The organism is Acidiphilium iwatense (assembly GCF_021556475.1).
In the GTDB taxonomy this organism is placed as follows: domain Bacteria; phylum Pseudomonadota; class Alphaproteobacteria; order Acetobacterales; family Acetobacteraceae; genus Acidiphilium; species Acidiphilium iwatense.
Window position 1 is genome coordinate 1 of the sequence record NZ_JAKGBZ010000016.1, and the last position, 56,040, is coordinate 56,040.

Below are 56,040 nucleotides of genomic sequence, written 5' to 3' on the forward strand. Positions count from 1 at the left end.
GGTTCAACCACCGGCGTCTCCTCGAGCCGATCGGCAACATCCCACCCGCCGAGGCCGAGGCGCGCTACTATGAACAACTGAACGAGATGGCTATGGTCGCCTGAGTCAAACAAAATGGCCTCCGGGATTCCCGGCGCGGTTCACTCCTTCGGCCGCCTCCGGCTTGTTGGTGCGAAATACCGAGTGCTTGTCGTTGTAGAGCGCGATCGGCTTGCCATGATCCTCAAGTTACGCGCGCGCGGCCTGGAAATAGGCGAACGCACTCTCGCTGGCGACGAAGTTGAGGTGCATCAGGCGGCTGGTGGCGTCATCGACGCGCGGGAGACCGTCCGCCAAGCCGACCAGAACCTGCAGCCGAGAGAGCTCCTTGCGGCTCATCGTAATCATCGTCATCCGCCGTCACCCTCAGCGCCTGAACCGAAGGGAAGGCTTGTGACATTCCAAACGGTGAGGCCGGTGACATCTCTATTCGGTGATATGCACATGTCCAAGCGCCTGAATCCAGTTTTGACCGGCTACGGCCACCGCCGATCCCGATTGGCGATCTGCGCCGAACTCAGCACGTCCGGCCCCTCGGCCACCTGCGGTGCGTGATCCGGCAGCATCGCCGGATCGGCCCAGCAGGTCACCTGTCCGATCGTGCGCGTGCAATAGGGCGGCGGCGGTGGCAGCGGGTGCGGATGCCGACAATAGCTCTTGCCCCGGTCGAGCCGCACCATCGAGCAATCCCTACCGGTCACCAGCGAGATCACCGCATCGGGCACGGTCCGATGAATCGTGGTGATCGCCAGCACGTTGCCGGCGACGCCGATTCCCGCCTCGGCGCCGGCGCCCAGGCCGCAGCCGGCGAGCGGAATCAGGCACAGGAAAACGAGCAAGCGATGCATCGCCTTTTAATGCCTTGAAAAAATGAAAATCGGGTTACGTTGCCCTATGCCCCGCGCGCCGCTATGGTCCGCCCGCCTTACCTTGAACGACTTTGCGCGCAGCCCCGCCAACCCTGCGCGCGTATTGGAGCGAAACCGCGCGTGCCCGATATTTTCGACGAAGTCGCCGACGATCTGCGTGCCGAGCGCACCCGGAAATTCCTTGCCCGCTATGCCGGCGCGTTCGTCGCCGCCGCGGTGCTGGTGCTGATCGGCATCGGCGGATGGAAGACCTGGCAATGGTATCAGCATCGCCAGAACGTCCGCGCCGCCACTCAATACATGGCCCTGACCGACCGGATCGCCCAGGCCGGCCCAGGCCTCGCCAAGGCCGGCGAGATCAAGGACGCGAAGGCGCTGGTCGATTTCGCGGCCAAGGTACCGGCCGGCTACGCGACCCTCGCGCGCTTCCGCGCCGCCGCGCTTTATAATGCCGCCGGCGATGCCCAATCCGCCGAGGCGCTGTGGAACCGGCTCGGCGCGTCCGCCAGCGGCGCCGGGCCGATACTGCGCGGCCTCGCCAATCTGCTCTGGGCGCAGCACGCCATGGGCGTCACTCCCGATGCCACGGTGATGGCCCGGCTCAAGCCGCTGATGGCACCGTCGAACCCGTGGCACGATCTCGCCCAGGTGAACGCAGCGGTGCTCGACATGCAGGCGGGCAAGAATGCCGAAGCGAAATCGCTGCTCGATCGCGTTTCCGCCGATCCGGCCGCCCCGGCCAATCTGCGCAATCTGGCCGAAGGCCTCATCGCCAAACTGAACGGATAATCGAGCACAACATGACTGAATCACGCGCGATGACCAAACTCGGCCGGCGCAGCGCGATGCTGCTTTCCGCCGGATTGCTCTCGGGGTGCAGCCTGTTCGAGGGCTCGACCAAGAAACCCGTGCCCGGCGTGAAAATCCCGGTGCTTCCGCCGCACCAACCTCTGGTCGCGAACCCCGCCGCCCCGCCGGTGCGGCTTCCGCCATCAGCCGCGCTCAACGCATGGACGCAGGCAGGCGCCAATGCGCGGCACAACCCCGGCTCCGTCTCGCTCCCCGCGCGGCTGGCGCAGGCATGGCGAACCGGCATCGGCGCCGGCGGCACCTATCGCCGCTCGCTGCACACCCAGCCGGTCGTCGCCAATGGGCGCGTCTTCACCATGGACGCCAACGGCTTCGTCGATGCGGTCGCCCTGGAAACCGGGCGGCATCTCTGGCGCCAGAAAATGCGGCCCAGGCACAATACCAGCTTCGCCTTCGGCGGCGGCCTCGCGATCGACGGCGGGATACTCTACGTGGCCACCGGATTCGCCGAACTGCGCGCGCTCGATCCCGCAACCGGCGCGGCGCACTGGATGAAGAAGCTCGATCAACCGGCACGCTCCGCCCCCGCCATCGGCGGCGGGCAGATCTACATCGTCCTGCTCGACAACACCCTGACCGCGCTGGACGCCAAAACCGGCGATTTCGCCTGGCGCTTCCCCACCGGTTCTTCCTCCAACTCGATGTTCGGCGCGGGCGCGCCCGCCTACGACCAGGGCGTCGTGGTGGCCGGCTTCGGCACCGGCCTGCTCGCCGGGATCAACGCGACCACCGGCTCGGCTCTCTGGGAACAGAGCCTCGCCGCCGGCTACGACGTGACCAACCCGCTCAACGTATCGAGCATCGTCGCCAACCCGGTGATCGGCGGCAATCTGGTGGTCGCAACCGGCCTCGCCGGCTCGACCGTTGCGTTCGACCTGCGCTCCGGCCGGCGCATCTGGGGGCACGGCGCGGGCGGCGCCGAAACCCCCGCGATCGCCGGCGACTGGCTGTTCCTGCTCACCGACGATCAGCGCCTCGCCGCGATCCATATGCAGGAAGGTTATACCGCCTGGGTTACCGCCCTGCCCGCCTGGCGCAACCCGAAGACCGATTCCGGCCCGATTTCCTGGCACGGCCCGCTGCTGGCCGGCAACGGGCTGATCCTGACCGGCTCGGATCGCCGGATGATCGTGGTCGACGCGCGAACCGGCGTTCTGCTCACCCCGCCCGACCGCGCGCTCGGGCTCAACGGTGTCGCGGACATGGCGCCGATCGCCGCGGGCGGCAATCTTCTGGTCCTCACCCGCAATGCGGTGCTGACCGCGTATCGATGACCGTCCCTGAATCCCGCCCGCCGCGCATCGCCATCTGCGGGCGGCCGAATGTCGGCAAATCGACCCTGTTCAACCGTCTCGCGGGAAAGCGGATCGCTCTGGTCGCCGACGAGCCGGGGGTGACGCGCGACCGCAAGGAAGCCTGGGGCGATCTCGCCGGCCGCCGGGTGCAGCTCATCGACACCGCCGGGCTCGAGGAAGCGCCGCCCGCCAGCCTGCCGGGCCGGATGCGCGCCTCCACCGGCACCGCCGTCGAACAGGCCGATCTCGTGCTGTTCATGATCGATTCGCGCGCCGGCCTGCTGCCCGAGGACCGACACTTCGCCGCCTGGCTGCGCCGTGCGAACAAGCCGGTCATCGTCGTCGCCAACAAGGCCGAGGGCAAAGGCGGTGGTGCGGCCGCCCTCGAAGCCTACGCACTCGGCCTCGGCGAACCGGTCGCGATTTCCGCCGAACATAACGAAGGCGTGTCCGACCTCATCGACCAGATCGTCGAAACCTTGCCCGAAGCGTCCGGCGATACGGAAAGCGAGGGCGCCCGCCCGCTCCATCTCGCCATCATCGGCCGGCCCAACGCGGGCAAATCGACCCTGCTCAACCGCCTACTCGGCGAGGAGCGCACGATCACCGGCCCCGAACCCGGTCTGACCCGAGACGCCATCGCCGCCGAACTCACCGACGCCAAGGGCACGCGCTACCGCCTGTTCGACACCGCCGGCCTGCGCCGCCGCGCGCGCGTCGAACCCGGTCTCGAAAAACTCTCGACCTCCTCGGCCATCGAGGCGCTGAAATTCGCCGACACGGTGATCCTCGCGATCGACGCGCATGAAGGCATCCACGACCAGGATCTGCATATCGCGCGGCTCGTCGAACGCGAAGGCCGCGGCTGCGTCATCGCCCTGACCAAATGGGATCTGGTCGAAGATCGCGACAAGACCCGTCGCGCAATCAAGGACCGGCTGGACTCGTCGCTCGCGCAAATGAAGGGCATCGTCACCGTGCCGCTTTCCGCCGAAACCGGCGAAGGCATGGCAAAGCTGCTGCCCGCCGTGCGCGAGGCCGATGCAATCTGGAACAAGCGCGTCTCCACCGGCGCGCTGAACCGCTGGTTCGAGGGCGCGCTGGAACGCTTCCCGCCGCCCCTGGTGGACGGCCGCCGGCTCAAGTTGCGCTACATCACCCAGGTCAAGGCCCGGCCGCCCAGCTTCGCCCTGTTCGGCACCCGCGCCGAAGCGACGCCGGAGACCTATCAGCGCTATCTGGTGAACAGCCTGCGCGACCAGTTCGATCTGCCCGGCACCCCGATCCGCCTCTCCCTTCGCGGCACCAAAAACCCTTACGCCGAGGACTGATCCAGGCGCACGCGGTCAGGCGCGATAGATCGTCGGAAACCAGTCCTCGCGCAGCCTCTGCCCGTCCGCCATGCCGTGCCCGGGAAACGGCGGCGATGTGCGGCCGGGCCGGGTCACGTAGCGCGCGTCATCGCCCAGAAGCCGGAGCGAAAACGCGCGCCGCCGCGTCGTGGCATCGTTGCCCCGCGCGCCATGGAGGGTTTTGAAGCTGAATGCCACGGCATCGCCCGGCTGCATCTCCCATTCCAGCACGCGGTATTTCCCCGGCTCCGCATCGGGGTCGGGAACAGGCATATAGGCACCTTCATCGGGGTAGAAATTCTCCTCGGACAGCCAGCGCGTCGGCAAGACCGGCTTTGCCCATTTATGCGAACCCGCGACGCATCGCAGCGAAGCTTCCCCAACCGGGTCCATCGGCGACCAGAAACTGACGGTCTGCTCGCCCTCGACGAAGTAATACGGGCTATCCTGATGCCACGGCGTCGGCTTCGACGTGCCGGGTTCTTTCACGAGAACGTGGTCGTGAAAGATCTGCACGGTCCGCGATCCCATCAGCCGGGCCGCCACCTCGGCCGCCGGCGATTCGCGGATCGCCGCCTCGAACTCGGGAATCCGGGTCCAGTTGCAATAATCGTCGAAAAACCTGCCGCTTTCGCCCGCTTTAAGGTTCTCGGCGGCGTACGGCCCCGGCTCGCTCATGTTGCGCTCGATGCCGGCGCGGATCGTCTCGACCCAATCCCCGAACAATCCCCTCACCAGCACGACGCCATCTCTCTGGAAGCTGTCGATCTGGTCCTGGGTCGGCAATGTCGCTGTGCTCATCGGTCTCGCTCCTGATCGCTTAAGACATGAAAGCATTTTACGTACGCCAGATATGAACAAATCAGAAACGTCCTGTGTTTACTTGATCCCGGTTCAGGTGGAGATCTCGTAACTCTGCTTGAGCAGGTCGTAGATTGGGCCAACCAACGCTTCTTCGCCTTTTTCACAGCACTCGAACAGGTCGTAGCGTGAAATGATGTCCTGTGGCTGAGTGTCGATACGTAGGCAGCCAACATCAAGGTAATTGGCAAGAATTTCCTGTGACCGCTGATCGGAGAGCTGACCGGCGATTACCTGCTGTTCTTGGCACAGTTTCGGCATGTCGGCGATGAAGGCGCTGCCGTCCGCAGGCATCCTGACCGAGCGGAACGGAAACTCCGCCCGGACATCGATCCATTGCAGGGCAGCCTTCTCGAAGCTGACCTCGGTGAAACCGGCGAGTTCCGGCACGCCCTTGCGGGCGGTATCTTTCTCGTCTGAATATTTTCCCCGGAATGTGAGGTCCTGGAAAGCTCCTTCGAACCGGCAGTTCACGAAGCCGCTGCATCCAAAATCCACCCCGCTCAGCTTCTTGAACACGAAGACGCAGTTAACAAACTGCGGATCGCCGATGCTTGTCTTGGCAAGCTTTATGTTTTCAAAGTGGCAATTAATATAGCGTGATTGATATTCGTCCTTCTTGCTGGTGTTATAATCAAAACCAATGGCCCCAACCTGCCACTCACAGCGATAGAACCGGCAATTGATGAAGGTGCAGCCGTAATCCCCGAAATCGTTCATATCGGCATAATCAAAGACGCAATCCTGAAAGACACTGTGCTCAGCGACCGTTTCAGCAAGTGACCCTGCGGTGAAATCGCACGATTTGAACACGGCATGGTTCAACGATTTCTTGCGCCGCGCATCTGGAGGGCAGAGCCGCAGTCCCCGCAGATCGAACAGCCCGTCCTCGGTCCTGCCGAAGGGTTGGGTCCGCAGCGCCTCGTCGGGATCGATCCCGGCCCAGCGCTCGCGCCATTCGGTGAATTGCTTGGCGGTATGGCGCTTCGGCGGGCGGGATGCGGAAAGTTCGGTCATAATGCTTACGGTATCAGAAAATCGTCGATGATTGGTACTTCGGGTTCCTCGGGCATGATCGGGGTGTCCGGCGGACCTTGAGATGAGGCGGGAGCAATTTTCGGCGGAGGCATTGGCGGCTGCGGGTCGATCGTTTTGCCGCTGGTATCCAGATGCATCAGGTCATCACCGTATTTCAGCCGGTGCGCCTGGAGTTGGCCCTGGGTGGTCATGTCGTACTGGTCGCCCGTATCCTTGTCGATGAAATCTGGGCCACGATTGGATTTCCCCGTGATTCGCTTGTTTAAAGCGTCATCTTTTCTAACTTGGTCACGTGCCTCCTTGTCGATCTGAGTGCCTCGGAACCGCGCTCGCGCGTTCGGGTCTTTCTTGATCGCACGCAACTGTCGATCGGTGTACACGTCCTTATCCGGCCCCCGATCGATTTTCCCGGCGGCGCTGGTGGTATGGTCTTGTAGGTGCCGGTAGACCTGCTCGCGGGTCAGGGGCGGGCTCTGGGGCGTGGTCGTGTCCGATACCAGGGTGATCGTTGGCGCGCCCGCATTGGTACCACCCGTTCCACCGGCCGCGCCACCCATGCCGATCAGTACGGTCGGCATTCCGCCGACGATCACCCCGCCATGGGCGGTCTGGTCGCCCATCCGCGCCGCCGGCATTCCGCCGATCAGCACCGTCGGCGAGCCCATCACGATGGTATCGGGCGGCCCCACGCAGGTCACCAGGTCGGAAACCCTTGCCGCCGGCAGCCCGCCGATCAGCACATTCGGCGCGCCCTTGACGATCGGGCCGCCGACATGAGGCACCGGCCCGTCGCTGGCTGGGCAGGTGTGCATGTCGGTGATCCGCGCCGCGGGCTTTTCTCCAGCCATGAGGCAATCTTGCCCGACCAAGCGGTCCTGGCAAGACCGCAATCAGGTGGTCGGTCCATGGAACAGGATGATCGGCGGCGGAGCGCGTCGTAGAGCATGGCCTTTTCCACCTTGAGCCAAGTCGCGCGCGAACTGACTGACGGCATCGCGGCGATGCCCGGTCTCGCCTGCGGGATTTCGGCATCCCGGCGATCGGGGATAAAGACGGAATCATCAATCGAAACCGAGGAGTTCCAGCATGGCGCGATTTGACGGCAAGGTCGGCGTGATTACGGGAGCGGCAAGCGGCATCGGCCGCGCGATCGCGGAGCAATTTGCCCGCGAAGGCGGCCACGCGGTGATCGCCGATCTCGATCTCGACACGGCACAGGCAACCGCGCGCGAGATCGGCGCACTGGGGCCGGAAGCCTTCGCGGTCGCGATGGATGTTTCCGACGAAGCGCGGGTGCAGGCGGGAATCGACGCGGTCGGCGCCAAATTCGGCCGGATCGACGTTCTGGTCAGCAATGCCGGTATTCAGATCGTCCACCCGGTCCACGAATTTCCGTTCGCCGAATGGAAGAGGCTGCTCGCCATCCATCTCGACGGCGCGTTCCTCACCACCAGGGCATGCCTCAAATACATGTACGCCCAGAAAAGCGGCGCGATTGTCTATATCGGTTCGGTCCATTCGAAAGAAGCGTCCAGGCTCAAATCGCCCTATGTCACGGCGAAGCACGGGCTGATCGGGCTGTGCAAGGTCGTTGCCAAGGAAGGCGCGGAATTCGGCGTGCGCGCCAATGTGGTCTGCCCCGGCTATGTGCGCACGCCATTGGTGAATAAACAAATCCCCGAACAATCGAAGGCGCTGGGCATCACCGAGGATGCGGTGATCCGCACCGTCATGCTGCGCGACACCGTCGATGGCGAATTCACCACGGTCGAGGATGTCGCCGCGGCGGTGCTGCATTTCGCCGGCTTCCCGACCAATGCGCTCACCGGTCAGTCGCTCGTCGTCAGCCATGGCTGGTTCATGCAATGAACCGGAAGACCGATATCGGAACGAGTTCGAAACGTCATCGCGAGCGCAGCGAAGCAATCCATGGTTGAGCGCCCTCAGGATCGGGACACTGGCCTGATCGACATCACAGGCCGAAATATGCCTCGCGCACCGCGTCGCTCGCTTCAAGCTCGGCGCGCGTGCCCGAGAGTTTCACCCGCCCGCCATCGATCAGGAATCCACGATCGGCGAGGGCGAGAAATGCCACGTTCTGCTCGGCGATCAGCAGCGACGTGCCGTGCCCGATCGTTGTTTTCAGCACCTCGATCACCTGCTTGACGAACACCGGCGCCAGACCCGACGACGGCTCGTCCATCAGGAGAAGTTTCGGCTCGGAGACCAGAACTTTCGCGATTCCGAGCATCTTGCGTTGGCCGCCCGACAGGCTCGCCGCGAGGTCGCGCCGCTTTTTCGCCAGATCGGGAAACAGGTCGAACAACAGCGCGCCGCGCTTGCGCACTTGCGCATCGCTCAGGAAATACCCACCGAGCCGGATATTCTCCTCGATCGATAACGTGGGAAACACCCCGAGTTCCGACATGAACGCGATGCCGCGCCGGATTCGCTGGTCCGGCGGCAGGGTCTGCAGCGCTTCGCCCTCGAAAGCGATCGACCCGCTCCAGCACGGCAGCAAACCGATGATCGTGCGCAGCAGCGTGGTCTTGCCCGCGCTGTTCGCCCCGAGCAGAAGCACCGTTTCGCCGGCGCCGACATCGAGATCGATGCCCCAGAGAATCTGCATCGCGCCATAGCCGGATGTCACGCCGCCGAGTTCGAGCAATGCCATCCCGCTAACCCCCGATGAACGCGGCGACCACGTCCGGGTTCTCGGACGCCGCCTTCAGCGTCCCCTCGAACAGCATCCGCCCGGCGCCGAGAACGATCACCCGGTTGGTGATTCGATTGAGAAAATCGAGGAGATGCTCGACCACGATCAGCGCGATGCCGCGCTGGGCCAGGCGCTGGAGCAGATTCGCAATCGCGCCGAGTTCCGAGGGATTGAGCCCGGCGCCGATCTCGTCGATCAGCAGCAATTTTGGATCGGTCGCCAGGGCGCGGCCCAGATCCAGCATTTTCTGCTGATTGACCGTGAGCCCTCCGGCCATAATCGCCGCATGGCCGGCGAGATCGATCTCGGCGAGCACAGCATCGGCATCCATCCCGCGCGCCCCGCCGAAATGCGCCGCCACTTCGATATTTTCCCGCACGCCCATCTCACGGAACGGTTTGGGTACCTGGAACGTTCGGTTGATTCCCAAGTGCGCGAGCCGGAACGGCGCCAGCCCCTGCACCGGCCGCCCCTGGAACCGGATTGTCCCGGCATCCGCGCGATGCACGCCCGAAATCAGGTTGATCGCGGTGGTCTTACCCGATCCGTTCGGCCCCACCAGCCCGACGATTTCCCCCGGCTCGACCGAAAAGCTCAACCGGTTGAGCACGATATTGCCGCCGAATGCCTTGCCGACGCCATCCAGCCTGAGCAGCGGTTCAGAAGACACGCACACCCCTCCGCGTCAGCAATGACGATACGCCGTTCGGCAGGAACAGAACCAGCAGCACGATCAACGCCCCGTAGAGCAGTTCGAAACCCTGCGGGAACGAAATGCCGATGCCGTTATAGAGCAGATAGAGCGACGCCGCGCCGATGATCGGCCCGATCACCGTGCCGACGCCCCCGAACAGCGCGAACACGATGGCGAATACGCTGATCTGCAGGGTGAACACCGCATCGGGATAGAATACCGACAGGTTCCACGCATAGGTGCCGCCCGCCAGTCCCGCGATCCCGGCGGAGGCCAGCCAGACCAGCACGCGCTGGCGCACCACGTCGATTCCCGCCATCGCCGCGCTCACCGGGTCCTGCGTCATCGCCCGCAAGCCAAGACCGAAGCGGGATGCGCGAAAATAGGCGGCCAACCCGGTCGCGAGCAGCAATATCGCCAGCATCGTCAGATAGCTCGCCTCCGGCGCATAGACCCGGTCGATCTTCAAACCATAGGGCCCGCCGGTGATTTTCGACAAATTCCCGTTCGAGACGACGAAGAACATGATCTGCGACGCCGCGAGATTGGCGATCGAGAAATACGCGCCGGAAAGCCGCAGCAGCGGCCCAAGAATGATCGCGATCACGATAGACCCGATCCCGCCGCCGATCACGCAGGCGATCACCGGCAGATCCGTGTGCAGAACCAGCAAGGATGTCGCATAGGCGCCGGCGCCGAAGAACCCGACATAGCCGAACGGCAGATAGCCGGTGAACCCGTAAAGCAGGTTGAGCCCCTGGGTAAGCACGACGAACGTCATCATCTGGAACAGCAATGACTGATTGCCGTAAACATGCGGCAGGATCAGGAATACCACCGCCAGCAACACAACGACGACGATCCCCGGCCACGCTCCCCGATCACGCATGGCGGACCGCCTTGCCGAGCAGGCCGCTCGGGCGGATCAGCACGATGACGACCAGCAGCACATAGGGCACCAGGTTCGACCAGGACGCGTAGAATGTCTGCATCAGCATTGTGCCCAGGCCGAACACCAGGCCGCCCACCACGGTGCCGAGCGGATTGCCGAGCGAGCCGATGATGATGATGGCGAAGGATGTCGTGGTCAGGCCGGTGCCGATATCCGGCGACACCGACCCGAGCAGATAGGGCACGAACACGCCAGCCGCGCCGGCGAGCGCCAACCCCATCACGAAGGCGATGGCGGAAACCCGATCGACATTGATTCCCGTCGCGCGCGCTTCGTCGCGATCGGCCATGATCGCCCGCGTCGCATAGCCGAGCTTGGTTCGCGCGAAATATCCATACAAACCGCCGATCGCCAGCACGCTGACCAGCACCGCGACCCACCAGCTATCGGGAAATTCCTGCCCGAGCACGCCAAGATTGCCGGCCCCCAGCGCATCGCCCGGCAGCGAGCGCTGGTCGGCGCCGAAGCCGAACACCGCCAAGGCCTCGATGATCTGCGCGATGCCGAAAAACAGGATGAACGACAGCATCTCCGGGTCGTGGCTCTTCTGCAGGCGCGGCACCACCGCATAGTACAACGGATAGCCGATTACGATCGCACCCGCGATCGCCAGCGGAATCCCGAACAGCGGGTTGAGCCCGAGATCGCGCGACAGCAGATACGCCCCGAACCCGCCGAGCATGATGAATTGCCCGTGCGCCAGGTTGATGATGCGCATCACGCCGAAAATCAGGTTCAGCCCGATGCCGATCAGGCTGAAGAACAAGCCGTATAATATGCCGCCGATCACGGCGTATTCGAGCAAGCCCACCATGATTGCAGCCTCTCAAAACCGGGCGGAAATCACCCGGCAGGATTGCCGCCTGCCGGGTCTCGCTGACGTTCCGTTATGTCTTCGGCGCCGGATAGACCGCCTTGCCGGTCGCCTTGGCCTTCGGATAGACCACGACGATCTTGTTGCCCTTGCCCTGCGGCACGAGCTGAGCCACCGGCAGCAGCTCGCCGAGCTGGGCGCCGTGATCGGTCATCTTGAACGCGCCGAGCAGGGTCTTGGTTTTGCCCGACATCCCCAGCAGCGCCCGGTCGAACGAGATCTGGGTGAATTGCGGCGCGGTCTTCAGCATGTCCTGCATGATGACGCCGGTATTGTAGCCCGCCGCGTTCAGGAAGTTCGGCGCCTCATGCTTCGCCGCCGTATAGGTCTTCACGAAATCGTCGGTGTTCAGCCCCGACGTGACATGGCTGAATTTCACCAGCGGCGGCGTCGGATAGGTGTAGGTATAAGCGAGCGTCTTCGCGCCGACATTCTTGGTCAGAAGAGCGAGCAACTGGCCGGGGAAAATCGTGAAGGTCATGTTGAAATGCAGCCCGCTGCCCGACAGCGCGCGCAGAAACGCGATGTCGTTCGGCGGATAGCCGAGTTCGATCACCACATCCGGCCGGCGCGCCGCGATCGTGTGCAGCAGCACGGTGTAGTTGGACTCGGAGGTCGGCACTCCATGAAAATAGACCGGCTTCACCCCGCCTTTGGCAAGCACCGCTTTCAATGTGTTGGCCTGCGACGCATCGAAATCGTTCGACCCGTAGAGCACCGCGACGCGTTTGATCTTCTGCTTCAGCAGGTAATCACCGAGCGGGATCGGCCAGACCGTGGAAGCCGGAATGCTGACATCCGCCAGGTAGTGCGTCTTCTTGGTGAAGAAATTCGCGCCCGAGCCGGTCGGGTCGATCAGCAGCATATGATGCTCGGCGGCCAGCGGCACCGCGACCGAGGTGAGCACCGAGCCGAAATCGGCGACCAGCAGGTTCACTTTATCCTGAGTGATGAGCTGATTGTACAGGGTCGTCGCGGTCGCGGTCGAACTCTGATCGTCATAGGCGATGATCTTGACCGGGATTTTCTTGTCGAATGCCTTGACGAACACGCCGCCCGCCTTGTTGACCCCTGCCGCCCAGAATTGCAGCCCCTGATATTGCCCCTCGGACGCGACAGCAAACGATCCGCTGCTGGCATAGAGCGTGCCGATCTTCAGTACCGCCGGCGCGGTCGCAGCTCCGGCGCTCCCCGCCGCCAGCGCCGACATCGCGGCACCGGCCACGCAAGCCGCCGCAATCCTTGATTTCGACTTGGCCATTTCGGTCTCCCCCGATCCCTGAGTAGAAAATATTTCAAAAAAACTTACGTCAACGCAAAATTTTTGTAATCTTGGCTCGCCGCGCGATCAAGCCCCATCGCAGCAGCGTGATCTCGCGAAATCGGGTTTTGGTCAGACGAGCAGCTACAACTCGACGTTGTTTAAAGGCAACGACAGCCAGAACCGGTCATTGCGAGGCGGTGAAACCACCGAAGCAATCCATCACGCGGAGAAAACAGCGATCGTACAATTTCCGTCGGCGCCTTCAGCGCCGCGTCGTCCGCACGATGATCGGGCGAAACCGCACGCCGTGCCGCGCCATCTGCAAACGGAACAATCCGTAGCAGACGAGACCGGCCACGATCAGCACCGGCACGGTGAACACCGCGAGCCAGAAAGCCAGCGCGCCGAATCCCAGCAACAGCGCGAAGGCGGCAAGCCGCAGCATGATCGCCCCGAGGGACGGCTTCGGCCGCTCCGGGAAGTCGCCTTCCAGCGTCATATCGATGACGGGACCATTGCCTTGGTTCATGACACGTATCGTGGCGCCGCGAAGCGGTTTCGGCAAGAGGGAATCGGCTGGAGCCAAAGTAAACTCTTGGCAATCGTGCGGCAATCGCGGTTCCCGCGCGGCATTGCTTGATCCGGTGCCGCCACTTCCCCATCTGTTCCGCAATGAAACCGGCCCTCACGCACCGCCACGCGCTGTTCCTCGATCTGGATGGCACGCTTCTCGATCTCGCGCTCACGCCGGCGGATGTCGAGGTGCCGCCTGGCCTCGGATCGCTCCTCACCGGCCTCGCGGCCCAGAGAAACGGCGCACTGGCGATCCTGTCCGGCCGCACCCTCGTCGATATCGACGCGGTGACCGGCGCGATCCTGCCGGCCGGCGCGGAACACGGATTTCTGCTGCGCGACGCGACCGGAACGATCACCCGTCCGGTCGCGCAATCGGCCAACCGGCCCGAATGGTGCGCGGCGCTGGAACAGGCGGCCCTCGCCATGCCGGGCGTCGCGATCGAACTGAAAACCTACACGCTGGTCGCGCATTTCCGCCAAGCCCCCGAACGCGGGCCCGAATTGCGTGCGATGATCGAGGCGATGATCACCGGCGATCCCTCGGTCGAGCTTCTCGGCGCGCATATGGCCTGGGAAATCCGCCCCAAAGGCGCGGGCAAGGGAAGCGCGCTGCACTGGTTCATGCGGCATCGGCCGTTCGCGGATAAAATCCCGGTTTTCGTCGGCGACGACGTCACCGACGAGGCGGCGATCGACGCGGCAAAGGCGCTGGGCGGTATCGGCCTGCATGTCGCGCGGGATTTCGGCGGCGAAACAAAATCGGTGCGCGCGTGGTTGAACGAGGTCCGCATGAACGGAGAGGGTTGAATGTCGCGCCTCGTCGTCGTCTCGAACCGGGTGTCGATGCCCACCGAACGCGGCGCGCGCGCCGGCGGTCTCGCGGTCGCCCTCGCCGATGCGATGACCCCCGGATCGGTCTGGTTCGGCTGGTCAGGCAAGCGCATGCCGGCCACGTCGAACGCTGCCACGATCGTCGAAAACAAAGGCGTCACCTACGCAACGATCGACCTGAGCGAATCGGATTACCACCGCTACTATGTCGGCTTCTCCAACGGTTCGCTCTGGCCGTTGCTGCATTACCGGACCGGGCTGCTCGAATTCCGGCGTGATGACTACGAAGGCTACCTCGCGGTCAACGAAATCTTCGCGGACCGCCTGACCCCCCTGCTCAAGCCGGACGACATCGTCTGGATTCACGACTACCAGTTGCTCACCATGGCCGAAGCCTTGCGCCAGCGCGGGGTGCGCAACCGGATCGGGCTGTTTCTCCACATCCCGTTTGTGCCGCCTGCGGTGCTTCACGTGCTGCCGTCGGCCTCGGTCCTGGTGCGCGCGATGGCTGCGGCGGATCTGGTCGGGTTCCAGACCCATGGCGACCGGATGAATTTTCTCGAATCCGCCGCCTCCTGCATGGGTGCCGCGCCCGACGCGACAAACGGCTTCATCCATCAGGGCCATCGCACCGAAACCATCGTCGCCCCGGTCGGCATCGACGCGGACGGCTTCGCCCAGGCCGCGAAGCGCGCCGCCAACATGGCGGAGACCAAGCGCCTGATCGAAAGCCTGGTCGGGCGCGACCTCGCCATCGGCGTCGACCGGCTCGACTACACCAAGGGCCTGCCGCAGCGCTTCGACGCGTTCGGCCAGTTGCTGCACCGCCACCCCGAACATCTGCGCCGGATCAGCTTTCTGCAGATCGCCGCGCGCTCGCGCGAGGACGTCGATCGCTACCAGTCGCTGCGCCGCGAGCTCGACCGCAAGGCCGGCGACATCAACGGCGCCTATTCCGATTTCGACTGGACGCCGCTGCGCTACATGACCCGCGCGGTCAACCGCAATACCATCGCCGGGTTCTACCGGCTCGCGCGGATCGGCGTGGTGACGCCGCTGCGCGACGGCATGAATCTCGTCGCCAAGGAGTTCGTCGCCGCACAGGATTCGGCCGATCCCGGCGTCCTTGTTTTGTCGCGCTTCGCCGGCGCCGCCGAAGACATGACCGAGGCGCTGATCGTCAACCCCTACGACGCCGACGCCGTCGCCGACGCGATGCACGCGGCGCTGATCATGGAAAAGGACGAACGCATCACCCGGCACGCGGCCCTTCTCGCCAAAATCCGCAAGCACACGGCGGCGTCATTCTGCCGTGACTTTTTGCGTCGCCTCAAATTCATCGAACGCGCCACCGGGTAGCACCGCCCGCATATGCGGCGGCACCGAGGCCACCGTCTCGACATGCGGGTCGAGCGGCAGCACCAGCCGCCGCGCGAGCAGGCATTGCCCGCCTCCCGCCGTGCCATAGAGCGGGTCGCCGATAATCGGATGGCCGAGCGCAGCGCAATGCACCCGCAACTGATGGGTTCGCCCGGTGCGCGGCCGCAGTTCCAGCAGTGCCCGCTTTTCGCTCCGCGCCAGCACCCGCCAGTCGGTCGCCGCCGGATCGCCGCTTGGATCGGCCACGATCTGCCAGCCCGATTTTTCGTTGCGTTTGGCAAGAGCCAGCGCAATTGTCCCCGCTGCCTTGTCCGGCACGCCCTCGACCACCGCCCAATAAATTTTAGTCACCAGCCGCTCGGCGAACGCCCGTTGCAGGAGCAAAAGCGTGGATTTGCGGCGGGCGATGGCAAGGCAGCCGGCGGTATCCGCATCGAGCCGATGGGCGAGCCACGGCCCGTCCTGACCGCGCCGCCACAGCGGAAACCAATCCTCCACGCTCGCCCCGCCGCGCGGTCCCGCATGACACGGCAAGCCCGCCGGCTTGTCGATAACCAACAAATGGTTCGACCGGAACAGAATGGCGGGAACGGCAATCATTCGATTTCGGCGGGACGGGTCACGTCCTCATAGTATTGCGGCGCTTCGTAGCGATCGTACATGCCGTAATCGCGGATCACCCGGACATGCCGGCTCAGTGCGCCGTCCGGCGGCTCAAACCGCGCGGCGGCATCGGCATCCCGCCAGGACAGCAGCAGCAGAAAATCCCCCGGCGTCAGGATCGCCTCGAACGCATCCCATGTAACAAGACCGTCCACACCCTCGGGCGGCTCGACCTGTTGCTTCGTCTCGATAATGGAAATCACCTTCGCCGCGCCCGTCTCGGTGGCATCCAGGCGCTGCTCGGGCAGTGTGCTGCCTTCGGGATCATCGGTATCGACGGTGATCTGGCCCACGCGCAGGTGATAGTCCTGGAAAATCTCGAACCGCCCCTTCTTCTGAACCGCGTGATGCAATGCATGGGTGCGCCAGCGCACCAGCGCCTTCTCGTCGCGCCAGACCGACAGCGACAGCAGCCATCCTTCCCGCCGCTTGGACCGATACCGCACATTGTCGACAAACCCGTTCACCCGGACCAGCTCGGGCCGCAGCATCCCGGCATGGCCGATATAGGCGTCCCACTGCTCCGGCTTGGGATGAACCTCGAAAATCACGGCGAACATGAACCAAACTCCCGTTCTCGATCTACTGGTCACACATAGAGCGTGATCGGCCGTTCGGACATAACCTCGCGACCTTCGAGAAAAATGAGCGCCTCCCGGTATAGCGGCAAGCGCCGCCGCACCTTCTGTAAGCCGTGCCTGGATTGGAGCGAGCGGCGCCCGCACCTTGCCGGCGTGGTCGGGGCGGCACTGGCCACGCGGGCTTTCGATCTCGGTTGGGTGGAGCGAATCAAGGACAGCCGCTCTATCACGATCACGCAAGCCGGGCGCCGTGGTTTCTCCGAAGCATTCGGCGTGACGCTGGCGTAGGTCACGGTCGCCGCCCAGGCGTAAGGATCGGAATCTGGATCGGAGATAAGTGATGCCCGCGGCAACAGTCGTTATGATACGCGTCGAATCTGAACAGCCGCAAAGTTGACGGCATCACTCGAGCGTAATGAACCGGCCGTGATCACGGCGCTGCCCCGCGCAGCCTCTCGGGTACGACGAAACCCAGCCGGCGCGGAATGTCCCACACCTCGTTGATCTGCCGCACGATGCGAAACCCTGCGCGCTGGTAGTTCGGCAGAGCGCGCGGATGATCGGCGGTGCAGGTATTCACCGTCATGCCGCGTACCGGCCCGGCGAACACCTGTTCGATCGCGGCTCCGAGCAGCGAAAACCCGATCCCCTTGCCGATCGCCCCCGGCAACAGCCCGAAATAGCTGAGATTGACATCGGGCCACGGCGTTGCGTCCAGTTCGAAAAATCCCGCAACCACACCATCCATCCTCAGAACCTGCACGGCGATCGCGGGATCGGCCAGCAACCGGCCGAGCATGTCGTCGGGCATCATCCGGCGCAGCCACCACAGCCAATCCTGGCCCACCCGGTCGTACAGATCGCGATAGGTCGCGACATCCATGCGTCGCATCGGCTCCAGCACCGCATTTTCCGGCATCTTCCGCCATGTCACCGGCGGCTTGCGGTCGAGGCGCAGGAACGTCACGGTCACCAGCACCCGATCGGTCGCTTCGCCAGGCCGGGCGCGGGCATAATCGAACATTAGGGTGTGTACCCGATAGCGGCGTGAGTCGCGATGGGCGCGAAAATCGTGACTGAGCAGGCGGCCGGCGCAGGACGATGTGGTTCATCGGCCAAGCCGGACAACGCCCTCAGCCGCGATTTGCGCCGCAGCCCGAAGGGACCGGGGGCTTTTGGCCCCAAGGTCGCAAAGATTCGGTGTCGTTCGTCGCTCATGATCGGCAAGATCATCGCGCTCCTCTCTCCTGGCCAGCGGCCAAAATCCCTCCGGTCGCGGCCACACCGCTATCGGGTACACACCCGCAACCTCAGTCCTCCAGGAAGCTCCGCAATTTCCGGCTGCGCGAGGGGTGCTTCAGTTTGCGCAGCGCCTTCGCCTCGATCTGCCTGATCCGCTCGCGGGTCACGTTGAACTGCTGGCCGACCTCTTCGAGCGTATGGTCGGTATTCATCCCGATCCCGAAACGCATCCGCAGCACGCGCTCCTCGCGCGGCGTCAGCGACGACAGCACCCGAGTCGCGGCCTCCCTGAGGTTCGCATGAACCGCGGCATCCAAGGGTATGATCGCGTTCTTATCCTCGATGAAATCGCCGAGATGGCTGTCTTCCTCGTCGCCGATCGGCGTCTCCAGGCTGATCGGTTCCTTGGCGATCTTCAGCACTTTCCGAACTTTCTCCAGCGGCATCCCCAGTTTCTCGGCCAGTTCCTCCGGCGTCGGTTCGCGGCCGATCTCGTGCAGCATCTGGCGCGAGGTGCGCACCAGCTTGTTGATCGTCTCGATCATATGCACCGGAATGCGGATGGTGCGTGCCTGATCCGCGATGCTGCGGGTGATCGCCTGCCGGATCCACCAGGTCGCATAGGTGCTGAACTTGTAGCCACGGCGATATTCGAATTTATCCACCGCCTTCATCAGCCCGATATTGCCCTCCTGGATCAGATCGAGGAATTGCAGGCCGCGATTGGTATATTTCTTGGCGATCGAAATGACGAGGCGCAGATTCGCCTCGATCATCTCCTTCTTCGCGCGCGTCGAATCGCGCTCGCCGCGCGACACCGTGGCATAGACCCGGCGGAACTCCTCGATCGGCAATTGCGCCTCGGCGGCGATCCGGCCGATCTGCGCGCGCAATTCGGTAATCTGACTGCCATAGCGCGGCACGAACAGCTTCCAGCCCTTGCCGGGCAGTTTGGCGACATCGTCGAGCCATGCGGGGTCCATCTCACGGCCGCGATACGCCTTGAGGAACTCGTCGCGCGGAACCTTGCAGCTCTCCGCCAGCCGCAGCATCTGGCCTTCGAGGCCATTGAGGCGCTGGTTCAGCTCCTTGAGCTGGATCACCAGCTCCTCGATCCGGTTGTTGTGCAGCCGCACCTGCTCGACCTTCGCGACCAGTTCGTCGCGCAGCTTTTCGTAGGTCTTTTCCGAGCGGGTGCTGGCCTCCTCGCCGGCGGTCAGCGCATCCAGCCGCTTGTGCTGGAGCTTCATGAATTTCTCGTAGAGCTTCTCGATCTCGGTGAAGGTCTCGAACACCTCCGGCTTGAGCTTTTCCTCGACCGCCGAGAGCGACAGGCCGCTGCCCTCACCCTCATCCTCGTCCTCGACCTCCTCGGCCTGCGCCGCTGCCGGGTTGAACCCGCCATCGCCGCCACCCTGCGTCGCCTCCAGGTCGATCACGTCGCGCAGCAGCATCTTGCTGTCCTTCAGCGCCTCATGCCAGGAGACGATCGCGCGGAAGGTCAGCGGGCTTTCGCACAGCCCGCCGATCATCATGTCCCGCCCGGCTTCGATCCGCTTGGCGATCGCGATTTCGCCCTCGCGCGACAGCAACTCGACCGTGCCCATCTCGCGCAGATACATCCGCACCGGATCGTCGGTCCGGCTGCCGCTGGTTTCGCTGATGTTGCCGGCGGAGGCTTCCTCGTCGGCCTCCGCGACCTCTTCTTCCTTCTCGGCGCTGGGTGCCGCTTCGGCGTCTTCGCCTTCCTCGCTCTCGACGACCTGGATGCCCATTTCGCTGAGCATCGACATGACATCCTCGATCTGCTCGGAGCTGTTCTGGTCCGAGGGCAGCACGGCGTTGAGTTCGTCGAAGGTGATATAACCGCGTTCCTTGCCGCGCGCGATCAGGCGCTTGACCGAGGCGGACTGGATGTCGAGAGTCGCGGTGTCGGCCTCGGCCTCGGGAGCGGCGGTTTCGGTCGTGGCAGCTTGCTTGGTAGCCATAAGATATCGGACTCCAGAGAAAGACGGCGATTGGGGTCAGGCAGCGTCCGGGTCATCGGAATCGCACCGCACGACACGATTCAGAGCGGTGATCAACATGATATGCTTTGCTTGGTTTTCATGTGTCATATTCTGCGCCAAGCGGCGTTCCTGCTCGGCACATTCCTCGCGTAGCCGATCAAGATTAAGCAGCCCATAATTTTCATACCAAGAGGCTTCCAATTCCAACAGCGACGCTGCCTCCTTGGTCGCAGAACGCTGCGGGATGGTCGCGCCAATACGATCGGCGTTATCCCGAAGACCCAATTGGGTCAAATGGTTGAGCAAGTCGCTAGAGTCAAGTGTCTCCGCGCCATGCAGCCAGGCCGACATGGCAGCGCGCAGACCCGCACAATCCTCCGGGAGGGCCAACGAGCCGAATGCCTCCTCCAGATCGGGCAGAAGCTCGGGGTGGCGCAGCAGCATCGCGGTCAGCAGCCGGGCCCGGCGCTGGGCTATCGCCTCGGCGTCGATCGGCGGGCGCGGCAGCGAAACCGGCCGCGTTGGCTTGCCGTTGCCAGCCCCGAACGACCGGCGTTTCTCGGCGAACAGCCGATCGACCAGGGCGCTGCGATATTCGCCCGCCAGCGAACGGTCCTCGATGGTGTGCGCCGCCGCTTCCAGCCGCTTGCGGAATGCGGCGCGGCCCTCGGGCGTCGCACGATCCGCCCCTTCGGCAAGCATGTCGAACAGGGTATCGGCAAGGCCGGGCGCCGCTTTGATCATCGCGCCGAACGATGCCGTCCCCTCGCGGCGGACATAGCTGTCCGGGTCATCCCGCTCGGGCAGACGGAGAATGGCGAGCGAGCGATCCGGCGTCAGGGCTTTCAGCGCAAGCTCCGCCGAGCGCAAGGCGGCGCGCCGACCCGCCGCATCGCCGTCGAAACACAGGATCGGCCGGGGCGAGAGCCGCCATAATTCGGTGAGATGGGCTTCGGTCAGTGCGGTGCCGAGCGGTGCGACCGCTCCGGCAAACCCCGCCTCGGCCAGGGCGATCACGTCCATATAGCCTTCGACCACGATCAGCGCCGCACCGCCGCGCACCGCCTCGCGCGCGCGATCGAGCCCGTAAAGGGTCTGGCGCTTGGAGAACAGCGCGGTTTCCGGCCCGTTCAGATATTTCGGCTGGCCGTCGCCCAGCAGGCGCCCGCCGAAGCTGATCGCCCGCCCGCGCCGGTCGCGGATCGGGAACATCACCCGGTTGAAGAAATAATCGACCGGGCCGCGCTCGCCCTGCTTCATCAGCCCGGCCTCGATCAGCCGGTCGGCGCCGATCCCGAGGCTCGCGAGCAATACCCCCCTGCCCTCACCGGACCAGCCGAGACCGAACCGTTCGATCGTGGCATTGGCAAGCCCGCGCCCACGCAGATAGGCCAGGGCCGCCGCCCCTTCGGGCAGCAACAATCGGCGACGATACTCTGCTGCCGCGGCTTCCAGCACATCCGATAGATCGGCTTCGCGCCGCGCCACCTCGGCGGCTTCGGGGCTCGGCTTCGGCACCTCCAGCCCGGCTTCGGCGGCGAGCCGCTCGACCGCCTCGACGAAGCTCGCCCCCTCGCTCTGCATGACGAAGCTGATCGCATCGCCATGCGCGCCGCAGCCGAAGCAGTGGTAATGGTCGTCATACACATAGAAAGATGGCGTTTTCTCGTTGTGGAACGGGCAGCAGCCTTTCTGGTCGCGCCCCGACCGTTCGAGCCGCACCCGCCGGCCGATCAAGGCCGGCAGCGGCGTGCGGACGCGCAATTCGTCGAGAAACGGGGCGGGCAGGCTCATGCGTGCGAGAGTTTCGCCTTCACCGCGGCCGAGGCGGAAGCCATGTCGAGTGCCGGTCCATGCGCCTCTTTCAGCGCCGCGATCACCTTGCCCATGTCTTTCGGGGCGGCGGCGCCGGTGGTTCCGATCGCCTCGGCGATCGCGGCGTCGAGTTCGGCACCGTTCAGGGTCCGGGGCAGATACTCCTCGATGATGACGATCTCGGCGGCTTCCTTGGCGGCGAGATCGGGCCGGCAGCCATGGCGATACAGCGTTTCAGACTCGCGGCGCGACTTCACCATGCCCCGCAGCATCGCGACAATCTCGGCCTCCGGCACCGTGCCGGCACCCTTGGGACGGGAGGCTATATCAATATCCTTGAGGCGCGCGATCATCATGCGTAAAGTGGAGACGCGCAGCGCCTCGCGGGCGCGCATCGCCGATTTGAGGTCGTTCTGCATCCGGGATCGCAACGTGCTGCTCATGATCTCCTCCAACCTCAATCTAATTCCATGCTCGGCGAATTCGACGGCCATCTAATTCGATCATCGCCCGGCTCAAACCGGAAATAATTTCCGTATCCACCCAATTCAGTTGAGGCGGGATTTAATTTCCAGTATAGACTGCCCCCATGCCGATGACTATTGCCGAGCTGATCGACCGTCTGGGCGGCCCCGAAGCCGCCGCGAAGCTTACCACGGTTTCGACCGAAGCGGTTCGCAAATGGCGCAGCGCCGGTGCGATTCCATCCCGCCACTGGCCCGCCGTGCTGGCCGCGACCGGGCTCACCCTCGACGATCTGCCCGGCGGCGTCGCCCCGCCAGCCGAGACGAAACGGCCCGACGGCGCCACCGCCGCGCTGGTTCTGGGCGACGGACGGGTGTTCTGGGGCTGCGGTTTCGGCACGCGGGGTCAAGGCGCGCCCGCGGAGCTTTGTTTCTCCACCGGCATGACCGGCTATCAGGAAACCCTGACCGATCCGTCCTTCGCCGGCCAGATCATCACTTTCACCTTTCCGCATATCGGCAATGTAGGCGCGAATGCCGAGGATATCGAGGCATCGGCGAGTTTTGCGCGGGGACTGGTGCTCAATCGCGGCATCACCGCCGCCTCGAACTGGCGCGCGACCGAAGGGCTGGATCGCTGGTGCCGGCGGATGGGTCTTGCCGGCATTGCCGGGGTGGATACGCGGGCCCTGACCCGCTTGATCCGCGATGATGGACCGCCCAACGCGCTGATTGCCTTCCCCGAGGATGGGCGTTTCGACATCGATGCGCTGGTTGCCAAGGCCGCCGCGTGGCCGGGGCTGGAGGGCATGGACCTCGCCCGCGAGGTATCCTGCACGCAGAGCTATGAATGGACCGAGACCCTGTGGACCCGTGAGCACGGATTCGGCCGCCAGGATGCGCCGAAATATACCGTCGTCGCGGTCGATTACGGGGCGAAACGGAACATCCTGCGCAACCTCGCCAGCGCCGGCTGCCGGGTGATCGTGGTGCCCGGAACCTCGGGCGCGGACGACATATTGCGCCACAAGCCGGATGGAGTGTTTCTATCGAACGGGCCCGGCGATCCGGCGGCGACCGCTGAATACGCTGTGCCCGCGATCAAGGGCGTGCTCGATGCGGGGGTGCCGCTGTTCGGCATCTGTCTCGGCCACCAGTTGCTCGCCCATACGCTGGGCGGCAAAACCTACAAGCTCGCGCGCGGCCATCGCGGGGCGAACCAGCCGGTGCAGGAGCTGGCGACCAGACGGGTCGAGATCACCAGCCAGAATCATGGATTCGCGGTGGACGACGCATCGCTGCCCGAAGGGGTGGTGGTGACCCATAAAAGCCTGTTCGATGGCTCGAACGAGGGCATCGCGTGTGCGGAGCAAAAATGTTTCTCCGTGCAATACCACCCCGAAGCGAGCCCCGGCCCGTCCGACGCGAACCATCTGTTCCGGCGGTTCACCGCGATGATGGAAGCGAAAGTATAAGGAGTTTACGGAGTTATATGGTTTGTAACATATAAACGCATAAACTGCTTATAAATCACCTCATGGACCCTGTTCGCAATCCATTCGCGCCGACCTATGGGGATACGACGTTTGCGGTGCCGTTGTTCGATCATTTTCTCCGCCGGATCATGCCCGAATGGCGGGAGGAGCGTCATGGCTGATGGTTGTCTCTTCATGATCAATACTGTTGCAAGCTACAGCCTGGACAACTAGAGGCGTTATCGCCACAACGTGGCATAAATCACACGGAAGCAAAAATGAACTCAGATAAAGCGCTTGATCAAATAGATTATAGCTATCTGACGCTTATGTCTCTGGGAAATCTGACAGAGAGATCAGATAAAATTGAGTTTTCAATTGATGAGATTTCAGAAAATATGGATTCTGGTAAATCAAAAAATAGAATTTTGTTTTCTTTGGTTGATCTCATTTCGGAAAAATTTGTTAGATCAAGCGATAATGATTTCAATTACGAAGAGATAGATGAAGATTTGAACAACTTAAAATCTGCTATGGATCATGATTATTTTCTTACAAGATCTGGAATAGAGGAGTATGATACGCATATAAAAAATCGTATTAAGGAAGAAAAAGTAAAGTCAGAACAAATTTCTCCAGATCTAGAAATACTAATTTATATATACCGCAACATGATTGGATTTTTGTTCAGTTACCCAAAAATTAACGAAATAAAGATGTCAGACGATCAGCGAGACTCGTTTGAGCATTTGCAAAAACAGGGCCTTATTGAAGCAGTCCGTTCTAAGTCACGATGGAAAATCACTGCTTCAGGAAAAGAATATCTGGAAAATGAAGCTAAATTATGAAATTTTGATTTGGAAAAATATGTTTCTCTAAAAGAAAAATTCAGTGATTTTCTTCATTCATAAAGGGTACCACCTAACGGGATCTGGGGCCTAAACCCTCCGCAGCGTTCCAACAATCAAGAGATTGTTGGAATCTTTCGCTACTCCGCCCCAGCGGGTGCGGGGCGAAAGGCGAAAAGGTTCCGTCGGTTGCGCCGACGGAAATCGCCCGGAAGGAGCCCTGCGTGACTTGCCTAAATGACTGTAATCTACCGCCGCAACTTCTGGATTGCTTCGCTACGCTCGCAATGACGCGTCTTCGCCGGCTCGCAATGACGAGTCTTGCTTCTACAAGCCTGAAACTGGAAACCTGACATGCCCAAGCGCACCGACATTTCGACCATCATGATCATCGGCGCCGGGCCGATTGTTATTGGTCAGGCCTGCGAGTTCGATTATTCCGGCGCGCAGGCATGCAAGGCGCTGCGCGAGGAAGGCTATCGCGTGGTGCTGGTCAATTCCAACCCGGCGACGATCATGACCGATCCCGATCTGGCGGATGCGACCTATATCGAGCCGATCACGCCGGAGATGGTGGAAAAGATCATCGCGCGCGAGAAGCCCAATGCGCTGCTGCCCACCATGGGCGGGCAGACCGCGCTGAACACCGCGATGAGCCTGGCGAAATCCGGGATTCTGGAAAAATACGGCGTCGAACTGATCGGCGCCAAGGAAGACGTGATCGACCGCGCCGAGGACCGGCTGAAATTCCGCGACGCGATGGCCGAAATCGGCATCGAAAGTCCGAAAAGCGCGATCGCTCATAGCATCGAGGAAGCGCGCGCCGCGCTCGATCTGGTCGGGCTGCCGGCGGTGATCCGGCCATCCTTCACTTTGGGCGGAACCGGCGGCGGCATCGCCTATAACCGCGAGGAGTTTTTCGAAATCGTCACCAGCGGGCTCGACGCCTCGCCCACCACCGAGGTGCTGATCGAGGAAAGCGTGCTCGGCTGGAAAGAATACGAGATGGAGGTGGTGCGCGATTCCGCCGATAACTGCATCATCGTCTGCTCGATCGAGAATATCGACCCGATGGGCGTGCATACCGGCGACAGCGTAACCGTCGCTCCGGCCCTGACCCTGACCGACCGCGAATTCCAGATCATGCGCGACGCCTCGATCGCCTGTCTGCGCAAGATCGGCGTCGATACCGGCGGGTCGAACGTGCAGTTCGGGGTGAACCCGGCGGATGGCCGCATGGTGGTGATCGAAATGAACCCGCGCGTCTCGCGATCGTCCGCGCTGGCCTCGAAGGCGACGGGGTTTCCGATCGCGAAAATCGCGGCGAAGCTGGCGGTGGGGTACACGCTCGACGAACTGCGCAACGACATCACGCAGGTGACGCCGGCGAGTTTCGAGCCGACCATCGATTACGTGGTGATCAAGATCCCGCGCTTCACCTTCGAGAAATTCCCCGGCACACCGGCGCTGCTGACCACCTCGATGAAATCGGTCGGCGAGGCGATGGCGATCGGCCGGAATTTCGCCGAAGCACTGCAAAAAGGATTGCGCAGCCTGGAAACCGGGTTGTCCGGGTTGGATGAGGTCGAGGCGCCGGGCGACGGCACGCATGACGCGTTCCGCGCGGCATTGTCCACGCCACGGCCGGACCGGCTGCTGATCGCGGCACAGGCGCTGCGGGCCGGGCTTTCGGTCGAGGACATTCACGCCGCCTGCAAATTCGACCCATGGTTCCTGCGTCAGATGAAGGATGTCGTCGCGGCGGAGCGCGAGATTGCCGCCAACGGTTTGCCGGAGGATGCCGCCGGGCTGCGCGCGGTCAAGGCGCTCGGGTTTTCCGATCATCGGTTGGCGCAACTAACCGGGCATAAGGAAACCGACATCGCGGCGGCGCGGATCGCGCGCGGCGTGATCCCGGTGTATCGGCGGATCGACAGCACAGCCGGCGAATTCGCCTCGGCGACCTCGTATATGTATGCGACCTACGAGGGCGGCTTCGGCACCCCCCATTGCGAGGCCGATCCGAGCGCGCGCGACAAAATCATCATCCTCGGCGGCGGCCCGAACCGGATCGGTCAGGGCATCGAGTTCGATTATTGCTGCGTCCACGCCGCCTATGCGCTGCGCGAGGCCGGCTTCGAGACCATCATGGTCAATTGCAATCCAGAAACGGTTTCCACCGATTACGACACGTCGGACCGGCTGTATTTCGAGCCGCTGTTTGCCGAGGATGTGATCGCGCTGATCCGCCGCGAGCAGCAGAACGGCAAAGTGCTCGGCTGCATCGTGCAATATGGCGGGCAGACGCCGCTGAAACTCAGTCAGGCGCTGGAAGAGGCGGGAATCCCGATCCTCGGCACCTCGGCGGATGCGATCGACATCGCCGAGGATCGCGAGCGGTTCCAAATTCTGCTGAAATCGCTCGGATTGCGCCAGCCGGAGAACGGCATCGCCCGTTCGGCCGGGGAAGCCGAAGCGATCGTCGAGAAGATCGGCTTTCCGGTGGTGATCCGGCCGAGCTACGTTCTCGGCGGGAGGGCGATGGAGATCGTTTACGATCTGCCCAATCTGCGCCGCTATATGCGCGAAGCGGTGATCGTCTCCGGCGCCAACCCAGTGCTGATCGACCGCTATCTGAACGACGCGATCGAGGTCGATGTCGATTGCATCGCCGACGGCCAGAGCGTGTATGTCGCCGGCGTGATGGAGCATATCGAGGAAGCCGGCATCCATTCCGGCGATTCTGCCTGTTCGCTGCCGCCCTATTCGCTGTCGCCCGCCGTGGTGGCGGAATTGCGCACCGAGACCGAGGCGATGGCCAAGGCGCTCGGCGTGGTCGGGCTGATGAACGTGCAATATGCGATTCAGGGCGAGACGGTCTATGTGCTGGAGGTCAACCCCCGCGCCTCGCGCACCGTGCCGTTCGTCGCCAAGGCGACGGGCGTGCCGGTGGCGAAAATCGGCGCGCGGGTGATGGCGGGCGAACCCCTCGCCTCGTTCGGGCTCGACGACAGCGTGACGCGCAGCCACGTCGCGGTGAAGGAGGCGGTGTTTCCGTTCGCGCGGTTTGCCGGAGTGGACGTTCTGCTCGGGCCGGAGATGAAATCGACCGGCGAGGTGATGGGGCTGGATGCGAGTTTCGCCCGCGCCTTCGCCAAGGCGCAGATCGGCGCCGGGGTGAAGTTGCCCGTCGGCGGGACGGTGTTTCTGTCGGTGCGCGATGCCGACAAGGGCGCGATCGTGCCGATCGCCCGGCGGTTCACCGATCTCGGTTTTTCGATCCTGGCGACGCGCGGCACCGCCGCGCATCTGTCCGCTGCCGGGATCGCGGCGCGCGCGGTGAACAAGGTGCTGGAGGGACGGCCGCATTGCGTGGATGCGATCCGGTCGGGCGAGGTGCAACTGGTAATCAACACGGCATCCGGGGCGCAGACCGTGGCGGATAGTTTCGATATCCGCCGTTCGGCGCTGACTCACGGCGTGCCGCATTTCACCACCATTGCCGGCGCGCGGGCCGCGTCCCACGCTATTGCGGCCCTGGCTGCCGGCAATCTTGAAGTCGCGCCGCTTCAGTCGTATTTTCCCGCCTCGTTCTGACCGGCATCGTGCCCGGAGGGTTCCGGCCACGATGTTCGGATTCATGCCTAATGCCTGATACCTTATTCTGACTAAAGGAACCGTTGTGCAAAAATTCCCGATGACCGGGCCCGGACTGCAAAATCTCGAAGCCGAGCTGCGCCAGCTCAAGGCCGAGGAGCGGCCGGCCATTATCCGCGCCATCGCCGAGGCCCGCAGCCATGGCGATCTGTCGGAAAATGCGGAATATCATTCGGCGCGGGAGCGGCAATCCTTCATCGAAGGCCGGATCGCCGAGCTGGAGGAGATCATTTCGGCGGCCGAGGTGATCGACCCGTCCACCCTGTCGGGCGAGACGGTGAAGTTCGGCGCCCATGTCGAGCTGATCGACGAGGAGACCGACAAGCAGGTGCAATACCAGCTCGTCGGCATGCACGAGGCGGATATCAAATCCGGCCGGCTCTCGGTCACGTCGCCGCTCGCCAAGGCGCTGATCGGCAAGAAATCCGGGGATACGGTGTCGGTCCCGGCACCGGGCGGCGACCGGAGCTACGAGATTTTGACCGTCCGATACGGTGGCTGAATTTCCGGTTGCGATCGAGGCGATCGAAGCGGCGGCGGTGCGCATCGCGGGGGCGGTGCTGCGCGCGCCGCTGGTGCATTCCGATGCGTTGTCGCGCGCGACCGGAGCGGAGATTTTTCTCAAGCTCGAGAATTTGCAGGCGACCGGCGCGTTCAAGGAGCGCGGTGCGGCGAACCGGATCGCGCTGCTGTCGGCCGAGGAGCGGGCGCGCGGGGTGATCGCCATGTCGGCGGGAAATCACGCGCAGGCGGTGGCCCGGCACGCGCAGTTGGCGGGAATCGCCGCGACCATCGTGATGCCGCGCTTCACCCCAACCACCAAGGTGACGCGCACCCGCGCCTGGGATGCTGAGGTGGTACTGCACGGCGAAACCCTTGCCGAAGCGGCCGAGCACGCCCATGCGCTGGCCGCCGAGAATGGCCTGGTGTTCATCCATCCCTATGACGACCCGGCGGTGATCGCGGGACAGGGCACGCTGGCGCTCGAAGTGATGGAGGACGCCCCCGGTCTCGACACGCTGATCGTGCCGACCGGCGGCGGCGGGTTCGTCTCCGGCTGCGCGGTGGCGGCACGGGCGAAGCGGCCCGAGCTTGAGGTTCTCGGCGTCGAGGTCGAGGCCTATTCCGGCTTCGCCCAGGCGCTTGCCGGACGATCGGTGAACGTGGGCGGGGCGACGATCGCCGAGGGTATCGCGGTGCGCGATATCGGCGCGCTGCCGCTGTCGATCCTGCGGGAACTCGGCACCGAAATCCTGGTGGTGCCGGAAGCGGCGGTGGAACAGGCGATCGCGCTGCTGATCGAGGGCGGCAAGGTGGTCGCCGAGGGGGCCGGTGCGGCGGGATTGGCGGCGGTTCTGGCGTTCCCCGAGCGGTTTGCCGGCAAACGGGTCGCCCTGCCGGTCTGCGGCGGCAATATCGATGCGCGGATTCTGGCCAATACGCTGCTGCGCAACCTGCTGCGCGACGGGCGGCTGCTGCGCGTGCTGATGGAAATCCCCGACCGGCCCGGCGTTCTCGCCGATATCGCGAGCCGCATCGGCAACCAGGGCGGCAACATCATCGAGGTGGTACATCAGCGGCTGTTCGCCTCGCCTACCGTGCAGGCGGCACATCTCGAGGTGATGGTCGAGGCGCGCGATGCCGAACACGGCAACGCGATCGCCAGCGCGCTCGAAGACGTTTACGTGGTGAAGCGGATTTAGCCCATACCGGCTATTCCGCTGCCGCCGGCAGGCGATCCGCTTTGGAGATTCGCGCCGCGCAGAACTTGAACTCCGGGATTTTGCCCCAGGGATCGAGCGCCGGATTGGTGAGCAGATTCGCCGCCGCCTCGGCGTAGCAGAACGGCATGAACACCATGCCCTCGGGCACGTCGCGATCGGCGCGCACCTTCGTTTGCACCACACCGCGGCGGGTTTCCAGCAGGATCGTATCGCCGGCATCCAACCCCTGGCGCCGCAACTCGCGCGGCGACAGGAACGCCATGGCTTCCGGCTCCAGCGCGTCCAGCACGCCGGCGCGGCGCGTCATCGCGCCGGTATGCCAGTGCTCCAGCACCCGCCCGGTCGATAGCACCATCGGATAGGCGTCGTCCGGCACCTCGTCCGGCGGCTGGACATGGGCCGGCACGATCTTGCCGCGTCCGGTCTTGGTCGGGAATCCGGCGGCGAAAATGATTTCGTTGCCCGGCTTGTCCGGCGCATCCACCGGATAGGTGACGGCGCCCTCCCGCTCCAGCCGCTCCCAGGTGATGTTGTTGAAGGACGGCATAGTCCCGGCCATTTCGTCGAAAATGTCGGCCGGGCCGGCATAGTTCCAGTCGAGGCCGATGCGGCGGGCGATTTCCTGGATGATCCACCAATCCTGCCGCGCCTCGCCGGGAGGGGCGATCACCGGGCGCGCGATCTGCACGCGCCGGTCGGTGTTGGTGAAGCTGCCGGTTTTTTCCGCGAAGGCCGATGCGGGCAGCACCACATCGGCGTGGAACGCCGTCTCGGTCAGGAACAGGTCCTGCACGACCAGATGCCCGAGCTTCGCCAGCCCTTCCCGCGCGTGGCGCAGATCGGGGTCGGACATCGCGGGATTTTCGCCCTCGATATACATGCCCTTGATCGTTCCGGTATGGATCGCGTTCATGATTTCCACGACGGTGAGGCCGGCATGGGGGTCGAGCTTCATGCCCCAGCGCGCCTCGAACGCCTGACGGATCGCCGGGTCGGCAACCGGCTGATAGTCAGGGTAGACCATCGGGATCAACCCGGAATCCGATGCGCCCTGCACGTTGTTCTGGCCGCGCAGCGGGTGCAGGCCGGTGCCGGGCCGGCCGATCTGGCCGGTGATCAGCGCCAGCGCGATCAGGCAGCGGGCATTGTCGGTGCCGTGAACGTGCTGGCTGATCCCCATGCCCCAGAAGACGATCGACGCGCGCGAGCGGGCATAGAGCCGCGCCACCTCGCGCAGCGTGCTCGCGGGAATGCCGCAGATCCCGGCCATTTTCTCCGGCGGGAAATCCTTGATGCGCTGTTTCAGTTCGTCGAAATTCTCGGTCCAGGCGGCGATATACTGCTCGTCGGTCAGGCCCTCGTCGATGATCGTGTACAGAATCGCGTTCAGCAGGGCGACATCGGTGCCGGGCTTGAACGCCAGGTGGTGCAGTGCGAGACGGGACATCGACTGGCGGCGCGGATCGATGACGATCAGCTTGGCGCCCTTGTCCTTGACCGCGTTCTTGATGAAGGTCGCCGCCACCGGATGGTTGACGGTCGGGTTGGCGCCGATCACCAGAATGACCTCGGCATCGAGAGCGGCCGAAAACGGAGCGGTGACCGCGCCGGAATTGAGCCCCTCCATCAGCGCCGCCACCGACGAGGCGTGGCAGAGCCGGGTGCAGTGATCGACATTGTTGGAACCGAAGCCGGTGCGCACCAGCTTCTGAAACAGATAGGCTTCCTCGTTCGAGCCCTTGGCGGAGCCGAAACCCGCCAGCGCGGCCGGGCCGTGCTGGTCGCGCAGGCGCCGCAGCCCGTCCGCCGCGCGGTCCAGCGCTTCCTCCCATGTCGCTTCGCGGAAATGGCTGAAGGGATTGGCGGGGTCCACCTGGTCCTCGGCGTTTTTCGCCACACCGTCCTTGCGGATCAGCGGCCTGGTCAGCCGATGCGAATGGTGGATGTAGTCGAACCCGAAGCGGCCCTTGACGCATAGCCGCTGGTGATTGGCCGGGCCGTCACGGCCCTCGGCATAGACCAGCTTCTCGTCCTTGACGTGGTAGCGCACCTGGCAGCCAACGCCGCAATAGGGGCACAGGCTGTCCACCATGCGGTCCGGCCAGGCCACACGGATCTGGCGCGCGTCCAGATAGGCAGCGGGCATCAGCGCGCCGGTCGGGCAGGCCTGCACGCATTCGCCGCAGGCCACACAGGTGGATTCGCCCATCGGGTCGTCAAAATCGAAGACGATCTTCGCTTCTGCGCCGCGCCCGGCCATGCCAATCACGTCGTTCACCTGGACTTCCCGGCAGGCGCGCACGCACAGATTGCACTGGATGCAGGCGTCGAGGTTCACCCGCATCGCCGGATGGCTGGAATCCGGCGCCCAGCGATCGCTGTGCGGCAGGCGGCTCACGGTGATGTCCTGGCGGTCGGCCCAGGCCCAGAATGTCGAGGTCGGGTCGTGCGAGGTCTGCCGCGCCGGCTGGTCCGCGATCAGCAGTTCCATTACCATCCGGCGCGCTTTCCGCGCCCGTTCGGTCGCGCTGCGCACGCGCATGCCGGCGGCGGGCTTGCGGGTGCAGGACGGTGCCAGCACGCGCTCGCCCTCGATTTCCACCATGCAGGCGCGGCAATTGCCGTCGGCGCGGTAGCCGGGTTCCGGCGCGTAGCAGAGATGCGGAATCTCGCTGCCCAGCCGGTTGGCGACCTGCCAGATGGTCTCCGCCGGCCATGCCTCGACGTTTTGTCCGTCAAGCTCGAACAGGATCGGGTCGCTCATTTCAGACCTCCTTCCGTCTCGAATGCTTCTGGAAAATAGCGGATCACGCAATCGACCGGGTTGGGCGCGGCCTGACCCAGGCCGCAGATGGAAGCATCACGCATCACCGCGGACAAGTCGCCGAGCAATTCACGGTCCCAGACTGGCTGCTCCATCAACATGCGCGCCTTCTGCGTGCCGGAGCGGCAGGGCGTACATTGACCGCAGCTTTCGCTTTCGAAAAACCGCATCAGGTTGCGCGCCGCTTCGCGCACATCGTCGTGGTCCGACAGGATCACCACGGCAGCAGAGCCGATCAGGCAGCCGTATTTCTCCAAGGTGCCGAAATCGAGTGGAATATCCGCCATCGTGGCCGGCAGGATGCCACCCGACGCGCCGCCCGGAAGATAGGCCGTGAAGCGATGGTCCGGCTGCATTCCGCCGCAGAATTCGTCGATCAGCTCGCGCACCGTGATGCCGGCGGGCGCGATCTTCACGCCCGGCTCCCTGACCCGCCCCGACACCGAGAAGCTGCGCAGCCCCTTCGATCCGTTGCGCCCGTGGCCGGCCCACCAGGAAGCGCCTTTTTCGATGATATCGCGCACCCAGAACAGGGTTTCCACGTTGTTGATCAGCGTCGGGCGGCCGAACAATCCCACCTGGAACGGGTATGGCGGTTTCTGCCGCGGCAGGCCGCGCTTGCCCTCGATGCTTTCCAGCATCGACGATTCCTCGCCGCAGATATAGGCGCCGGCGCCGCGCCGCAGATGGATGCGCGGGCCGCCGGCAGGCAGCTTCGCCAGCTCCCGGCGCAGGATCTCGCGACCGATCGGGTATTCGTCGCGCAGGTAGACATAGATGTCGTTCACTTCGGCAACATGGGCACCGATCAGCATGCCTTCCAGCACGCGATGCGGATCGGCGTAGAGAAAATAGCGATCCTTGAAGGTGCCGGGTTCGCCTTCGTCGGCGTTCACCGCCATCAGGCGCGGGCCGGGCTCACCGAGCACCGAGCGCCACTTGCGCCCGGTGGGGAAACCGGCACCGCCGAGACCGCGCAATCCGCCCGCCTCCAGCGCGGTCAGCACCGCCTCGGCCGGCAGCACGCCCGAGCGCACGCGCTCCAGCAGCGCATAGCCGCCACCGCCCAGATAGGCCGCGTAATCGATATAGGCCGGAATTTCAGGATGCGTGTGCCCGCTCCGCACCGCCTGCTCAACGGCGGTCACATCGGCGCGATGGACGAAATGGTGCCCGATCTCGACGGCGGGCGCCTGATCGCACAAGCCGACGCAGGGCGCGCGCACCACCCGCACATCGGCGCCGAGGCTCTGCCGCAATTCCCCCAGCAGTTTCTCCGATCCGAGCAGGGCGCAGGCGATGCTGTCGCAGACGCGGACCGTCAGCGGCGGGATCGGTGCATCGGCTTCCTTGACGACATCGAAATGCGCGTAAAAGGTCGCGACCTCATAGACTTCCGCGAAGGCGAGACGCATGATGTCGGCCAGCGCGGCCAGATGCGCCGCCGAAATTTGTCCATAGGCGTCCTGGATCAGATGGAGATGTTCGATGAGCAGGTCCCGTCGGCGCGGCCGGTCGCCCAGGAGGGTTTCCACCTCGTCGCGCGCGTGGGGATCGACGATGCGCCCTTTTGGGGTCGCCTTGGCTTGCTTCTCTCCCGCTCCCGGATGGCGGAACGACCGCAATCGGGAGAGAGAGGTTTCGTTCACCTGCGCTTCATGACCATCCGAATGTTCCATATTCGCGCTTTCCGTTTCCCACCGATCGTTCCAGGGTGAAGCGGGCGAGCCGCTTCGTGCTCGAACGGTTTTTCGCAACCCGTTTTCAGGGCAGCTATATATGATGTATGTTGTATACGTTGCTTATGGCGCGTGCAAGACATGGATGGGATTTCGAATGAAGAAGATGACCACATGCGAGTGATCGGGCTGGCCGGATGGAGCGGGTCGGGCAAGACCACGCTGCTGTGCCGGCTTCTCCCTCTGTTGATCGGGCGCGGAGTGCGGGTTTCGACGCTGAAGCACGCGCATCACGATTTCGACGTGGATCAGCCGGGAAAGGATTCCTGGGTCCATCGCGCGGCGGGCGCGACTGAAGTGCTGGTCGCTTCAGCCCGGCGCTGGGCGCTGATGCATGAGCTGCGCGGAGATCGGGAGCCCAGCCTCGCGGAACTCCTGGATCGCATGAGTCCTGTGGATCTCGTGGTGGTCGAGGGTTTCAAGCGGGAGCCGCACCCGAAAATCGAAATCCACCGGCAGGGGACCGGGAAGCCGCCGCTGCATCCGCATGATCCGAGCATCGTCGCGATCGCCTCGGATACCGCTTTCCCCGCCGCCGGCGTGCCGGTGCTTGGGCTGGACGATGTGGCGGCAATCGCCGACATCGCGCTGAGCCAGGCGCGATCGGTTGGAGCGATCCCGTGGCGCATGACGGCGGAAGATGCGTGTCATGGCCCAGCTATCGGATGATTGCTTCGCCTTCGGCGGCGCGCTTCTGCCTATCGAGGAGGCGATGCGGATCATCGCCGCCAATATCGGCCCGGTCGCATCCACGGAAACCGTAACGCTGGCCGATGCCGACGGTCGTGTGCTGGCTGGGGACATCGTGGCGCCGATCGACCTGCCACCCTACGCCAATTCGGCGGTGGATGGCTATGCCGTTCGCTCCGCCGATCTGCGGGACCGGACGGTTTTGCCGGTCGAGGGACGGGCGGCCGCGGGCGATCCGGCAGGGGTTGCGCTGCGCGCCGGGACCGCAAGGCGGATCTTCACCGGCGCCATACTGCCGGAGGGTGCCGACACGGTGTTCATGCAGGAGGATGTGCGGCTGGACGAGGCCGGCCGGGTTCATCTGCCGCCGGGACTGCGGCGCGGCGCCAACACCCGCGCCCAGGGCGAGGATGTGCGGGCCGGCGCGACCGCCCTGCCGGACGGGCGGCGCCTGCGGCCGCAGGATGTCGCCCTGGCCGCTTCGCTCGGCCTGCGCGACCTGACGGCGCGGCGGCCGATCCGGCTGGCCCTGTTCTCGACCGGCGACGAAGTCGTCGACCCTGGCACGCCTCTGGCACCAGGCAAGCTTTACGATGCCAATCGGATTTTGCTCGCGGCACTGGCCCGTCGCGCGGGAGCCGAGGTGACGGATTTCGGCATCCTGCCCGACAGCGCCGGGGTGATCACCGGGGCTTTGCGCGATGCCACGCGGACGCACGATCTGGTTATGACGTCCGGCGGGGTTTCCGCCGGTGACGAAGATCACGTACGTCGCGCGATCGAGGCGACAGGCCATCTGGTGTTCTGGCGGCTGGCGATCAAGCCGGGACGACCGGTCGCGATGGGCGTCATCGACGGCACGCCACTGGTCGGCCTGCCCGGCAATCCGGTCGCGGCGTTCGTGACCTTTGCCGCCGTGGCGCGGCCGCTGATCGCGGCGCTTTCCGGCGCCGCGCCGCCTGAGCGGATCGCCCTGCCGGTCCGCGCCGGCTTCAGCCATCGGAAAAAAAGCGGACGGCGCGAATATCTCCGGGTGCGCCTGATCCGCGCCGCCGACGGAGAACTGGAGGCACGGAAACATCCGCGCGACGGCGCCGGAATCCTATCCTCCCTGACCGAAACCGACGGGCTTGCGGAGCTTGCGGAACCTGTCACGACTGTGGTTCCCGGCGATGTCGTCGGATATCTGCCTTATGCCGACCTGTTTTAGAATCCAGGAAATCTAACGGGAGAACGCGTCATGAAATTTCGGGCCTTGCTAACAGGTGCTGTCGGCTTGCTGCTCGCGGGCGCCGCGCCGCCCGCGCTGGCGGGACAGACGGTCCTGACGGTTTACGCGGCCGGCACGCTTGCCCCGCCGTTCCGGCAATTGGACAAGGTTTTTGAAAAACGGCATCCGGGCGTCGTGGTTCAGCCGGAATTCGGCGGCAGCGTGATGCTGGCCAAACGGATCACCGAACTGCATCACCGCGCCGACGTGTTCGCGTCCGCCGATTATCACGTGATCCCGGATTATTTTTTTCCCGAATCCGGCCGGAAGGGTTTCGCGAGCTGGTATGTCGGCTTCGTCGGCAACGCGATCACCTTCGCGTATACGCCGAAAAGCCGGTTCGCCGGCCAGATCACGCCGAGCAACTGGTATAAGGTGCTGGCGCGGCCCGGCGTTCAGATCGGCCGGTCGAACCCGAATACCGATCCGTCCGGCTATCAGACCCTGCAGATGCTGAGCCTAGCCCAGAAATTCTACCATGCGCCGGGGCTCAAGGCCAAGGTGCTCGCCAATGCCCCGCCGACCAACATGCGGGATACCGAAACCGCGCTGCTGTCCGCGCTGCAGCTCGACCAGATCGATTATCTCGCGATCTACCGGTCCGACGCGGTCCAGCTCGGGCTGAAATATCTGCCGCTGCCGGCCAGGATCGATCTCAGCGACCCGAAGGATGCCGCGATTTATAAAACCGTGACGGCGCAGACCAAGAACGGCAAGCTTCCGGGTAGCCCCATCGTCTACGCGGTGACGATTCCGGCGAATGCACAACAGAAAACGCTGGCGGCGCAATATGTCGCACTTCTGCTCGGGCCGAAGGGGCGGGCGATCATGGCAAAAAACGGTTTCAACGTGATCGACCCCGCCTATGGCATGGATATCGCGAAAATGCCGGTAAAGCTCCGCCCGCTGGTGAAACCGTGGCCGGCCTGGTGAGCCGGAGCTGATGCTGCCCCGGCCGCGCGGCGTGCTGCTGACGTCGTGGCTGCTCGGCGGCGTGCTGCTCGTCTTCATCGTCGTGCCGCTGGCGCGGCTGATTGGCAGCCAGTCGGCCGGCAGCCTGATGCGGGTCGCAGCGCGGCCGGATGTCAGGCAGGCGATCCTGCTCAGCCTCGAAGCGGCGCTGCTGGCCACCTGCGTCGCGGCGGTCATCGGCGTTCCGCTGGCCTACGCGCTCGCCCGCGCCGAATTCCCCGGCAAGGGCATCGTCGGCGCGATCGTCGATATTCCGCTCGCGGTGCCGCACACGGTGGCGGGCATCGCGCTTCTGTTCGTGTTCGGCCGGCGCGGCATTTTCGGCGGATTCGCCGATCGCTGGCTCGACCTGCGATTCTGGGGCACGATCGCCGGCATCGTGGTGGCGATGCTGTTCGTCTCCGCGCCCTATGCGGTGAACGCGGCGCGCATCGGGTTCGAGGCGGTCGATCCAAGGCTGGAAAAAGTGGCGCGCACCATCGGCATGGGACCGTGGAGGGTTCTCTGGACGATCACGCTGCCGCTCGCCTGGCGCGGCATCGCGACCGGGCTGACGCTGACCTATGCCCGCGCGATCAGCGAGTTCGCCGCCGTGGTGATCCTGGTCTATTATCCGATGACCGCCCCGGTGAAGATCTACGAGCTGTTTCTGCGCTTCGGCCTGAACCGGGCGGCGGGCATGGCCACGCTGCTGCTGGCGATCACCCTGGTTCTGCTGATCCTGTTCCGCTATGTCGCCTATGGCCAGAAGAAAGCGACCGGGTACGGCCGATGACTCAAGCGACCACCGCGGTCGAAGGCGTTTCCCTGCGGCTCGGTGGGTTCTCGCTCAGGGATATCGATCTGACCGTGGCGCCCGGCCAGATCCTGGTGATTCTCGGCCCGAACGGTGCCGGCAAATCGGTGACCTTGGAAACCATCGCCGGATTTCACCGCCCAAAAGCTGGGCGGATCGTCATCGGCGGTCGCGACGTGACCGATCTGCCGCCGGAACGGCGCCGGGTCGGCCTGCTGTTCCAGAATTTCGGGCTTTTCCCGCATCTGACGGTGGCCGCGAACATCGTCCTCGGGCTTCGCGCGGGCCGGAAACCGGCGATGCGGCCGCATGACCCGGCGCTTGCCCCCCTGCTCGCCCGGTTTCACATCGATCACCTCGCGGATCGGCTGCCGGAGGATTTGAGTCCCGGCGAAAAACAGCGCACTGCCCTGGCGCGCGCGCTGGCGATGCAGCCCGATCTTTTCATGTTCGACGAACCGTTCTCGGCGCTCGATGCACAGAGCCGCGAGACGCTGCGCGAGGAACTTCGTGCATTCCTGCGCGAAACGCGGATTCCGGCGATTTTCGTGACCCACGATCAGGCGGATGCGGCGATGCTGGCCGATCGGCTTGCCATCATGAACCACGGCGCGATCGTGCAGGAAGGGCCGGCGGCGGATCTGTTCAAGGCGCCGGCCAATGTTTTCGTCGCCGATTTCGTCGGCATCGACAATCGGCTTCCCGGCCGGGTGATCGGTAGGGCGGGCGATCGCTGGCGGATTGATGTGGGCGGCCGGCTTCTTCTTGCGCGGGACGATCGCTTCGCCGGGGAGACCGACGCGAATGTCTTCGTGTGCATTCGGGGCGAGGATGTCGTGCTGCGCGGCGCCGGGATCACCGAGTGCGGCAATGCCGCGACCAATCGCCTGACCATGCGCGTGGTTGGGGTGAGTGGTCTCGGCGCGTTCCGCAAGGTCGCGCTCGATGGCGATTTTTCTCTGGTCGCTTATCTCACCAGACGCGATACTGAAAAACTTGGCCTCGCGCCCGGCAACGATACGATCGTCGAGATCGACCCCGAGGCGATTCACCTGCTAACGGATTCCGGCGGCAACACAATCCAATGGTCAAGACCTGACGCTAGTACCCGTGCGTAATGCCTGCTTCCTCGGACGCGGCAGGTCGCCGGGGCGATCTGTTCCGCCCCAGGACCCCACTCCAGTCCCATCGCGCATCCTTCCATTCTTGCGACAAGAATGCACCATCGAAGTCCTGGACTAGGTGCGTACCCAATAAGGCCACACCGCTATTGGGTACACACCCTAAGCAACTAAGCTGATTGCACTCAATGCGAATCGGTGCCGAAGAGCGCGGCGACGGCAGCTTCGTGAACGGAAGGATCGCCCACCGCGAGCATCGAACCGTCGCCGTCCAAGGTCAGGCGCCTGCCCTGCCAGTCGGTCGCAATTCCGCCGGCCGCCTCGATCACCGGCGCCAGGGCGGCCCAATCCCATAGTTTCAGGTCAGCCTCGGCGATCACATCGATCTGCCCGAGGGCGAGCAGCCCGTAAGCATAGGCATCACCGCCCCAGCTTGTCCGACGGCAGGCGGAAGCAAGCTTACGGAACCGCGCATACTGCGCCGTGTCGAGCATATCGGGCGAAGTACAGGACAGTTCCACCTCCGCTAGCGAGGCCACGCGCCGGCAACCCGCCACGCCGCCATGGGCACCGGTGAAGCTCAGCCTGCCTCCTGCCGCGAGCCAACGTTCGCCGGTAATCGGCTGATCGATCAGGCCGAGCACCGGCACGCCATGATCGAGCAAGGAAATCAAGGTCGCGAAGGTCGGGCGTCCGGTGATGAAGGCGCGGGTGCCGTCGATCGGGTCGATCACCCAGGTAAACCTCCCGGCACGCTGATCGCCCCCCTCTTGGCCGCCAAGTTCCTCGCCGATCATGCCGTGATCGGGAAAGCGCGTCCGCAATATTTCCCGAATCGCCACTTCGGCGCCTTTGTCGGCAGCCGTCACCGGGCTCGCGTCGCTTTTTGTCTCCACGCCCACCTGGGCACGAAAATACCGGCGGATCACCGCCCCGGCTGCGTCCGCCGCCGCCTGGGCCGCGGCGGCTTCGGCATCGAGACTCACGGCAACTTGGCGGGGCTGGCCGATTGCGAATTCAGATAGGCGATGACATCCGCGCGCACCTGATCATTCTTGATCCCCGGATAGGCCATATGGGTGCCCGGCGCGTCCTTCATCGGGGCATAGAGCCATTCGTTGAGCGCATGCGGCGTCCAGTTGCCCTTGGCGATTTTCTTCACCGCCCCCGAGAAGGCAAAGCCGGATTTGGCGAACATCGGCGCGCTCGCCACGCCATACAAATTCGGTCCGACGCCGTTCGCTCCGCCCTTGGTAACGGTATGGCAGGCCGAGCATTGCTGCTGAAAGAAGCTCTGACCCTTGGCGATGACCGCCTTGGCATAAAGCGCCTTGATCGAGGGCGCGCCGCTGCCCGAAGCCGCCGCCGGGCTTGGCTTCGCTCCGCCAGGGCCGGGCTTGGGCAACGGGACCGGGCTGGGCGACAAAGTGCGCAGATAGGCGATGGCGTCGGCCCGCACCGCGTCGTTCTTGATGCCGGTGTAGCTCATATGCGTGCCCGGCACGTAGGTCTGCGGGTCGACCAGCCATTCATTCAGCTTCTGGTAGGTCCAGTTGCCCTTCGCCTTCTTCTTCGCCGCCGCGGAAAAGGCATAGCCGGCCTTGGCGAACATCGGCGCGCCGATCACGCCGTACAGATTCGGTCCGACGCCGTTCGCCCCACCCTTGGTCAGGGTGTGGCACGCCGAGCATTGCTGCTGGACGAAGCTCATGCCTTTTTTCACGTCGGCTTTGGCGATCAGCCCGTCGATCGACGGCACGCCGCCTGCCGCCGTCTTCGCGGCACCCGCGCCGGCGATGGCGATCACCGGCTTTTTCGGTGCCTCGTGATTGGTGAAGAACATGGAGATATGGGTCGCGACCCAGAACACCAGACCGGCCGAGAGAATCCCCCCCGCGATCTTGTTCAGCAGCAGCGGATCGCGGCCTTTCCTGCCGTGACCCTGGGTCTGCTCGTTCCGGGTGCTCATGCCAGCGCGTCCTCCAAAGCTTTACGGGGCGATGTATAGCGATTTAGGAAAGTGCGACAAGCGATAACCCGACCCCGCGCGAGGAGGCTGCCATACCGTCCCCTATCGTCATGATCCCGGCACGGCTGGGCTCGACCCGCCTGCCCGGCAAGCCGCTGGCGGATATCGGCGGCGTGCCGATGATCGTCCATGTGCTGAAGCGCGCCGAACACGCCGCACTGGGGCCTGTGGCGGTCGCCTGCGCGGAATCCGCGATCGCCGAGGCGGTGACGGCGGCCGGTGGCCGCGCGGTGCTGACCGATCCCGATCTCCCGAGCGGGTCGGATCGGATTCATGCGGCCCTGGCGGCGATCGACCAAGGCGGACGGCACGATGTGGTGGTCAATCTGCAGGGCGACCTGCCCGGCATCGAGCCCGAAACGCTGCGCACCCTTCTCGCCGTGCTGGATGATCCGCGCTTCGACATCGCAACCCTGGTCGCCCCGATCGCCAGCGAGGCAGAGGCCGAGGCGCCGTCGGTGGTGAAAGCGGCCTGCGGCTTCGGCAATGGCGCACCTGTCGCCCCAGTTTTGTATTTCTCGCGAAACCGCATCCCGTCAGGCGTTGGGGCATTGTGGCACCATGTCGGCGTCTATGCCTATCGCCGCGCGGCGCTGGAGCGCTTCGTGAACGCGCCGCCCTCACCGCTGGAACAGCGCGAAAAACTCGAACAGCTCCGCGCGCTGGAAGCCGGAATGCGAATCGGCGCGGCGCGGATCGCCCGTGCCCCGTTCGGCGTCGATACGCCGGAAGATCTCGAACGCGCCCGAAAGGAATTCGCACCATGACCGCCCTCACAACGGACCGCATCGCATTCCAGGGCGTGCCTGGCGCCTATTCCGACCTTGCCTGCCGCACTGCCTTTCCCGCGATGGCGACCCTGCCGTGCCAGACCTTCGAGGCTGCGATCGATGCGGTACGCAACGGCGAGGCGTCGCTCGCCATGCTGCCCACCGAAAACTCGCTCGCCGGCCGGGTACCGGACATGCACACGCTGCTGCCCGATTCCGGCCTGTCGATCGTCGCCGAGCATTTCCAGCGGATCGAACACTGCCTGTTGGCGCCGAGCGGCGCAAAACTTGCGGGAATTAAACGGGTGCATTCGCACGCAGTGGCGCTCGGCCAGGTGCGGGCGCTCATCCGCGAACTGGGCGCCGAACCGGTGGTCGAGGCCGATACGGCGGGCTCCGCCGAACTGGTCGCGCGCTGGAACGATCCGGCGAGCGCCGCGATCGCGTCATCCCTCGCAGCCGAGATTTACGGGCTGGATATTCTGCGCCCCAATGTGGAAGACGCGGCGCATAACACCACGCGCTTCTACGTCATGGCGAAAACCCCGCGCCTGCCGCCGCCCGAAGCCGAAAACCTGATAACGAGTTTCGTATTCCGCGTCCGCAACGTGCCGGCGGCGCTCTACAAGGCGCTGGGCGGATTCGCGACCAACGGCATCAACATGACGCGGCTGGAGAGCTACATGGTGGGCGGCCTTTTCGCCGCGACCCAGTTTCTCGCCGAAATCGACGGCCACCCCGAGCAGCGTGGGGTACGGCTCGCGCTGGAGGAACTCGACTTTTTCTCACGCGAATTCCGCATTCTCGGTGTCTATCCCGCGGCACAGTTCCGCCTCGCCCAACGTGTGGCAATTCAGGGATCGGATTGAACGCTGAGGTTGAGTTTCGTTAGAAATCACTGAATCCATTTCATTTGTTATCCGATTCTGTTGCTTTTGCTTCATGATACCGCTAACCTGATGTTGGTCGAGGCGAAAAAACCGCCTCCTTGGCTCGTGCCGGCGCAGGATGCGCGCGGCGGCGGAGGAGGATTCCGATGGCGGGAACACTTCAGGTCGAGACTTTCCATCCCGTCACCACACCGGCGCCGGACTGGAGCGAAGCGGCGAACTGGTCCGGCAGCGCTGTGCCGGGCGCGGGCATCATCGCTGACATAATCGGAACCAAGGCGGCGATCGACCCCGGCATCACCATCGAGGCGGACGTCAGTTTGACGTCTTCGGATCTGATCGGCAATGGCGGCGCAATCGTGCTCGGCGCGGAAGCCAGTGTTTCGATTGCCGGCACGGCCTCATTCTATGCCTATGATTCCGTGGTCAACCAGGGTGCCCTGGCGCTCGGTGCCGGTTCGGCGCTGGATGTGGTGGTCGATCTCGGCGCGATCAGCGGATTGACCGGCGCGCCGCCGCCGAGCTTCGCCAATACCGGCACGGTCAGCGTCGCATCGGGCGGAATGCTCGATATCGGCGGCACCGAATTCGAGAATCAGGCCGTGGTCGCACTTGCGGGCGGCACGCTCGATGTTTCGGGCGGCGCGATCGGCGGGTCGGGAACTATAAGCCTCGCGAACAACGCCCTCGCCGCGTTCGGCGACGAGGTAGCGGCGCAGAGTTTCATCTTCGGCGCGGAAGGCGGCACGGTTTCGCTGGCCGATCCGCTGCTGGGAATCGGCGTGACGGTTTCCGGCTTCGGCGGCGGCGATGTCCTGCTGCTGCTCGATCTCGCCGATGCACGCATTGTCCAGAATGCCGGCCGGGTGACCATTCTAAACCGCTTCGGCACGGCCGAAGGCAGTTTCGCCGATCCATCCGGCACGCGTCTCACGGTGATCGCCGATGGCCCGGGCAGCGCGATCGTCGCCGCCAGCACCTCGGCCGTGGCGACAACTCCCGATCCGCCCTGTTTCGTGCGCGGCACCGCGATCCTCACGCCGACCGGCTACCGCGCCGTCGAATCATTGAGACCGGGCGACACCGTCATCACTGCGGCGGGCTCGGTCCAGCCGATCGTCTGGGTCGGGTCGTGCACGCTCGATCTGGCAACCCATCCGAAACCCGATTCGGTGCAACCCGTGGAGATCGCGCCCGGAGCATTCGGCCCCGGCGTGCCGCGCCGGGCGCTGCGCGTCTCGCCCGATCACGCATTGTCGTTCGACGGCGTACTGATTCCGGCGAAACTGCTGGTCAACGGCGCAACCATCCGGCGCGAGCGGGACTGCATGGCGGTCACCTATCATCATATCGAACTGACGCGGCATGACATCGTGCTGGCCGAGGGTGCGGCGTGCGAATCCTATCTCGACACCGGCAATCGCGCGGGGTTCGAACCGGCGGTATCCTGGCCGGTGCGGCGCAAACGCTGGGATTGTGACGCCTGCGCCCCGCTCTGCACCACCGGGCCGATCCTGCGCACGGTGCGCACCCGGCTTCACGCACGCGCAACCGAGTTAGGGTTTTCGCTCCGCCACGATTACGCCGTCACCCTCTGGATCGACGACGCGCCGATCCAGCGCCGTGCGGGTCCGGCCGGCGAAGCGCGATTCGTCGTGCCGGCGCGGCATGGCGGCCGCGTAACGATCCGTTCCGCTCGATTTATTCCCGCCGAGTTCGATCCGACCTCCGAAGACCGGCGTCATCTTGGTATCGCAATTACCAGGCTGCACATCGGACGCAGGCGGTTCGTCCCCGAGGCATTGGCCGATTCCGGATTCCTTCCGCGCGCTTCGGGCGATTCGGCACTCTGGACCGATGGCGCCGGTGTCATCCGGCTACCGCCCGAGGCGCGTCACCTCGCGATCGGCCTTGCCGCCCTGCCGCTCATGTGGACGCGACCCGGCGCGGAACGATCAGCCGTGCCGTGAGCACCTGAACCACTTCACCGTTCTGATTGCTTGTCTCGCTGCGCACCACGATCCGCCCCCGATCGGGCCGCGAGACGGATGGCGTCACTTCCATCACCTCGCTGACCACGGTGAGCACGTCGCCCGGCCTTGTCGGGCGCGGCCACGAAATTTCGTTGCCGGCACCCACAATACCGCCCGCGAGTGGCACGCTTTCGACCAGCAGCCGCATGGTCAGCGCGGCGGTCTGCCAGCCGGATGCCGCGAGGCCGCCGAACAGCGTGTCCCGCGCCGCTTCCTCATCGAGATGGAACGGCTGCGGGTCATAGGTTGCTGCAAAATCCTTGATCGCGGCGGCATCGAGCGTCGTGCTGCCACTCTGGAACCGCTGGCCGACCGACAGATCGTCGAAATAAAGCCGGTCGCTCATCCCAGCAGCCTGCCGATAACCCGCGCGGTATAGTCCACCACCGGAATGATTTTGCCATAATTGATCCGGGTCGGTCCGATCACCCCGATCGCACCGACGATCCGGTCGTTGCGGTTGCGCGCGGGGGCGACCACCATGGATACGCCGGCCGCGCCGAACAGCCCGCTTTCCGCACCGATGAAAATCCGTACACCATCGGAACGGTCTGCGAGTTCGAGCAGCTTGAGCATGGTTTCCTGCGCTTCCAGCCGCTCGAACAGATGCTGGATCGCTCCGAGCTTCTCGACTTGGTCGATATCCGCGAGTAGCCTGCCCTGGCCGCGCACGATCAGCGAACCGCCGCGTTCCTCGCCCGACCAGGTCGCGAGCCCGGCTGCCACCACGCCTGCGGTCAGCGTATCGAGCGCTGAGCGGTCCGCCTTCATGTCGGCGGCGACGCGCAGGCGAAGCTCGGCGAGCGACAGGCCGGAAAGCTGGGCGTTGAGATAATTGCTCGCCTCCTGCAACGCCGAAGGCGGCAGGCCGGGCGGCGTTTCGATCACCCGGTTCTCGACCTGACCGTCCGCCGAAACCAGCACGACCAAAGCCCGGCCGGAATTGAGCGGGACAAATTCGATATGCTTGACCGCACCGTCCGATTTCGGCGCGAGAACGATCCCCGCCGCCGCGGACAGGCCCGAAAGCATGGTCGAAGCCTCGGCCAGTGTGTCCTGCACCGAACGGCCCGACTGGGCCAGCGCCGCCTCGATCCGCTCGCGCTCCTCGTCGGATAATTCGCCGAATTGCAGCAATCCATCGACGAACAGGCGCAAGCCCCGGTCGGTCGGCAGGCGCCCGGCCGAGGTATGCGGCGAGAACAGCAGCCCGGCATCGGTCAGATCCGCCATTACGTTGCGAATGGTCGCCGGCGACAGCCCCATGGGCAGCAGGCGCGAGAGGGTCCGGCTGCCCATCGGTTCGCCGGTTTCGACATATTGCTCGACGATTTCGCGCAGCACCGCCGCCGAGCGGGCATCGAGCCCAGGCGGCAGTTTCGGCGAACGCTGTTGTGGCTGGTCCATGACGCGAGACTCGGCTATCCCGTGCTCAAAATCAAGCATACCTCACCTTTCAGGAGCATCCCGATGACCGAACCCGGACGACCGAGCGGCCGCGCCGCGGATGCGCTGCGCCGCGTCGACATCGTGACCGGTTTCGCCCGCCATGCCGAAGGCTCGGCGCTGATCCGCATGGGCGGCACCGAGGTGCTCTGCGCGGCGAGCGTGGAAGGCCGGGTGCCGGGCTTCCTGCGCAATTCGGGTCAGGGCTGGGTGACCGCCGAATATGGCATGTTGCCGCGCGCGACCCATACGCGCGGCGATCGCGAGGCCGCGCGCGGCAAGCAATCGGGCCGCACCCAGGAAATCCAGCGGCTGATCGGGCGGTCCCTGCGCGCGGTGGTGGACCGGGCGGCATTGGGCGAAATGACCATCACGCTCGATTGCGACGTGCTGAATGCCGATGGCGGAACCCGCTGCGCCGCGATCACCGGCGCCTATGTGGCTCTGGCCCTGGCGATCAAAAAACTGCGCGCGGCCAATGTGCTGAAGGGCGACCCGCTGATCGGGCAGGTCGCGGCGGTGTCCTGCGGCATCGCGGTGGGCGTGCCGGTGCTCGACCTCGATTACGCCGAGGATTCCGGCGCCGAGGCGGACGCCAATTTCGTGCTGACGGCGTCCGGCGGCATCGTCGAAATTCAGGCGACCGCCGAGCGTGCCACCTTCGACGAAGCAGCGTTCGGCGTCTTGCTTGGCCTGGCGCGGATCGGAACGGCGGCACTGTTCGCCGCACAGCAAGCGGCGATCGATGCGGCTTGAACGCGGTCAGCGACTCGTCATCGCCACCCATAACCCCGGCAAGGTGGTGGAATTCGCCGCCCTGCTCGCGCCCTACGGGCTCGACTGCGTGGCCTCCGGCGCGCTTGGTTTTCAGGAACCCGAGGAGAACGCCGCGGATTTCGCCGGCAATGCGCGGATCAAGGCGCTCGCGGCGGCGCGCGACAGCGGCTTGTTCGCCCTGGCCGACGATTCCGGGCTGATGGTCGCGGCCATGGGCGGCGCACCGGGAGTGCGATCCGCCCGGTTCGCCGCCGATTGCGGCGGTTTCGCCGCAGCGATGACGGCGATCATCGAGCGAACGCGCGAGGAACCCCGCGCCGCTTTCGCCTGCGCCCTGTGCCTCGCCGCACCGGACGGAACCACCGCGACCTATCTCGGCTTCTGCCACGGCAGGATCGCCGATGCGCCGCGCGGCGCCGGCGGCTTCGGCTACGACCCGATTTTCATCCCCCACGGCGATGACCGCAGCTTCGCGGAACTAAGCAAAACAGAGAAAAACGCGATCAGCCATCGCGGTCGCGCGCTGCGCCAGTTTGTCGCGGCGCATCTCGGCGACGTTTAACCCGGCGGTGCGGTTTCGATGAACGGGCGCTCCCCGGCGAACGGCTCGAACCACGCCGCAAGACGCGGGGCGGATACCCGCCAATCATAATCGGGAAGCCGGAAATCGAGATAACCAAGCGCGCACGCGATCGCGATGGTGCCGATATCGAGCAGTTTTCCCAGCGGATCGCGGTCGAGCACTATGACGGTACGTGCGATGACCTCCCGCTGACGGGCAATGAAAGCATCGCGTGCGGCATCGCGCGGCTTCTGGCCCTCCATCCGGCAGATGACCGCGGCATCGAGAACCCCATCGCCCATCGCCTGATGGCGGAGTGCTACCCAGCGGGCGGCGCCGGCGGCGGGAAACAGCGGCGGCGCCTCGCCCACCGTATCGAGATACTCGCAGATCACCGGGCTGTCATAGAGCGCGAACCCGTCCTCGGTGACGAGGCACGGCACCTTCGACAGCGGATTCTCCGCGATCAGCGCTACCGGGCTTTCATGCGGATTGGTCGGGATTTTCTCGATCTGCCGGTCGATCTCGCGAGCGATGGCACAGGTCATCACCTTGCGGACATAGGGGCTGGTCGGAGAATAGAAAAGCTTCATGGGCCGATCCCTTGGTTGCGGCGCAGATGTCTGGTTCGTTCGCGGGAATACAAGGGACGCGGTTCGGCGCCAATGGCACGGCGGCGATCAGGCGTTTTGTCCAGCCAAAGCCTATTTCGGTCTGGGTGACCCGAACAGATATTTGATCAGAGCGGCGATCGCGAGCACGATCAGCAACAGAACCAGCAGGCCGGCCAGAATCATTCCGCCCATCATGCCACCGTGCATCATTGCCGGTTCTCCTTGCATCAGCCTGGCCGTTGCATCATCCCGCGCATCATCGCCGGCATGCCGTCTTTGGCGAAAGCGTCGAGTTCCTTCGCGTGCGCATAAATCACCTTGACCATCTCCGGGTCGTCGGAGGTTTCGGTCACTTCGACGCCATCCGGCAGGATCTTGTATGTGCGGCGATATTTCGCGCTGTTCCGAAACATCGTGGTGACGCTCGGACTCATCGGATAGGGAAATGGACGGTTCGAATCGAGACGATCGTACATCTCGATCACATGGGCCTGGATGATGCCGGCGGTCTTCGCATTGCCCGACACCGTGGCGTCGATGATGCCGTTCGGCAGATATTGGGTGGCGCGCTGGATCTCGGCGTGGCGCTCGAACAACTCCATGCCGAGCTTCATCGGCCCCATCATGTTGTTATGCGACATCATGTCCCGCATGGTCCCGCCGCCCATCATTCCGCCGCCACCCATCATCCCTCCAGGCTGATCGGCGAACGCCTGGCGCCGGCCAAACCCGAGAGTCGCGAGAAAACCCGACAGAATGCCGCCGAGCGCGGCAGCAATGGTTCGACGTTTCATATCAGGGTGTGTACCCAATGGCGGCGTTCGTCGCTCATGATCGGCAAGATCATTTCACTCCTCTCTTCTGGCCAGCGGCCAAAATCCCTCCGGTCGCGGCCATACCGCCATTGGGAACACACCCTATATTTCTCGCATAAAAAAGCGGCTCCTGGAACGTTGCCCGCAATCACAAGATTGCCAGAACAAAATCGAATTCGAAAGCAAGAGCCGGAGTGCTGGCAGCGTGCGCAACGCCCATCATCGCCCCATATTGGAGCCTTCGGAGCCAGACATGACCAGAATGACCCTCTCTCCCGACCGAAACACGCCGATCCCGCCAATCGCCGATCCCGACGATGCGCGGTGGATCGCCGTCAAACGGCGGGATGCCAGTGCGGACGGACATTTCTACTATGCGGTCCGCACCACCGGCGTCTATTGCCGCCCGTCCTGCGCCGCCCGGTTGCCCCGCCGCGAGAATGTCAGTTTTTATGCAACACGTGCCGAGGCGGAACAGGCCGGCTTCCGGCCGTGCAAACGATGCCGCCCCGGTGACGCCGCGCAGGCCAGCCGGCACGCCGCCGCCATCGCCCGCGCGTGCCGGCTGATCGAAACCGCCGAGGAACCGCCGGCCCTCGCCGAACTGGCCGATGCCGCCGGGCTGAGCCGGTACCATTTCCATCGCATCTTCAAGCAGATCGCCGGCGTCACCCCAAAGGCTTATGCGAGCGCGCATCGGGCAAAGCGGGTGCGCTCGGAACTCGGCCAGAGCGACACCGTCACCCGCGCGATCTTTGACGCCGGGTTCAATTCCAGCGGGCGTTTTTACGAAGGATCGACCAAAATTCTTGGAATGACTCCAGGCGCCTATCGTGATGGCGGTGCCGGGGCGGAAATCCGTTTTGCCGTCGCCGAATGCTCGCTCGGCGCCGTCCTGGTCGCCGCGACCGGCAAGGGAGTCGTCGCCATCGAGTTCGGCGCCGATCCCGAGCGGCTGGTCCATGGGTTGCAGGATCGTTTCCCGAAGGCGGGCCTGACGGGCGGCGACGCTGCTTTTGAACGAATGGTGGCCGAGGTGATCGGCGCCGTCGAAGCACCGCGCCAGGGGCTCGATCTGCCGATCGATGTGCGCGGCACCGCCTTTCAGCAGCGCGTCTGGCAGGCGCTGCGGCAGATCCCGCCGGGCAGCACCGCGAGTTATGCCGAGATCGCCCGGCGCATCGGCAATCCGGCGGCGGTGCGGGCGGTGGCGCAGGCTTGCGCGGTCAACCCGGCAGCGGTGGTCATCCCCTGCCATCGCGTGGTCCGGTCGAACGGCGATCTCGGCGGCTATCGCTGGGGGATCGAGCGCAAGCGCGAATTGCTGCGCCGGGAGGGCGCAGTGTGATGCAGAGTTCCGCGAAGATCGCGCCATCGCGCCATCAGGCTGGATCAGATATCGCCGAGCGCGTTGCGCACCTCGACTGGCCGGCGCTGGAAGCCGATCTCGATGCGTTCGGCTGTGCGACCACGGGTCCATTGCTCACAACGGCCGAATGCGCCGATCTCGCCGGCCAATACAAGACCGATCGCCTGTTCCGAAGCCGGATCGTGATGGCGCGGCACGGCTTCGGCCGCGGCGAATACAAATACTACGCCTACCCGCTCCCCGACCTTGTGACCGGGCTGCGCACCGCACTCTATCCACGGCTTGCACCGATCGCCAATCGCTGGGACGTGGCTCTGGGACGCGGCGGAGACTATCCGGCCGAGCACCGTCGCTTCCTCGATTGCTGCCACGCGGCGGCACAGACGCGGCCCACGCCGCTGCTGCTGAACTACGGCGCGGGCGACTACAACTGCCTGCATCAGGATCTTTATGGCGATCTGTTCTTTCCGCTCCAGGTGGCGTTTCTGCTGAGCGCGCCGGACGAAGACTTCACCGGCGGTGCCTTCGTGCTGACCGAGCAGCGGCCGCGCATGCAATCGCGCGCCGAAGTCGTGCCTCTCGTTCAGGGCGAGGGCGTGATCTTCGCGGTCAATCAGCGGCCGGTAACCGGTACGAAAGGCGCCTATCGGGTGACGATGCGGCACGGCGTCAGCCGCCTCCGCACCGGCCATCGGCTGACGCTCGGCATCATTTTTCACGACGCGGCATAACGCGGAACCGCCTCGCGCGGCGGGGTTTATGTGCCGTGGATATTGCGGGTGGTCGCACTTCGCGCGACGTCGTCAGGTCGGGCATAGGTGCGCATCGCCAAATCAAAGCTCGGATTGGTCACGCCGAACCACAGGCGTTCGTTCTTGAAGTGGTGCCACAAATGATATTTCTTGATCCAGCGCCCCCAGCGCGTGCGCGGCCGATATGGGATGTGCGCCACGTAATGCACCCATTCGTAGTACAGGATGGCGAGCATCGCCCCCGCGATGATCGACGCGACGACCGACAGATTCGGCCAGATCAGGGCAACCAGACCGCCGGTCACCGCGAGATTGGGGATCAGGAACCAGAGCGGCAGGAACAGCAGATCGAGCCGGTCGGGCTCGACATGATGATCGTAGTGCAGCCGGTGCTGCAGCCGCAGGATGAACGGAACCGCACGCATCGGCTTCGCGTGGAAGGCGAAGCGGTGATATCCGTATTCACTGAGGAAAAACAGCACACCACCCAGCACGATAAAGCCGGGATGCACTGGCCAAACATCCGCCAATGCAAGGCCGCCCCACACCGCCAGGGCGGCGAGCAGAGCTGTATTGCTGCCGTGCTTCAGGAAATTCGCGATCATTGCCGTGCCGTTCGAATGCGTGGATGTTTCGGTGCATCGGCAGCATAGCACCGGACCCGGCGCGAATCATATAAAATTTACTAAATTGTTCATATAGCCGGGTTCAAGGCAGCCCAAGCCCTGAAGCGAGGCTCGCATCGCGTCGTCGAGCGGGGTATGCGGCTCGGCGCCCAGAAACGCGGTCAGCTTGGTATTGTCGAGCAGAACGGTCTCGCGCCAGAGATAGCGCATCTCCAGCATCTCGCGCAGCGTGATCACGAAGGGCGCGGCGAGATAGGCAGCCGGCCAGGGAAATTTCCGCACCGGCAGATCGGGTCGCTCCACGACACGCCGGATCGCCTCGGCCATATCGAGGCCGCGTGGCAGTCCGTGGCCGGCGAAATGGAAGGTTTCGAAAGGAGCCAGTTCGTTCGCCCGTTCAGCCAGGCGGACCATCGTCTCCGCAAGATCGGGCAGATATGCCCAGGCATGTCCCGCATCCGGCCGGCCCGGATAGGTGACGGACCGCAGCGGCGCGCCCGCTTTGACCAATCCTCGGGAAAACCAGCTATTCCCTGCATGTGGGCCGAAGAAATCGCCGGCGCGCACAATCAGGCTTCTTACCCCGGCATCGGCGGCGCGCGTCAGTTCCCGTTCCATCGCGACCCGGATGCTTCCCTTGCGCGTGAGCGGATTTTGCGGCGATGCCTCGCCGAGCAGCGGGAATGCGTCCGGCCCGTAATTGTAGATGTTGCCCGGAAACAGAATGAGCGCACCCTGCGCGGACGCGGCGGCGATGGTATTGCGCAGCATCGGCAGGGCAAGACCGCGCCAGTTGCGATATCCAGGCGGATTCACCGCATGAACGATCAGGTCACATCCCCTGGCAGCCATATGAACGTCTTTCCCGTTCATCGCGTCACCCCGCACCCAGTCGATGTCGGACCGGCCGATCCGCGCTCGTGCCGGGTCGCGATGCAGCGCGGTCACGCGCCAGCCGCACGCGCAGAGAACCCGCGCCACCGCATCGCCAACCCCACCGGTCACCCCCAACACCAAAGCCCGCCGGTCATCGTTCATATCGCTCTCCATCAATTCCGATGACTCATTCTGCCGCCGCGCCATCCAATTCAAAATTGCTTAAATCTGTCTGATCGCTATACATTTTCGTATGACTGGCCCCGGCTGGCATCTCTATCGCTCCTTTCTCGCGGTGATGCGTGTGGGCAGCCTGTCCGGTGCCGCCCGCACGCTCCGCATCGCACAGCCGACCCTTGGCCGGCATGTGAACCAATTGGAGCACACGCTGGGCTCACCATTATTCACCCGCTCACCGCAGGGCCTGACGCCGACGGATCTGGCGCTGGCGCTGTTGCCCGAGGCCGAGGCGATGGAATCAGCTTCCCATGCGTTAAGCCGGGTCGCCTCCGGGGCGATGGCATCGGATGCGGGGATCGTGCGGATCACCGCGAGCGAGATCGTCGGCGCGGAAATTCTGCCGGCAATCCTGGCCGGGCTGCGCATGACGCATCCGAGGCTTGCCTTCGAACTCGTTCTGTCGAACCGCACGGAGGATCTCCTGCGCCGGGATGCGGACATCGCGGTGCGGATGGTGCGGCCCGTGCAGGAAGCCCTGGTGGCGAAGAGTGTCGGGCGAATCAAGCTCGGACTCTATGCGAGGCGCGACTATCTCGACCGCAACGGCACCCCGGCGAATTTCGAGGAGTTGGAGCGGCACGCCTTGATCGGCTTCGACCGGCAGACGCTGTCCGCACGGTCGCTCGGCGACTTGCCGTCCTGGGCGGTGCGCGAAAACTTCGCCCTGCGCACCGACAGCGATCTCGCCCAGCTTGCCGCGATCCGCGCCGGCTATGGCATAGGCGTATGCCAGGTGCCGATCGCGAAGCGCGATCCGGCACTGATTCGCGTGCTGGCCGGCGCATTCGAGGTCTGGCTCGATACCTGGATCGTCATGCATGAGAATTTGCGCGCGAGCCGCCGCGTCCGTCTGGTGTTCGACCATCTCGGCCAGGAATTGCAACGGTTGATCGTCTCGGCGCACGGCAGGCGCTGATCGCCGCCGCAGGGAGAGCCGCGGCACATCCATGCGCGCGGCGGATGAGAATCATGTCAGTCCATGGGCATTCAAGCGCGCGGCATGCATCCCAGATTGCGGTCAAGCCCAGGCGCGGCCGGATCGGCCGTCGCCGACCGGGCTCCCCAACCGGACGGATCGGACGACCCGCCGGATGCGACAAAAAAGGAAAAGACTCAATGACTACGAAGAGAACCCTGATGGCGGCCCTGACGGCCGTAACCCTGATGACGACGGGAAGCGCGATGGCCGCCCAGCCCCAACCGACCCGTATCGCGCAGATCGCGCCGCAAATGGAGAACATGGCGAGTTCCAGCGGAATTGCCGTCGTGACCGCCGCGCGCAGCGGCACCGCCGTTTCATTCGGAACCCCGGCAACCTCGGGCTCCCCGCAATGGGTGCAGGCCGGCCATGATGCCTATCCAGCCTTCGCCCCCCTGGCCCACAAATAAAAATAACCGAAGAGCGCCTTTCATCCGCTTCGGCGCAGGCGCTTGACTCCGCGCCAAGTTGTCAACATCGTTGCCGGATGGCTCCGAACGGCACGCTGCTCCGACTTAGCTGACCGGCCCCTGCGCGGGGCCGGTCCGACGCGTCGCCGCCCTTCATTTCGGAGCTTTTCCCTATGACCATCAACGATATTACGGCGCATGATCGTGCGATCGTCGACCAGTTCACCCGGCAGGCGGCAGGCTTCGCCGCCGCCCCGGAACTTCACGGCGATGATGTCACTGCGCTTATCGTCGAGGCAGCCAACCCCGGTCCGCGCGACCGCGTGATCGATCTTGCCTGCGGCCCCGGTTCGGTTGCCTGCGCTCTCGCGCGCTGCGCCACGCATGTCGTCGGCCTGGACGCCACCGCCGCGATGCTCGATCAGGCCCGTACCCGCGCCGAAAAGCAGGGATTCGCCGACATCGAATGGCTGGAAGGCAGCATTTATGATGCTCCCTATCCCGACGGGTGGTTCGATATCTGCACCTGCCGCTTCGCGTTTCACCATCTTCAGGACCCAGTCCGCGCTTTCGGGGAAATGGTTCGCCTGACCGCGCCCGGCGGACGCATCGTGCTGTGCGACGGGCTGGCATCGGACGACCGGCAGAAGGCCGAGGCATTCAACCGCATGGAGCGCCTGCGCGATCCGTCCACGGTCGCGTTTCGGACGTTCGAGACCCTGCGCACCCTTTTCATCGAAGCCGGGCTCGGCGAACCCGAGATACGGATGTTTCAGGTGTCCTATCTTGCCGCCGATCTGGCTGAAAAATCCTTCCCTGAAGGCGGGGATCGCTCGGGCCTCGTGGCCCTCATCGAGGCCAGCGTCGATGGCGATCGTCTTGGCGTGGGGGCACAGAAAACCGAGGCGGGCGTGAGGATCGCTTACCGATCCGCGGTGCTGAGCGCGATCAAATCCTGAGTCCGGCGGCGTTCATATCGGCAGCGCCTTGGCGCCGATATCGCGGCGGCAGAAACCGCCGGGGAAGCCAATCGCATCCACGGCGCGGTAGGCGCTGCCGATCGCGGCGGGGAGATCGGCGCCGGTAGCGGTGACGGCGAGGACACGGCCGCCGGTGCTGACCAGAGTTGCACCTTGCCGCGCCGTACCGGCGTGGAAAAGTTCGATTCCTGGCAGATTGCCGGCGTTGGCGAGGTCGATGGGACCGCCTTTTTCGTGGGCACCGGGATAGCCCTTGGCGGCGAGGATGATCGTCGCGGCGGCGCCGCCGCACCAGACGAGTTCGGCGGAGGGGTCGAGTTTACCGGCCGCCGCGGCGGCAAGAATGGGTAGGAGATCGGTGCCGAGCAGCG

55 protein-coding genes and 1 pseudogene (1 of these 56 only partly in view) are annotated in these 56,040 nt (G+C 64.4%); 28 read left to right on the top strand and 28 right to left on the bottom strand.

Going from position 1 to position 56,040, the window contains the following annotated elements:
- Positions 1-144: 144 nt before the first annotated feature.
- Together L2A60_RS09755 and L2A60_RS09760 are read right to left on the bottom strand one after the other, a co-directional pair.
- Positions 145-315 (bottom strand): annotated as a pseudogene (locus tag L2A60_RS09755) (ISNCY family transposase); the annotation flags it as partial.
- A gap of 200 nt (positions 316-515) precedes the next feature.
- Entirely contained in the window at positions 516-878 is a 363-nt protein-coding gene (locus L2A60_RS09760) for a hypothetical protein (protein ID WP_235704191.1), read from the bottom strand.
- A 150-nt stretch (positions 879-1,028) separates the two neighbouring features.
- Between L2A60_RS09760 and L2A60_RS09765 the strand changes: the two genes are divergently transcribed.
- The 3 genes from L2A60_RS09765 to der are packed head-to-tail and all read left to right on the top strand — an operon-like array spanning position 1,029 to position 4,404.
- Positions 1,029-1,697, top strand: coding sequence for a tetratricopeptide repeat protein (locus L2A60_RS09765; RefSeq protein WP_235704192.1), 669 nt, complete (start codon positions 1,029-1,031; stop codon positions 1,695-1,697).
- An 11-nt stretch (positions 1,698-1,708) separates the two neighbouring features.
- Positions 1,709-3,052 carry an outer membrane protein assembly factor BamB family protein gene (locus L2A60_RS09770; RefSeq protein ID WP_235704193.1) on the top strand — a complete coding sequence of 448 codons (1,344 nt, stop codon included), beginning with the start codon at positions 1,709-1,711 and terminating at the stop codon, positions 3,050-3,052.
- On the top strand, positions 3,049-4,404 hold the full coding sequence (gene der, locus L2A60_RS09775) for a ribosome biogenesis GTPase Der (protein WP_235704194.1): 1,356 nt from the start codon (positions 3,049-3,051) through the stop codon (positions 4,402-4,404). The genes L2A60_RS09770 and der overlap by 4 nt, the downstream gene beginning before the upstream one ends.
- A 15-nt stretch (positions 4,405-4,419) precedes the next feature.
- Here der and L2A60_RS09780 read toward each other — a convergent pair whose 3' ends face one another.
- From L2A60_RS09780 to L2A60_RS09790, 3 genes are all read right to left on the bottom strand, one after another.
- Positions 4,420-5,226: a phytanoyl-CoA dioxygenase family protein gene (locus L2A60_RS09780; protein ID WP_235704195.1), complete on the bottom strand. Its 807-nt coding sequence runs from the start codon at positions 5,224-5,226 to the stop codon at positions 4,420-4,422.
- Between the two features lie 93 nt (positions 5,227-5,319).
- A complete protein-coding gene (locus L2A60_RS09785) occupies positions 5,320-6,303 on the bottom strand; it encodes a pentapeptide repeat-containing protein (RefSeq protein ID WP_235704196.1) in 984 nt (327 codons plus the stop codon).
- Positions 6,304-6,308: 5 nt separating this feature from the next.
- A complete protein-coding gene (locus L2A60_RS09790) occupies positions 6,309-7,064 on the bottom strand; it encodes a PAAR domain-containing protein (protein WP_235704197.1) in 756 nt (251 codons plus the stop codon).
- A gap of 204 nt (positions 7,065-7,268) precedes the next feature.
- Between L2A60_RS09790 and L2A60_RS09795 the strand changes: the two genes are divergently transcribed.
- Complete coding sequence (locus L2A60_RS09795) at positions 7,269-7,424, top strand: hypothetical protein (RefSeq protein WP_235704198.1); 156 nt, start codon at positions 7,269-7,271, stop codon at positions 7,422-7,424.
- Positions 7,411-8,193 carry a 3-hydroxybutyrate dehydrogenase gene (locus tag L2A60_RS09800; protein WP_235704199.1) on the top strand — a complete coding sequence of 261 codons (783 nt, stop codon included), beginning with the start codon at positions 7,411-7,413 and terminating at the stop codon, positions 8,191-8,193. Before L2A60_RS09795 ends, L2A60_RS09800 begins: the two co-directional genes overlap by 14 nt.
- A 103-nt stretch (positions 8,194-8,296) precedes the next feature.
- Here the strand turns inward: L2A60_RS09800 and L2A60_RS09805 are convergent, their stop codons facing one another.
- The 6 genes from L2A60_RS09805 to L2A60_RS09830 form a co-directional block, all read right to left on the bottom strand.
- Complete coding sequence (locus L2A60_RS09805) at positions 8,297-8,998, bottom strand: ABC transporter ATP-binding protein (RefSeq protein WP_235704200.1); 702 nt, start codon at positions 8,996-8,998, stop codon at positions 8,297-8,299.
- A 4-nt stretch (positions 8,999-9,002) separates the two neighbouring features.
- Entirely contained in the window at positions 9,003-9,710 is a 708-nt protein-coding gene (locus L2A60_RS09810) for an ABC transporter ATP-binding protein (protein WP_235704201.1), read from the bottom strand.
- Positions 9,700-10,623 (bottom strand): branched-chain amino acid ABC transporter permease, encoded by a 924-nt coding sequence (locus L2A60_RS09815; protein WP_235704202.1) that lies wholly within the window; start codon positions 10,621-10,623, stop codon positions 9,700-9,702. The genes L2A60_RS09810 and L2A60_RS09815 overlap by 11 nt, the downstream gene beginning before the upstream one ends.
- Positions 10,616-11,500, bottom strand: a complete 885-nt coding sequence (locus L2A60_RS09820; RefSeq protein ID WP_235704203.1) for a branched-chain amino acid ABC transporter permease — start codon at positions 11,498-11,500, stop codon at positions 10,616-10,618. The genes L2A60_RS09815 and L2A60_RS09820 overlap by 8 nt, the downstream gene beginning before the upstream one ends.
- A 73-nt stretch (positions 11,501-11,573) precedes the next feature.
- The gene (locus L2A60_RS09825) at positions 11,574-12,821 is read right to left on the bottom strand and encodes an ABC transporter substrate-binding protein (protein ID WP_235704204.1); all 1,248 of its coding nucleotides are present in this window, start codon (positions 12,819-12,821) and stop codon (positions 11,574-11,576) included.
- A 265-nt stretch (positions 12,822-13,086) separates the two neighbouring features.
- Positions 13,087-13,353 (bottom strand): hypothetical protein, encoded by a 267-nt coding sequence (locus tag L2A60_RS09830; RefSeq protein ID WP_235704205.1) that lies wholly within the window; start codon positions 13,351-13,353, stop codon positions 13,087-13,089.
- A 143-nt stretch (positions 13,354-13,496) separates the two neighbouring features.
- Between L2A60_RS09830 and otsB the strand changes: the two genes are divergently transcribed.
- On the top strand, positions 13,497-14,207 hold the full coding sequence (gene otsB / locus L2A60_RS09835) for a trehalose-phosphatase (protein ID WP_235704206.1): 711 nt from the start codon (positions 13,497-13,499) through the stop codon (positions 14,205-14,207).
- Positions 14,208-15,590 (top strand): alpha,alpha-trehalose-phosphate synthase (UDP-forming), encoded by a 1,383-nt coding sequence (locus L2A60_RS09840; protein WP_235704207.1) that lies wholly within the window; start codon positions 14,208-14,210, stop codon positions 15,588-15,590.
- On the opposite strand, the gene L2A60_RS09845 is transcribed toward L2A60_RS09840, so the two are convergent.
- Together L2A60_RS09845 and L2A60_RS09850 are read right to left on the bottom strand one after the other, a co-directional pair.
- Complete coding sequence (locus L2A60_RS09845; RefSeq protein ID WP_235704208.1) at positions 15,534-16,211, bottom strand: RluA family pseudouridine synthase; 678 nt, start codon at positions 16,209-16,211, stop codon at positions 15,534-15,536. The genes L2A60_RS09840 and L2A60_RS09845 overlap by 57 nt on opposite strands.
- Entirely contained in the window at positions 16,208-16,834 is a 627-nt protein-coding gene (locus tag L2A60_RS09850; RefSeq protein ID WP_235704209.1) for an antibiotic biosynthesis monooxygenase family protein, read from the bottom strand. Before L2A60_RS09850 ends, L2A60_RS09845 begins: the two co-directional genes overlap by 4 nt.
- An 84-nt stretch (positions 16,835-16,918) precedes the next feature.
- Between L2A60_RS09850 and L2A60_RS09855 the strand changes: the two genes are divergently transcribed.
- Positions 16,919-17,143, top strand: coding sequence for a hypothetical protein (locus L2A60_RS09855; protein WP_235704210.1), 225 nt, complete (start codon positions 16,919-16,921; stop codon positions 17,141-17,143).
- 142 nt (positions 17,144-17,285) lie between these two features.
- On the opposite strand, the gene L2A60_RS09860 is transcribed toward L2A60_RS09855, so the two are convergent.
- The 4 genes from L2A60_RS09860 to L2A60_RS09875 all read right to left on the bottom strand — a co-directional run bounded on the left by L2A60_RS09860 (position 17,286) and on the right by L2A60_RS09875 (position 22,364).
- Positions 17,286-17,879 (bottom strand): GNAT family N-acetyltransferase, encoded by a 594-nt coding sequence (locus L2A60_RS09860; protein ID WP_235704211.1) that lies wholly within the window; start codon positions 17,877-17,879, stop codon positions 17,286-17,288.
- Between the two features lie 286 nt (positions 17,880-18,165).
- Positions 18,166-20,085, bottom strand: a complete 1,920-nt coding sequence (gene rpoD / locus L2A60_RS09865; RefSeq protein WP_235704212.1) for an RNA polymerase sigma factor RpoD — start codon at positions 20,083-20,085, stop codon at positions 18,166-18,168.
- Between the two features lie 36 nt (positions 20,086-20,121).
- The gene (gene dnaG, locus L2A60_RS09870) at positions 20,122-21,900 is read right to left on the bottom strand and encodes a DNA primase (protein WP_235704213.1); all 1,779 of its coding nucleotides are present in this window, start codon (positions 21,898-21,900) and stop codon (positions 20,122-20,124) included.
- A complete protein-coding gene (locus tag L2A60_RS09875) occupies positions 21,897-22,364 on the bottom strand; it encodes a GatB/YqeY domain-containing protein (RefSeq protein ID WP_235704214.1) in 468 nt (155 codons plus the stop codon). The genes dnaG and L2A60_RS09875 overlap by 4 nt, the downstream gene beginning before the upstream one ends.
- 146 nt (positions 22,365-22,510) lie before the next feature.
- On the opposite strand from L2A60_RS09875, the gene carA reads away from it, so the two are divergent.
- From carA to L2A60_RS09900, 5 genes are all read left to right on the top strand, one after another.
- Positions 22,511-23,860, top strand: a complete 1,350-nt coding sequence (carA, locus tag L2A60_RS09880; RefSeq protein WP_235704215.1) for a glutamine-hydrolyzing carbamoyl-phosphate synthase small subunit — start codon at positions 22,511-22,513, stop codon at positions 23,858-23,860.
- 278 nt (positions 23,861-24,138) lie between these two features.
- Positions 24,139-24,708, top strand: coding sequence for a hypothetical protein (locus L2A60_RS09885; protein WP_235704216.1), 570 nt, complete (start codon positions 24,139-24,141; stop codon positions 24,706-24,708).
- A gap of 354 nt (positions 24,709-25,062) precedes the next feature.
- Complete coding sequence (gene carB / locus L2A60_RS09890) at positions 25,063-28,305, top strand: carbamoyl-phosphate synthase large subunit (protein WP_235704217.1); 3,243 nt, start codon at positions 25,063-25,065, stop codon at positions 28,303-28,305.
- Positions 28,306-28,390: 85 nt separating this feature from the next.
- A complete protein-coding gene (gene greA / locus L2A60_RS09895; protein WP_235704218.1) occupies positions 28,391-28,867 on the top strand; it encodes a transcription elongation factor GreA in 477 nt (158 codons plus the stop codon).
- Positions 28,860-30,068, top strand: a complete 1,209-nt coding sequence (locus L2A60_RS09900; RefSeq protein ID WP_235704219.1) for a threonine ammonia-lyase — start codon at positions 28,860-28,862, stop codon at positions 30,066-30,068. The genes greA and L2A60_RS09900 overlap by 8 nt, the downstream gene beginning before the upstream one ends.
- Before the next feature lie 10 nt (positions 30,069-30,078).
- Here L2A60_RS09900 and fdhF read toward each other — a convergent pair whose 3' ends face one another.
- Both fdhF and L2A60_RS09910 read right to left on the bottom strand, forming a co-directional pair.
- Positions 30,079-32,853 carry a formate dehydrogenase subunit alpha gene (gene fdhF, locus L2A60_RS09905; protein ID WP_235704220.1) on the bottom strand — a complete coding sequence of 925 codons (2,775 nt, stop codon included), beginning with the start codon at positions 32,851-32,853 and terminating at the stop codon, positions 30,079-30,081.
- The gene (locus tag L2A60_RS09910) at positions 32,850-34,592 is read right to left on the bottom strand and encodes an NAD(P)H-dependent oxidoreductase subunit E (RefSeq protein ID WP_235704221.1); all 1,743 of its coding nucleotides are present in this window, start codon (positions 34,590-34,592) and stop codon (positions 32,850-32,852) included. Before L2A60_RS09910 ends, fdhF begins: the two co-directional genes overlap by 4 nt.
- Positions 34,593-34,766: 174 nt before the next feature.
- Between L2A60_RS09910 and mobB the strand changes: the two genes are divergently transcribed.
- From mobB to L2A60_RS09935, 5 genes are read left to right on the top strand one after another with little or no spacing between them, the layout of a single operon-like run.
- Positions 34,767-35,321, top strand: coding sequence for a molybdopterin-guanine dinucleotide biosynthesis protein B (gene mobB / locus L2A60_RS09915; protein WP_235704222.1), 555 nt, complete (start codon positions 34,767-34,769; stop codon positions 35,319-35,321).
- The gene (locus L2A60_RS09920; RefSeq protein ID WP_235704223.1) at positions 35,302-36,552 is read left to right on the top strand and encodes a molybdopterin molybdotransferase MoeA; all 1,251 of its coding nucleotides are present in this window, start codon (positions 35,302-35,304) and stop codon (positions 36,550-36,552) included. The genes mobB and L2A60_RS09920 overlap by 20 nt, the downstream gene beginning before the upstream one ends.
- A 30-nt stretch (positions 36,553-36,582) precedes the next feature.
- On the top strand, positions 36,583-37,545 hold the full coding sequence (locus tag L2A60_RS09925) for an extracellular solute-binding protein (RefSeq protein WP_235704224.1): 963 nt from the start codon (positions 36,583-36,585) through the stop codon (positions 37,543-37,545).
- A gap of 10 nt (positions 37,546-37,555) precedes the next feature.
- Positions 37,556-38,359 (top strand): ABC transporter permease, encoded by an 804-nt coding sequence (locus tag L2A60_RS09930; RefSeq protein ID WP_235704225.1) that lies wholly within the window; start codon positions 37,556-37,558, stop codon positions 38,357-38,359.
- Entirely contained in the window at positions 38,356-39,498 is a 1,143-nt protein-coding gene (locus L2A60_RS09935) for an ABC transporter ATP-binding protein (protein WP_235704226.1), read from the top strand. Before L2A60_RS09930 ends, L2A60_RS09935 begins: the two co-directional genes overlap by 4 nt.
- A gap of 188 nt (positions 39,499-39,686) precedes the next feature.
- On the opposite strand, the gene L2A60_RS09940 is transcribed toward L2A60_RS09935, so the two are convergent.
- A complete protein-coding gene (locus tag L2A60_RS09940) occupies positions 39,687-40,487 on the bottom strand; it encodes an inositol monophosphatase family protein (protein WP_235704227.1) in 801 nt (266 codons plus the stop codon).
- The gene (locus L2A60_RS09945; protein WP_235704228.1) at positions 40,484-41,470 is read right to left on the bottom strand and encodes a c-type cytochrome; all 987 of its coding nucleotides are present in this window, start codon (positions 41,468-41,470) and stop codon (positions 40,484-40,486) included. The genes L2A60_RS09940 and L2A60_RS09945 overlap by 4 nt, the downstream gene beginning before the upstream one ends.
- Positions 41,471-41,562: 92 nt before the next feature.
- On the opposite strand from L2A60_RS09945, the gene L2A60_RS09950 reads away from it, so the two are divergent.
- From L2A60_RS09950 to L2A60_RS09960, 3 genes are all read left to right on the top strand, one after another.
- Positions 41,563-42,297, top strand: coding sequence for a 3-deoxy-manno-octulosonate cytidylyltransferase (locus L2A60_RS09950; protein ID WP_235704266.1), 735 nt, complete (start codon positions 41,563-41,565; stop codon positions 42,295-42,297).
- Positions 42,294-43,169: a prephenate dehydratase gene (locus L2A60_RS09955; RefSeq protein ID WP_235704229.1), complete on the top strand. Its 876-nt coding sequence runs from the start codon at positions 42,294-42,296 to the stop codon at positions 43,167-43,169. Before L2A60_RS09950 ends, L2A60_RS09955 begins: the two co-directional genes overlap by 4 nt.
- Positions 43,170-43,336: 167 nt before the next feature.
- On the top strand, positions 43,337-45,160 hold the full coding sequence (locus L2A60_RS09960; protein WP_235704230.1) for a Hint domain-containing protein: 1,824 nt from the start codon (positions 43,337-43,339) through the stop codon (positions 45,158-45,160).
- On the opposite strand, the gene L2A60_RS09965 is transcribed toward L2A60_RS09960, so the two are convergent.
- A complete protein-coding gene (locus L2A60_RS09965; protein ID WP_235704231.1) occupies positions 45,117-45,569 on the bottom strand; it encodes a MaoC family dehydratase in 453 nt (150 codons plus the stop codon). The two genes, L2A60_RS09960 and L2A60_RS09965, sit on opposite strands and share 44 nt — an antisense overlap.
- Positions 45,566-46,630: a heat-inducible transcriptional repressor HrcA gene (gene hrcA / locus L2A60_RS09970; protein ID WP_235704232.1), complete on the bottom strand. Its 1,065-nt coding sequence runs from the start codon at positions 46,628-46,630 to the stop codon at positions 45,566-45,568. Before hrcA ends, L2A60_RS09965 begins: the two co-directional genes overlap by 4 nt.
- Before the next feature lie 63 nt (positions 46,631-46,693).
- Between hrcA and rph the strand changes: the two genes are divergently transcribed.
- Both rph and rdgB read left to right on the top strand, forming a co-directional pair.
- Complete coding sequence (rph, locus tag L2A60_RS09975; RefSeq protein WP_235704233.1) at positions 46,694-47,425, top strand: ribonuclease PH; 732 nt, start codon at positions 46,694-46,696, stop codon at positions 47,423-47,425.
- The gene (rdgB, locus tag L2A60_RS09980; RefSeq protein WP_235704234.1) at positions 47,415-48,008 is read left to right on the top strand and encodes an RdgB/HAM1 family non-canonical purine NTP pyrophosphatase; all 594 of its coding nucleotides are present in this window, start codon (positions 47,415-47,417) and stop codon (positions 48,006-48,008) included. Before rph ends, rdgB begins: the two co-directional genes overlap by 11 nt.
- On the opposite strand, the gene L2A60_RS09985 is transcribed toward rdgB, so the two are convergent.
- Entirely contained in the window at positions 48,005-48,601 is a 597-nt protein-coding gene (locus L2A60_RS09985; RefSeq protein ID WP_235704235.1) for a glutathione S-transferase N-terminal domain-containing protein, read from the bottom strand. The two genes, rdgB and L2A60_RS09985, sit on opposite strands and share 4 nt — an antisense overlap.
- Positions 48,602-48,849: 248 nt before the next feature.
- The gene (locus L2A60_RS09990) at positions 48,850-49,416 is read right to left on the bottom strand and encodes a hypothetical protein (protein ID WP_235704236.1); all 567 of its coding nucleotides are present in this window, start codon (positions 49,414-49,416) and stop codon (positions 48,850-48,852) included.
- Positions 49,417-49,690: 274 nt separating this feature from the next.
- Between L2A60_RS09990 and ada the strand changes: the two genes are divergently transcribed.
- Both ada and L2A60_RS10000 read left to right on the top strand, forming a co-directional pair.
- Positions 49,691-50,785 (top strand): bifunctional DNA-binding transcriptional regulator/O6-methylguanine-DNA methyltransferase Ada, encoded by a 1,095-nt coding sequence (gene ada / locus L2A60_RS09995; RefSeq protein WP_456237165.1) that lies wholly within the window; start codon positions 49,691-49,693, stop codon positions 50,783-50,785.
- Entirely contained in the window at positions 50,785-51,537 is a 753-nt protein-coding gene (locus tag L2A60_RS10000) for a 2OG-Fe(II) oxygenase (protein ID WP_235704237.1), read from the top strand. Before ada ends, L2A60_RS10000 begins: the two co-directional genes overlap by 1 nt.
- 26 nt (positions 51,538-51,563) lie before the next feature.
- Here the strand turns inward: L2A60_RS10000 and L2A60_RS10005 are convergent, their stop codons facing one another.
- Both L2A60_RS10005 and L2A60_RS10010 read right to left on the bottom strand, forming a co-directional pair.
- Positions 51,564-52,163: a sterol desaturase family protein gene (locus tag L2A60_RS10005; RefSeq protein WP_235704238.1), complete on the bottom strand. Its 600-nt coding sequence runs from the start codon at positions 52,161-52,163 to the stop codon at positions 51,564-51,566.
- 66 nt (positions 52,164-52,229) lie between these two features.
- Positions 52,230-53,222: an NAD-dependent epimerase/dehydratase family protein gene (locus tag L2A60_RS10010; protein ID WP_235704239.1), complete on the bottom strand. Its 993-nt coding sequence runs from the start codon at positions 53,220-53,222 to the stop codon at positions 52,230-52,232.
- Positions 53,223-53,313: 91 nt separating this feature from the next.
- On the opposite strand from L2A60_RS10010, the gene L2A60_RS10015 reads away from it, so the two are divergent.
- From L2A60_RS10015 to L2A60_RS10025, 3 genes are all read left to right on the top strand, one after another.
- On the top strand, positions 53,314-54,216 hold the full coding sequence (locus L2A60_RS10015) for a LysR family transcriptional regulator (RefSeq protein WP_235704240.1): 903 nt from the start codon (positions 53,314-53,316) through the stop codon (positions 54,214-54,216).
- Positions 54,217-54,416: 200 nt separating this feature from the next.
- Complete coding sequence (locus tag L2A60_RS10020) at positions 54,417-54,689, top strand: hypothetical protein (protein WP_235704241.1); 273 nt, start codon at positions 54,417-54,419, stop codon at positions 54,687-54,689.
- A 173-nt stretch (positions 54,690-54,862) separates the two neighbouring features.
- Complete coding sequence (locus L2A60_RS10025) at positions 54,863-55,648, top strand: class I SAM-dependent methyltransferase (protein WP_235704242.1); 786 nt, start codon at positions 54,863-54,865, stop codon at positions 55,646-55,648.
- A 12-nt stretch (positions 55,649-55,660) separates the two neighbouring features.
- Here L2A60_RS10025 and purD read toward each other — a convergent pair whose 3' ends face one another.
- A protein-coding gene (gene purD, locus L2A60_RS10030) for a phosphoribosylamine--glycine ligase (protein WP_235704243.1) crosses the window boundary here: on the bottom strand, positions 55,661-56,040 show its 3' end. Its footprint extends 892 nt past the window's final position; the window shows 380 of its 1,272 coding nt (coding positions 893-1,272); the start codon falls outside the window, past its right edge; it ends in the stop codon at positions 55,661-55,663.

Coding starts and splice junctions, on each gene's coding strand:
- fdhF (WP_235704220.1), bottom strand. CDS start 32,853: ATGAGCGACCCGATCCTGTTCGAGCTTGACGGACAAAACGTCGAGGCA.
- L2A60_RS09955 (WP_235704229.1), top strand. CDS start 42,294: ATGACCGCCCTCACAACGGACCGCATCGCATTCCAGGGCGTGCCTGGC.
- L2A60_RS09885 (WP_235704216.1), top strand. CDS start 24,139: ATGAACTCAGATAAAGCGCTTGATCAAATAGATTATAGCTATCTGACG.
- L2A60_RS09935 (WP_235704226.1), top strand. CDS start 38,356: ATGACTCAAGCGACCACCGCGGTCGAAGGCGTTTCCCTGCGGCTCGGT.
- L2A60_RS09985 (WP_235704235.1), bottom strand. CDS start 48,601: ATGAAGCTTTTCTATTCTCCGACCAGCCCCTATGTCCGCAAGGTGATG.
- L2A60_RS09930 (WP_235704225.1), top strand. CDS start 37,556: ATGCTGCCCCGGCCGCGCGGCGTGCTGCTGACGTCGTGGCTGCTCGGC.
- L2A60_RS09960 (WP_235704230.1), top strand. CDS start 43,337: ATGGCGGGAACACTTCAGGTCGAGACTTTCCATCCCGTCACCACACCG.
- L2A60_RS10010 (WP_235704239.1), bottom strand. CDS start 53,222: ATGAACGATGACCGGCGGGCTTTGGTGTTGGGGGTGACCGGTGGGGTT.
- L2A60_RS09830 (WP_235704205.1), bottom strand. CDS start 13,353: ATGAACCAAGGCAATGGTCCCGTCATCGATATGACGCTGGAAGGCGAC.
- mobB (WP_235704222.1), top strand. CDS start 34,767: ATGCGAGTGATCGGGCTGGCCGGATGGAGCGGGTCGGGCAAGACCACG.
- L2A60_RS09860 (WP_235704211.1), bottom strand. CDS start 17,879: ATGTTCGATTATGCCCGCGCCCGGCCTGGCGAAGCGACCGATCGGGTG.
- L2A60_RS10025 (WP_235704242.1), top strand. CDS start 54,863: ATGACCATCAACGATATTACGGCGCATGATCGTGCGATCGTCGACCAG.
- L2A60_RS09805 (WP_235704200.1), bottom strand. CDS start 8,998: ATGGCATTGCTCGAACTCGGCGGCGTGACATCCGGCTATGGCGCGATG.
- L2A60_RS09820 (WP_235704203.1), bottom strand. CDS start 11,500: ATGGTGGGCTTGCTCGAATACGCCGTGATCGGCGGCATATTATACGGC.
- L2A60_RS09780 (WP_235704195.1), bottom strand. CDS start 5,226: ATGAGCACAGCGACATTGCCGACCCAGGACCAGATCGACAGCTTCCAG.
- ada (WP_456237165.1), top strand. CDS start 49,691: ATGACCAGAATGACCCTCTCTCCCGACCGAAACACGCCGATCCCGCCA.
- carA (WP_235704215.1), top strand. CDS start 22,511: ATGCCGATGACTATTGCCGAGCTGATCGACCGTCTGGGCGGCCCCGAA.
- L2A60_RS09925 (WP_235704224.1), top strand. CDS start 36,583: ATGAAATTTCGGGCCTTGCTAACAGGTGCTGTCGGCTTGCTGCTCGCG.
- L2A60_RS10000 (WP_235704237.1), top strand. CDS start 50,785: ATGCAGAGTTCCGCGAAGATCGCGCCATCGCGCCATCAGGCTGGATCA.
- der (WP_235704194.1), top strand. CDS start 3,049: ATGACCGTCCCTGAATCCCGCCCGCCGCGCATCGCCATCTGCGGGCGG.
- rph (WP_235704233.1), top strand. CDS start 46,694: ATGACCGAACCCGGACGACCGAGCGGCCGCGCCGCGGATGCGCTGCGC.
- hrcA (WP_235704232.1), bottom strand. CDS start 46,630: ATGGACCAGCCACAACAGCGTTCGCCGAAACTGCCGCCTGGGCTCGAT.
- L2A60_RS09875 (WP_235704214.1), bottom strand. CDS start 22,364: ATGAGCAGCACGTTGCGATCCCGGATGCAGAACGACCTCAAATCGGCG.
- L2A60_RS09840 (WP_235704207.1), top strand. CDS start 14,208: ATGTCGCGCCTCGTCGTCGTCTCGAACCGGGTGTCGATGCCCACCGAA.
- carB (WP_235704217.1), top strand. CDS start 25,063: ATGCCCAAGCGCACCGACATTTCGACCATCATGATCATCGGCGCCGGG.
- L2A60_RS09990 (WP_235704236.1), bottom strand. CDS start 49,416: ATGAAACGTCGAACCATTGCTGCCGCGCTCGGCGGCATTCTGTCGGGT.
- L2A60_RS09770 (WP_235704193.1), top strand. CDS start 1,709: ATGACTGAATCACGCGCGATGACCAAACTCGGCCGGCGCAGCGCGATG.
- L2A60_RS09945 (WP_235704228.1), bottom strand. CDS start 41,470: ATGAGCACCCGGAACGAGCAGACCCAGGGTCACGGCAGGAAAGGCCGC.
- L2A60_RS09845 (WP_235704208.1), bottom strand. CDS start 16,211: ATGATTGCCGTTCCCGCCATTCTGTTCCGGTCGAACCATTTGTTGGTT.
- L2A60_RS09815 (WP_235704202.1), bottom strand. CDS start 10,623: ATGCGTGATCGGGGAGCGTGGCCGGGGATCGTCGTCGTTGTGTTGCTG.
- L2A60_RS09825 (WP_235704204.1), bottom strand. CDS start 12,821: ATGGCCAAGTCGAAATCAAGGATTGCGGCGGCTTGCGTGGCCGGTGCC.
- rpoD (WP_235704212.1), bottom strand. CDS start 20,085: ATGGCTACCAAGCAAGCTGCCACGACCGAAACCGCCGCTCCCGAGGCC.
- dnaG (WP_235704213.1), bottom strand. CDS start 21,900: ATGAGCCTGCCCGCCCCGTTTCTCGACGAATTGCGCGTCCGCACGCCG.
- L2A60_RS10020 (WP_235704241.1), top strand. CDS start 54,417: ATGACTACGAAGAGAACCCTGATGGCGGCCCTGACGGCCGTAACCCTG.
- otsB (WP_235704206.1), top strand. CDS start 13,497: ATGAAACCGGCCCTCACGCACCGCCACGCGCTGTTCCTCGATCTGGAT.
- L2A60_RS09920 (WP_235704223.1), top strand. CDS start 35,302: ATGGCCCAGCTATCGGATGATTGCTTCGCCTTCGGCGGCGCGCTTCTG.
- L2A60_RS09855 (WP_235704210.1), top strand. CDS start 16,919: ATGAGCGCCTCCCGGTATAGCGGCAAGCGCCGCCGCACCTTCTGTAAG.
- L2A60_RS10015 (WP_235704240.1), top strand. CDS start 53,314: ATGACTGGCCCCGGCTGGCATCTCTATCGCTCCTTTCTCGCGGTGATG.
- L2A60_RS09785 (WP_235704196.1), bottom strand. CDS start 6,303: ATGACCGAACTTTCCGCATCCCGCCCGCCGAAGCGCCATACCGCCAAG.
- rdgB (WP_235704234.1), top strand. CDS start 47,415: ATGCGGCTTGAACGCGGTCAGCGACTCGTCATCGCCACCCATAACCCC.
- L2A60_RS09910 (WP_235704221.1), bottom strand. CDS start 34,592: ATGGAACATTCGGATGGTCATGAAGCGCAGGTGAACGAAACCTCTCTC.
- L2A60_RS09800 (WP_235704199.1), top strand. CDS start 7,411: ATGGCGCGATTTGACGGCAAGGTCGGCGTGATTACGGGAGCGGCAAGC.
- L2A60_RS09965 (WP_235704231.1), bottom strand. CDS start 45,569: ATGAGCGACCGGCTTTATTTCGACGATCTGTCGGTCGGCCAGCGGTTC.
- L2A60_RS09850 (WP_235704209.1), bottom strand. CDS start 16,834: ATGTTCGCCGTGATTTTCGAGGTTCATCCCAAGCCGGAGCAGTGGGAC.
- L2A60_RS09795 (WP_235704198.1), top strand. CDS start 7,269: ATGGCCTTTTCCACCTTGAGCCAAGTCGCGCGCGAACTGACTGACGGC.
- L2A60_RS10005 (WP_235704238.1), bottom strand. CDS start 52,163: ATGATCGCGAATTTCCTGAAGCACGGCAGCAATACAGCTCTGCTCGCC.